The following is a 55,496-nucleotide window of genomic DNA, read 5'->3' as shown; positions in this document are numbered from 1 at the left end:
CTGCGCTACCTCCTGGATCGGATGGATATGGTCCGTTGACGCCCCGCTGCGGATTCTGCGCAACACCCGCATCGGAATGACCGCCAGCACAATGAAAACGCCGGCACACAGCTATCAAAACAATAGCATTCGTCACCCGGGAGACAAAGGCGCGCCCAGGCCCCGCCCAGAATCGCCGGCATGGGAACCCTCTACCTCGTGCGCCACGGCCAGGCCTCGTTTGGCGCGGATGACTACGACCAGCTGAGCCCGCGCGGGCGCGAGCAGGCGGTGCGCCTGGGCGAGTACTGGCGGGCCCGCAACGTGCGCTTCGATGCGGTGATCACCGGCACGCTGCGCCGCCATGTGCAGACGCTGGAGGGCATCGCCGAGGGCCTGCAGATCACGCCGCAGCCACTGGCCCTGCCCGCCCTGAACGAGTACGACAGCGCGGCGCTCATCGCCGCCATCCATCCCCACCCGCTGCCCCCGCCCGACACGCCCGAGCGGTACCGGCACCACTTACGGCTGCTGTGCGATGCGCTGGCGCAGTGGATGGGCGGCACGATCAGCCCGGCGGGCATGCCCAGCTGGGTGGCGTTTTCCAGCGGCATCCGCGCGGCGCTGGAGCATGTGCGCCGCCATCACGTGGGACACCACGTGCTGCTGGTGTCCAGCGGCGGGCCGATCTCCACCGCCGTGGGCGAGGTGCTGAGCACGCCGCCCGAAGTGACGATCGCGCTCAACATGCGCATCCGCAACAGCGCGGTGACCGAGTTCAGCATCGCCCCCAAGCGGCTCATGATGCAGACGTTCAACACGCTGCCGCACCTGGACACCGAAGAACACGCGAGCTGGGTGACGCACGCCTGACCCGATGCGGGCGGCGCCCGCGCGCAGCGTGCGCTCGGCGCGCGTTCAGGGCGCGCCCTGAATGAAGTCCACGAAGGCCCGCAGCGGTGCCGGCACCAGCCGGCGGCCGGGGTAGTACAGGAAGGGGCCGGAAAAGCGCAGCCACCAGGGTTCGAGCACCGGCTCCAGCGCGCCGCTGTCCAAGTGGGGCCGCAGCCATTCCTCGAAGAGGTACACCACACCGGCGCCGGCGATCGCGGCATCCACCGCCAGGTCAGCCGCCCCGCCGAGCCGCACGATCAGCCGCCCGGTCACATCGACACGCACCACGGCTTCCTCCCCGCGCTGGAATTCCCACAGCGGCATGGCCCCGCTGGCAAAGCGCCCCCGCAGGCAGTGGTGCGCCAGCAGGTCGCGGGGGTGCTCGGGCCGGCCATGGCGATCCAGGTAGGCCGGGGCCGCCGCCGCGGCGAAGCGCTGCACGCGGGGCCCGATGGGCACGGCGATCATGTCCTGCTCCAGCCGCTCGTCGTAGCGGATGCCCGCATCGCAGCCGGCCGCCAGCAGGTCGACGAAGCCATCCTCCGAGATGATCTCCAGGGAAATGTCCGGATAGGCGGCGAGAAAGCGCGGCACGATGGACGGGAGCACGAGGCGCGAGGCGCTGACGGGCACGTTCAGCTTGAGCGTGCCGACGGGCCGGTCGCGAAAGCCGTTCACCACGTCGAGCGCCGACTGCACCTCGGCCAGCGCCGGGCTCAGCCGCTCCAGCAGGCGCTGGCCGGCTTCGGTCGGCACCACGCTGCGCGTCGTGCGGTGCAGCAGCCGCACACCCATCTGCGCCTCCAGCCGGCGCACCGCCTCGCTCAGGGCGGAGGCGCTCGCGCCGCTCAGGCGCGCGCCCTCGCGAAAGCCTCTGGCCCGCGCCACCGCCACGAAGGCGTTCAGATCACCGAGGTCCACATTCATTGTTTTGAATTCCGCACAGCTTGTGCCGATTATTTTGGCTTATCAAACAGTGGGCGCCTGCCTAGACTGGGCCGAAGGCTGAGAAAGCGCCCCGAACGACACGCCGCAGCGGGCCCTTCGGCTCTCCCCATTCCCCATCACGATCGCCACGAAAGCACCGCCATGACCACCGCCATCCTTCCCACCGCCATCCTTCCCACCGCCGCCCCCCTCCACTACCCCCTGGGCGACCGCAGCGTCCACCGGCTCGGCTACGGGGCCATGCAGCTCGCGGGGCCCGGCGTATTCGGCCCGCCCAAGGACCGGAGCGCAGCGGTGGCCGTGCTGCGCGATGCGGTGGAGCGTGGGGTGAACCACATCGACACCAGCGATTTCTACGGCCCGCACATCACCAACCAGATCGTTCGCGAAGCGCTCGCGCCCTACCCGGACGATCTGGCCATCGTCACCAAGATCGGTGCGGTGCGGGACGCCCAAGGCGGCTGGCTGCCCGCGTTCTCGGCCGAGGCGCTGCAACAGGCGGTTCACGACAACCTGCGCAACCTCGGCCTCGACGCGCTGGAGGTGGTGAACCTTCGCGCCATGTTCAGCGTGCACGGCCCTGCCGAAGGATCCATCGAAGCGCCGCTCACTGCGCTGGCCGAGCTGCAGCGCCAGGGCCTGGTGCGCCACATCGGCCTGAGCAACGTGACCCCCGCGCAGGTAGCGCAAGGCCGCGGCATCTGCCGCATCGCCTGCGTGCAGAACCACTACAACCTCGTGCACCGCGGCGACGACGCGCTGATCGACGCGCTGGCGCAGGAAGGCATTCCCTATGTGCCTTTCTTTCCGCTGGGGGGCTTCACGCCGCTGCAGTCGTCCGCATTGTCCGGCGTGGCCGAGCGCCTGGGCGCCACCACGATGCAGGTGGCGCTGGCCTGGCTGCTGCGCCGCTCGCCCAACATCTTGCTGATCCCCGGCACATCGTCGGTGGCGCACCTGCGTGAGAACCTGGCCGCAGCCACGCTGCCATTGCCGGCCGATGCGATGCAGGCGCTGGACCACATGGCCGACGCCTCCGGGCATTGATGGCAGGGCCGGCCGGTCGGCGCCGGGTCATGGGCCGGCTTGCGCGCCGGCCGCAGCCGAAGGGTCCGCCCGCGCGGTGAAGACCACCGACACGGCGGCGACCAGCAGCATGCCGGCCGCCGCAGCGAAGGTGCTTTGGTAGCCGCTGGCATCGAACAGCCAGCCACCGGCAGTGGAGCCGAGCGCGATGGCCAGTTGCACCACCGCCACCATCAGGCCGCCACCGGCTTCGGCATCCTGCGGCAGCGCCCGGGCCACCCAGGTCCACCAGCCGACAGGCGTCGCGGTGGCCACCAGGCCCCATGCGCCCAGCAAGGCCGCCACGGCGGTGCCTTGCGAACCCCAGGCGATCAGCGCCACCGCCACCAAGGCCATGGTCACCGGCGCGCCCGCCAGCGTGGGGTAGAGGCTTCTTTTCAGCAGCGCGCCGATGGCGGTGGTACCGACGGCGCCTGCCACGCCGATGCCCAGCAGCATGAGCGACAGCGTGGAAACGCCCACCCGCGTCACCGTTTCCAGAAACGGGCGAAGGTACGTGAACAGCATGAACTGCCCCATGAAGAACGCACCGACCGACAGCATGCCCCGCCGGACCGCCCGGCGCTGGAACAGCCGGAACACGTTGGCCGAACCCGCCGCACGCGGTCCGGCCGGCAGGGGCGGCAGGCTCACCCATTGCCAGGCGAAGGCCACGACCGCCACCGGCACCAGGCACAGGAAGGCACCGCGCCACCCGATGACCGCGCCCAGGTAGCTGCCCAGGGGCGCTGCGACCACCGTGGCCAGCGCGTTCCCGCCATTGAAGACCGCCAGGGCCTGCGGCACCTGCGGGCCCGGCACGAGCCGCATGGCCGTGGCCGCCGACAAGGACCAGAACCCACCCACGACCACCCCGATGAGCGCGCGCCCCGCCAGGTACGTGGCGTAGTTCGGCGCCAGGGCGATGACGGCGCCGGAGAGGCACATCAACCCGGTCAGCCCCAGCAGGAGCGTCCTGCGGTCCATGCGCCCGGCCACGCTGGCGATGGACAGGCTCGCCAGAACCGCGAACGCCCCCGACACCGCGATGCCCCGCCCCGCCAGCCCTTCGGTCACGCCCAGATCGGCGGCCATGGGCGTCAGCAGGCTGACGGGCATGAACTCCGACGCGATCAGCGCAAACACGCACAGCGCCATTGCGAAAATACCGCTCCAGCCAGCGGGGTGCGTTGGCGCAGTGGTGCCGCTGCTGGAGGCGTCGCACGGCTGCGCCGTCATGCGCGCCGTCATGCGGGACCCACGGCCGATGGCTGAAGGTGGGTGCGAAAGAAGGTGTTCAGCGTGTCCCAGGGGATGAGGTTCACCCGGTCGTACAGGTCCACATGGCCCGCGCCGGGCACGATGTGCAGGGTCTTCGGTTCAGCTGCGCGCTGGTAGGCGTCTTCGCTGAACTCCCTGGAATGCGCATGGTCGCCGGTGATGAACAGCAGCGGCCGAGGCGATATCGCCTCGATGTCGGCGAACGGGTAGAAGTTCATGAACTTCACGTTGCTCGTGAGCGTGGGTTTCGTGGTCCGTGCGGGCGACTGGCCAGGCGGCGTGTACTCACCGCGCGGCGTGCGGTAGAAGGCATAGAACTCGCGCTCGATGGCGGTGGAGTTCGGCGTCAGTGCCAGCACGGTACCGCCGGTGTAGCGGGTTTCGCCGCCCGTGAATTCCGCATCGCGCTGCTCCGCGGCTTCGGCAATGGTTGCCTTGCGCTGGTCGAGAGTCTGCGCCTTGCGCAACCCGTTGCGGTTGACCGCACCCATGTCGTACATGCTCACCGTGGCAATGGCTTTCATGCGCGGGTCGATCTTGGCGGCGCTGATCACGAAGCTGCCGCTGCCGCAAATCCCGATGGCGCCGATGCGATGGCGGTCCACCCCTGGCTGGGTGCCCAGGAAGTCCACCGCGGCGCTGAAGTCTTCGGCATAGATGTCCGGCGACACCGCGTTGCGCGGCTGGCCGGCGCTGCCGCCCCAGAACGACAGGTCCAGCGACAGGGCGATGAAGCCCTGCTCGGCCATCCTGGTGGCGTACAGGTTCGCGCTCTGCTCCTTCACCGCCCCCATGGGATGGCCCACGATGATCGCAGCCGCCTTCTGGCCGCGGTGCAGACCGCGCGGAAGGAACAGATTGCCCGCGACCTCCATGCGGTACTGGTTCTTGAAGCCCACCTTCTGCACGAGAACCCGGTCGCTGCGGTAGAAATTCTCGGCATCGGCCGGCACGAGGTCGCCTGCCTGCGCATCGGCCGCGAAAGCCGCGCTGGTGGCGGCGGACCACACGCCCAGCGCCGCCGCATGGGTGCCTGCGGTCTTGAGGAAATCGCGCCGGCCCGAGGCGGGGCCGCCAAGCAGGTCTTCGGTGTGCGAAAGGTGATCGGTGGGGTGGTTCATGGAGGGCTCCTGTGGCAATGAAAAAGGCGAGCAAAACCATGGCGCGCTCGATGGCGCCACTGGCGGGGTGTTGGCGGATGGCGGGGTGGGCGCGGGGTTCGGAGGTCAGTCCGGCAGGCGCTCGATGCGCACCGGGAACGGCCCCTGGCGCTGCAGCGTCGCGAGGCCCGTGTCCACCCGGCCCAGCCGCAAAAGCCCGCGGGCATAGACGTCATCGCCGACGAAAACCGCCAAGTTGCCCCACGGCGCGTAGAAAGCGATGTCACCCCTGCGAGGCGCAATGCCGTCCGGCGACCCCGCCGCCGAGAGCTTGGCCGGCAAGGGGGCGATGCGTTCCACCCCCGCGTAGTTCTCCAGCGTGAGAGTCAGTGGCAACAGTGCGGCGAAATCACGGCTGGCGGCGCTGTCGTTCAACGTGGCCGTGGCCGTCTCGCCACCGACCTGCAGGCGGATCTTCATAGGGGTGCCCTGAGCGAATGAGGCAGCGGCCAGCGAAGCACACAGCCCGACCGCCAGCGCCGTGCGCCGAAGAAAGGGAATGCGGTTGCTGTCTGCCATGCCGGGAAGTTTGCCAAGGCATCGTCGGGCCGACTAGATAATGAATGCTTAATAGATTTATCAGCCTCACTAATCAATCAAAAGGCGGGCACGCACATGGCACGGCGCAACCTCAACGATCTGCTCGCCTTCGTCACCGTGGCGCGCGAAGGCAGCTTCACCCGCGCTGCCGCCACTTTGGGTGTGACGCAGTCGGCCCTCAGCCAGGCCCTGCGAGGGCTGGAAGAGCGGTTGCAGATCCGACTGCTCACCCGCACGACGCGCAGCGTCTCGCCCACGCCGGCCGGGGAGCGGCTGATGCACGCCATCGGCCACCGCTTCGACGAGATCGAGGCGGAACTCGACGCCCTCACCGCGCTGCGCGACAAGCCGGCCGGCACGGTGCGCATCACCTGCGGTGACAACGTGATGCACACCGTGCTGCTGCCCAAGCTCATGCCGCTGCTGCACGCGTACCCGGACGTCACGCTGGAGTTCGACATGAACTACGGTTTTCGCGACATCGTGGCCGACCGGTTCGACGCCGGCGTGCGCCTGGGCAACACCATCGACAAGGACATGATCGCCGTGCCCATCGGCCCGCCGCTGCGCATGGCCGTGGTGGCATCGCCCGCGTACTTCGCGGGCCACCCGGCACCGAAGACGCCGCACGATCTGACGGCCCACCGCTGCATCAATCAGCGCATGCCCACCTCCGGCGGGCTGTACGTGTGGGATTTTTCCCGGCGCGGCAAGGTGGTCAACGTGCGCGTGGACGGCCCGCTGATCTTCAACACCGCACCGCCCCAGATCGACGCCGCGCTGGCCGGGCTGGGAATCACCTTGCTGCCCGAGGATGAACTGGGACCTCACATCGCAGCGGGCCGGCTGGTGCGGGTGCTGGAAGACTGGTGCCCGCCCTTCGCCGGCTACCACCTCTACTACCCCAGCCGGCGCCAGCCCTCGCCCGCGTTTTCACTCGTTCTGCAGGCGCTGAGGCTGGGGGCATCGGGCCGGCAATAGGCCCTGCGCAGCGTGCGCCGGCGGTTCAGGCGCCTGGCGGCAGCGCGTCTTCGCTCAGCAGGCGGTCCAGTTCGGTCCACAGTTCGTCGCACAGACCGGGGCGAAACGCGGACGCCTTGAACACCGGGTGCTCGCCTTGGTACACGGCCCACATCGGGCGGTTGGCATCCGCCACGCACGCCCGCACGTTGCACAGCCGGTCCGCCACCTTCACCACCAGCGCCAGGTGCTGCGGCTCCGTCACCCGGGCCAGCTTGGCGTACGTCTTGGTCTTGCGCTCTTTCCGCGTCTCGCCCGGTTCGTCGGTGAGCAAGGCGACGCAGTCGGCCACCCGATCGCCGAAACGCGCCCGCACATCGTCCACCGTGGCGCCCGTGTCTTCGACCACATCGTGCAAATAACCGATGAGCTGAGCGTCTTCACCGTACGGCGCGAGCACCGCCGCGACCGCATCCAGATGGTGCGAATAGGGAAGCGCCCCGTATCGCTGGGCGCCGTGCATGCCGACGGCGTAGGCGCGGGCCACGGAGAGTTTGGAGGTCTGCATGGGGAGAGTGTGATTCAGCGGTGGGCGGAGAGAACGTGGGAGATCTGGTGAAGTGGCACAAGACGTAAAAAGCCGCGCCAGCTAACGCGCTGCGGCAACGAGCCCTTGGCGCATGGCCTGGCGACCCGCGCGCGTGGCCAGGCCGATGCCCACCGACAGCGCACCGCCCTCCGCCAGGGCGCGGTACACCACGCCCGTTCGCCGCAGACCGGTGAACGACTTCGGCAGCAGCGCCACGCCGCGGCCATTCGCCACCTCCGCCAGCAGCACATGGTGGTCGGTCGGCTCCCTGAGCTTTTTTGGCGCGAAGCCATGGTGCGAGAACACCTGCTGGCAATGGTCGTAGAAAGCGGGCTGGCGCGCCCGCTCGAACCAGAAGACCGTTTCGTGCGCGAGGTCGGCCAGGCGAAGCCCCTTGCGCCTGGCCAGCGGATGCGCGGACGGCAGGGCGACCACCATCGGCAGGCGATCGAGTTCGACCACATCGAGGCCCGGCGCACGGGTGGGCAGCGCGACGAACGCCGCGTCCAGCTTGCCGCTGCCCAGTTGGCGCACCAAGCGGGGGGACGCGTCGGAAACGATGGAGACCGTGGTACCAGGGTGGGTCGCCTGCACACGCTGCGCCAGCCCGCGAAACCAGGCGGGTTCCACCGCGCTGGTAAGGCCCAGCCGAAGCGTGGCAGGCATGCCGGGGCTGGCGAGAGCGGCCTGCGCGTCGCGAAGCAGCTTCGCAGTCCCGCGCGCGTAGGGCACCAGCCGGTGGCCCGCATCGGTGAGGCTCACGCCTTTCGTGTTGCGGTCGAAAAGCCGCACGCCCAAGCGCTCTTCCAGCGCCCGGATGGCACGGCTCAAGGGCGGTTGCGACAGGTGGAGCGTTTCAGCCGCCTGCCGAAAGCTCAGTGCATCCGCCACGGCGAGGAACAGCGCGAGCGAGCGGGAATCCAGGAGGTTGTTCATATCAAAAAGGTATCACGAAATAGATCATTCCCTGCGCGGTGGCCGCTCCCTACATTGAGCGGCTTCGACATCTTTCAGAGAAATACCATGGCCTTTTCCTTCTGCCCTCGTGCCGCCGTTTCGCGCGGTACGGAACCGTGCGAACACCCAGGGAGCGCCCGATGAGCAACGAACGCTACGAGCGCGGCATGCGCATGCTGGGCGCCGTGGACGGGCCGGCGGGCCTGGCGGTGGTCGGGGGACTGGCGAAGTCGTTCCCCGACTTTGCGCGCTACCTGCTGGAATTTCCGTTTGGCGACATCTATGCCCGCGAGGGTCTGGGCCTGCGTGAACGCGAGCTGGCCACGGTGGCCGCGCTGTGCGCGCTGGGCCATGCCCTGCCGCAGTTGCGGGTGCACGTGCATGCGGCGCTGCATGTGGGTTGCAAGCCGGGCGAGATCGTGGAAGTGGTGATGCAGATGGCGGTCTATGCCGGGTTTCCGGCGGCACTCAACGGCTTGTCGGTCGTTCGCGAAGTGTTCGCGGAATCGGGCATCGCACTGCCGCTGGCTTAAACCCCGCTGCACCTCATGACGACCCGCGGGCCACGACCGTGTCCAGCGGCAACGCGTGAATCTCGCCCAGCAATTGGGCCAGTCCTGCCGCCGCGGCTTCGACCACCGCCCGGCCTTTTTCGGCCGTCGCGCCGGCCGCATTGCCCACCGCGCCGGCCGGGTGGTAATCCTGCATGGCCCAGCCCATCTTGGCGCTCTTGCCATTGCCCAGGAGGGCGTAGCGCTCCGCCCGGTCCTGCGAGGTGGAGCGCCAGTGCTGCGCCTGCGCCATGTGCACGGTGCCGGGGGCGAGATGCAGCATCATCGACGTCTCGATCTCGCCGCCGTGGATGCCGAAGCGGTGCTCCTCGGCGCTGAATTGCGCGCTCACGGCCTCGGGCAGCGGCAGGCTGAACCAGCTGGCGCTGTACACCAGCAGGCCACAGTGCTGGCGCAGCTCGCGCGCCACGATGTCCATCACGCTCACCTGGCCGCCGTGGCCGTTGAGCAGCAGCAGTTTCTTCACGCCCGCGCGGGCCACGCATTCGCCCAGCTCCGTCCACAGCGCGATGAGGGTGGCGGGCTTGAGCGTGAGGGTGCCGGCATAGGCCGTGTGCTCGGTGCTCAGGCCCACGTTCTGCGGCGGCAGGAACAGCGCCGGCACCTCGGCCGGCAGTTGCGGCAGCGCGGCATCGATCACGCCCTGCAGCAGGGCCGCGTCCACGCTCAGCGGCAGGTGGGGGCCATGCTGCTCGATGGCCGCCACGGGGAGTACTGCGACGGTTTGCGCCGCCCGGCCCGAGGCCTGCGCCTGCGCGAAATCGCGGGCGGACCATTCGGCCCAGAAGCGGGAAGGCGGGGCCGGGGGAGCGGTGCGGGGTGAGGTCATGGGCGGTTCAGAAGGTGGCCTGCGGCAATTCGTTGCGGGTGAACACGAGTGAGACCTTGGCCTCCGGCGGGATCGCGGGAAGCGCTGCATCCCACGCCTGCCACGCGGCGCGCAACTCGGCCAGGCGCGCGGGCTCGCGATCGCGCAGGTTGGCGCGCTCGCGCGGATCGGCCACCACGTCGAACAGGTATTCCACGCCGTCCACCTGCAGGTACTTGTGGCGGCCGCGCACCAGCGCGCGCTGCTCGCGGTGCTTCATGCGCCAGCACAGGTCGCGCTCCGGGTTCCACGCGGGGTCGTCGAACAGCGGCAGCAGGCTGGTGCCGTCCAGCGGGTAGTCGGGGTGGGCCGCCACGCCGGCCGCGTCGAGGAAGGTGGCGGTCCAGTCCATGGTGAGGCTGGGCGTGTCGCTCACGCGGCCCGGAGCGATGCGGGCGGGCCAGCGCGCCAGCAGCGGCACGCGGATGCCGCCCTCCAGCAGGTCCATCTTCTGGCCCACGAACGGCCAGTTGTTGGAATAGCGCTCGCCGCCGTTGTCGCTGGTGAAGACGATCAGGGTGTTTTCGTCCAGGCCCTTTTCCTGCAGCGCATCCAGCACCCAGCCGATGCCTTCGTCCATGTGGTGGACCATGCGCTGGTAGGTTTCCAGGCTGCCGCCGTCGACGTGCTTGCCGAAGCCGGCGAGCCGCTGCGATTCGGCGCGGTCGTCCCGCGTGAGCCAGGGCCAGTGGGGCGCGCTGTAGTGCAGGCTCAGCAGAAAGGGGCGGTCCGCCGACTGATCGCGCACGAAGTCCACCGCCCGGCGGCTGAGCAGGTCGGTGAGGTAGCCGTCTTCGGTGTGCTCGGTTTCGTTGACCCAGAAGTCCGGGCGGCCGCGCGGGTCGCAATGCGCGAAGTAGTCCGAGCCGCCGGCATGGAAGCCATAGAACGTGTCGTAGCCGGACATGCGCGGGCCGAAGTGCGGCGGGTAGCCCAGGTGCCACTTGCCCACCAGGGCGGTGGCGTAGCCCGCGTCGCGCAGCAGCGAAGGCAGCGTGGGGTGGCCGGGTGGCAGGCCCAGCACCTTGTCGCCGTGCACGCTGGCCAGCGGCTCCTCGGCCGCGCCGCGCAGGCGGTACTGCCAGCGCCCCGTGGCCAGTGCGAACCGCGTGGGGGAGCACACGGCCGAATTGGAATAGCCCCGCGTGCAGCGCAGGCCCTCGGCCGCCAGCGCGTCCAGGCGCGGCGAGACATCCAGGGGCACGCTGTAGGCATCGCGGGCGCCGGTGCAGCCCAGGTCGGCATAGCCCAGGTCGTCGGCAAGGATGAAGATCAGATTGGGGCGGGAGGACGTCATGGACCGGTCGCAGTGAGGGGATTGGCGCGAAATGGGACGGCGCAAACCAGCAAGGGGCCCTCGATTGTCGCCGCCTGCCCGGCACCTGAACGCCCGTCCGCTCGCCATCCGCGCACCGGCAGGCTGGTTTGTGTCCTACAGATCAATTACATCAGAGGATTAAAAATTACACATTGACACACACCCATCCCGCCGGCCAAATCGGCATTCGACTCTAGCGAAAAGGCTGCATCCATGAACTTCTTCCAACGCATGAAACTGGGCACCTTGCTGGGCTCGGGTTTTGCTCTCGTGATCGCCATCGGCTTCCTGGTGGCCGCCTTCGGACGGGTACAGCTCGATCACATCGGCGGCAACATCAAGCTGCTGTCGCATGAGCGCATCGCCAACCTGCTGGTGCTGCAGGAAATGAAGGACGGCATCAACACGGTGGCCCGGGCCGCACGCAACATCGCGCTGCTGGAAGACCTTCCGCAGATGGCCGATGAAAAACGCCGCATCGACAAGGCCCAGGCACGCAACGCAGAACTGCTCAGCCAACTGAACCAGCGCATGACCAGTCCCGAGGCAAAAGCCCTGGTTGCCCAGATCGGGCAGGCGCGGCCCGCCTATGTGGAGGCCCTGAACAAGGCCGTCGACCTGGGCCTGGCTAACCAGAACGATCAGGCACGCGAGCAGTTGCTCGGCCCGGTGCGCCCTGTGCAAGCCGCTTATTTCAAGGCGCTGGACGACCTGGTCGACTACCAGAAGGCCGCCACCGTGCGCACGGCCGACGAGTCCGAGAAGGACGCGGTCGCCGCAGGCACGCTGATGCTCGCGCTGGCAGCCCTCGCGGCCGCCGCAGGCGCCATGGTGGCCTGGGCCATCACCCGGCAGATCAAAGGACAGCTGGGCGGCGAGCCGGCCTATGCCTCCGAGGTCGCGCAGCAGGTGGCCAACGGCAATCTGGCGGTCGGCGTGCAACTGCGCCAGGGCGACACCCACAGCGTGCTGGCGGCCATGAACGCCATGCGCACCAGCCTGAGCGGGATCGTGAGCCAGGTGCGCGAAAGCAGCGAATCCATCGCGACCGGCGCCGGGCAGATCGCCACCGGCAACGCCGACCTGAGCCAGCGCACCGAAGAGCAGGCCTCCAACCTGCAGCAGACGGCGGCATCGATGGAAGAGATGACCTCCACCGTCAAGCAGAACGCCGACACCGTGCGCACCGCCTCGCAACTGGCGAGCTCGGCCAGCGCCACCGCCTCCAAGGGCGGCGAGGTGGTGGGCAATGTGGTGCGCACCATGGAAGACATCACCGCCAGCTCGCGCCGCATCAGCGACATCATCGGCGTGATCGACTCCATCGCGTTCCAGACCAACATCCTGGCGTTGAACGCCGCGGTGGAAGCCGCCCGCGCGGGCGAGCAGGGCCGGGGCTTCGCCGTCGTGGCCAGCGAGGTGCGCAGCCTGGCGGGCCGCTCCGCCGACGCGGCCAAGGAGATCAAGGCGCTGATCGGCCAGAGCGTGCAGACGGTGGAACAGGGCTCGGCGCTGGTGAGCGAAGCCGGCGCCACCATGAACGAGATCGTCGATCAGGCCCGCCGGGTGGCCGACCTGATCGGCGAGATCGGCGCCGCCACGCGCGAGCAGGAGCAAGGCATTTCGCAGGTGAGCGATGCGGTGAACCAGCTCGACCAGGTGACGCAGCAGAACGCCGCGCTGGTGGAGGAATCCGCCGCGGCCGCCGACAGCCTGAACCACCAGGCCACCCGCCTGGTGGAGATCGTGAGCGTCTTCCGGCTCGAAGAATCGGCCTCCAGCGCCGTCATCCGCCGCGCGCAGGCGCAAAGCCGGACGGCGCCGGTGCCGACGCCCTCGCTGGCCTCGGCGCCTGCCCCGGCCACCAAGGCCCCGCGCGCCATGCCCGCCCCTGCGCGGAAACTGCAGGCCTCTCCCGCCAAGGCCCCGTTGGTGGCCGCGCCCGCCAAAGCCGCCAAGCAGCCAGCGATGGCGGGCACGGGAGCGGACGACTGGGAAACCTTCTGACGCCACCGCCCCCTGCGCCACCGGACGCCTCCCACGCCCCTCCGGCTGTGGGGCGTTTTTCTGGGGCGGCCCGCGTGGCGCCTAGAACCGCCAGCCGAGCGAGGTCGACACGCTGCGGCCATCCCCCGGCGAATAGCCCGACGAGCCGCTGTCGTACCACGCATAGACGTAGCGGCGGTGGGTGGCGTTCTTCACCTGCACCGACACGTCCATTTCGGGCGTGAGGCGCCAGGTGGCGCCGAGGTTCAGCAGCGCGTAGCGGCCAGCGCGGCCCTGCGTGTTGGTGCGGTCCAGAAAGTAGTCGCCCTGCGCGCTGGCCGAGGCGCTCAGCTCCCATTGCTCGCTGGCGCGGTAGGTGATGCCGGCGGTCGCCAGGTGGTGCGGCACGTTCTCGACCTCGCGGCCCGCCGTGGCGGGCGCGCTCGGGTCGGGCGTGGTGATGCGCGCCACCTGGCGCGAATAGGCCAGCCAGCCGGTCCAGCGGGCGTGCAGTTGCGCGTTGAGCTGCAGGTCGTAGCCCTTGCGCAGCGTGCGGCCCACGTTGCCGAGGCCCCCGGGATCGGGAACGCCATCCACCCCCAGCACGCGCGCCACCTCGCCCGAGGCGCGCTGGCGCCACAGCGCCGCGCGCGCCTCCAGCCAGGGCAGCGGGCGGAACCTGGCACCCACCTCCCAGCCGTCGTTGATCGAGGGATCGAGGTTGCGCGACTGCGTGCGGTAGGCATCGATGCCCGTGCCGATCTGGAAGGTGCGACCCCAGTTGCCGTACAGGCTGGTGTCGGGCGAGAGCGCGTAGGCCACGCTGAGCTTGGGCTGGCGAATGGTGCCGTAGTCGTGCACGGGCGCGTTGGTGCCCGCGAGCCCGTCGGAAAAATGCCCGCCGATGCGGTCGACCCGCAGCGCGGGCACGATCTTCAGCGCCGCCACGGGCCGCACCACCGCCTGCAGGTACGCGCCGCGCGTGTCCAGGTCGAAGTTCCAGTCGCGAAACGTCGAGGTCCGCACGCGCTCGATGGTGCGGTAGCGCTGCGCGGCGTTGCTCTGCCACTGGGCATCGACACCGCCTTCGAGCGTTAACTCGTGCGCCCAGTCCACCCGCGGGCGCCAGGTGAGCGACGTCAGGGCGCCCCGGTGTGTCTCGTCGTTGTCGCGCTCCTGCTGCACGGCGGCCTGTGAAAAGCGCACCCAGCGCTGGTTCTCGTAATGATTGCCATAGGCCTTGGCGGACCAGGAGAGGCGGTCGGCCAGTTCGCCGTCGATGTGCAGGGCGAGCTGGCCCGTCTCGCGCTCGCTGCGGTCGGCGCTGGCGTAGGCGGGGGACGAGCGCGGCGCGGCCTCGGCCTGCTCGCGCGTGAGATAGCCCGATTCGAGCGCGCGGTTGCGGTAGTAGCGGGCGGTCAGGCCCGTGCGCCAGCGCCCGTCGTCGCTGGTGTAGAACCATTTGCCCGACAGCGCGCGCTGCGTGCCGTCGGCGTGCGCCCGGTAGCCGTCCGACTCGCGCCAGGCCAGCGTGTAGTTCTGGCTCCAGTTGCCGCTCTCGATGCCCTTGGCCACCTGCACCTCGCGCGTGCCGAAGCTGCCGACCGTGGCGATGGCGCGGCCCTCGTTGCCGCCCGTGCGCGTGACCACGTTGGCATTGCCCGCGATGTTGTTCAGCCCGTAGCGCGGGTCGTTGGTGCCGCGCACCACCTCGATGGCCTCGATGTCGATGGGGAAGACCGCGTCGAGGTAGGGCATGCCGCCCGCGTTGTCGTTGGAAGGAATGCCGTCGATCAGCAGCTTGACGGCGTTCACGCGGCCCTCGCCGTTGAAGCCGCGCATCGAGAAGCGCCCGGCATCGGTGCCCTGGCGGAACGGCGTGACCTGCACGCCCGGCGCGCGCGCGAACAATTCCCAGGCGTGGTCCACATGCTGGTCCTGCAGCACGCTGGCGCCCAGGATGTCGACCGAGCTGAACACGTTGCGCACGGGCAGCGGGCCCGCGCTGGCGGCCTGCACCTGCACGGTGCCGAGCGTGAGGGCGGCATCGGCCGTGGGTTCTGCCGAGGCGCCGGGCGCGGGTTGCGCATGGGCCGCGAGGGCCGTGGCGGCGGCCAGCGCAAGGGTGTGGCGCGCAGCGCCCGAGGAAAAGGAAAGTCGTTTCATGGCCATCGTCCGTGGGCCCTCTCCCGCATCGGCCGGTGCGTGGCGATGCAGGGCGAGGGCAAAGAAAACCGAAGGGCTGCGCCCAGGCGCTCGCCCAAGCGCCGCACCCCGGGCCCGGCCCGGGGTGCGGCGCACGATTCAAGGCATCACGAAACGAACGGAGGCCCTCGTGCGGGCAGTGGCGCGCCCACCAGGGCGGCGATGCGCGCAGCCGCCACGGGTTGAACGGCATGGGCCAGCGGCTGCGGCGGCGCGGCGCGTACCCGCAGCACCGGCGGCGGGGCGCCGCCCGGCAGGCACAGAGCGCAGTCGAGCGTGTGCAGGCCCCCGCCATCGGGCGCGGTGCCATCGTCCTGCGCCACGAGCTGGAACACGCCCGCGGCACTGCACACCACCATCAGCGACTGCGGATGCACCAGGGGCGACACCGCGGCCACACCCAGCGCCAAAGCGAACCACGCCAGCACCCAGCGGGCGGTGAGGAAGGGCGTGCGCAGCGCATTCATGGGCGGGGGGATTATCGGCGCCGGGGCCGGGCGCGCATGGCGGCCCGACCATCAAAGAAAGGCGCGCGGCGTCACGGCAGGGCCACCCAGCCGGGATGGCCGGGCATCGCAGCCTCTTCGGCCACCAGGGCCGCGCAGCACTGCGCTACGTGATCGACCAGCGCCCGCACGCGCGCCGGCACGAACCGGTGGCTGGGCAGCACGGCGTGCAGGGCATAGCGCTGTCCCCGCCAGTCGGGCAGCAGCGCGACCAGGGCGCCCGAGCGCAGGCTGGCGCGCACGTCGATCGCCGACTTGTAGACGATGCCGCCGCCCGCCAGCGCCCATTCATGGGCCATGGAGCCGTCGTCCACGCTGCGCTCGCCCTCCACGGCCACCGAGACCGCCTCGCCATCGGCCGCCCGCTCGAAATGCCAGCGCACCTCCCGCCGGCCGGCGATGTGCAGGGTCAGGCAGTCGTGCCCCGCCAGCTCGGCGGGGTGCCGGGGCACGCCCCGCCGCGCCAGGTAGGCCGGTGCGGCGCAGGCCACGCGCCGGGTGATGCACAGCGGCCGGGCGATCAGTTGCGAGTCGGCCAGCGCGCCATAGCGCAGGGCCACGTCTACCGCATCGCGGCGCACGTCCTGCACCCGGTCGCTGACCGACAAGGCCAGGTGCACGCCCGGGTGCTGCTGCAGGAAGCGGTCGAACCACGGCAGCAGCAGGCTGCGCGACAGGTCCGACGGCGCGGCCACGCGCACGGTGCCGCGCAGCGCGCCGGCCTCCGAGGCCGCCTGGCTCGCGCCCTCCTCCAGCAGCTCGAGCGCCCGCGCCGCGTAGTCGAGCAGGGTCTGCCCCTGGTCGGTGAGCCGCATGGCGCGGGTGGAACGCTCGAACAGGCGCGCGCCCACTTGCGCCTCCAGCCGCTTGAGCATGGCGCTGGCCGCTGCGGGCGTGATTTCCAGCACCCGCGCCGCGGCGGTGAGGCTGCCGCCCCGGGCGGTTTCCACCAGCACGCGCAGGTCGGAGATATTTTCAAATTTCATTTGAAAGAGATAGGCATACAAGCCGACTTATCAAATCCATTTTGCCAACCTACAGTGCATCCATCGCTGTTTTTCCCATTTATTTTCAGAGAAAGTCACCCATGAAAGCCATCGGCTACCACGCCCCCCATGCCATCGACCACCCCGAAGCCCTGGTGGACCTGGACCTTCCCGCGCCGCTCCCCGGCGAGCACGATCTGCTGGTGCGCGTTCACGCGGTGTCGGTGAACCCGGTGGACACCAAGGTGCGCGCCAGCGCGGCGCCCGAAGGCGGCGCGGCCAAGGTGCTGGGCTGGGACGCCGTGGGCACCGTGCAGGCGCTGGGCAGCGCGGTGCAGGGCTTCGCCGTGGGCGACCGGGTGTACTACGCCGGCGCCATCGACCGCCCCGGTTCCAACGCCGAACTGCACACGGTGGATGCGCGCATCGCCGCCCATGCGCCCGCCACGCTGTCCGATGCGCAGGCCGCCGCCATGCCGCTGACCGCCATCACGGCCTGGGAAATCCTGTTCGACCGGCTGCGCGTGCCCTCGGGCGACGGCGCTGCGGCGGGCCAGTCCCTGCTGGTGGTGGGCGGCGCGGGCGGGGTGGGCTCGATCCTGATCCAGCTCGCGCGCCAGTTGACCGGCCTGCGCGTGATCGCCACCGCCTCACGTCCCGAGACGCGCCAGTGGTGCCTGGACATGGGCGCGCACGACGTGATCGACCACCGCCAGCCGCTCGCCCCGCAACTGGCCGCGCTGGGCGTGCCGCAGGTGGACCATGTGGCGGCCCTCACCCACACGCCGGCCTACATGGCGCAGTACGTGGACTGCGTGCGGCCCCAGGGACAGATCGCCGTGATCGACGACATGCCCTCGCTGGACGTGATGCCGCTCAAGCGCAAGAGCATTTCGCTGCACTGGGAAATGATGTTCACCCGCTCGCTGTTCGGCACGCCCGACCTGCACCGCCAGGGCGAGCTGCTGGCCGAAGTGGCGCGCCTGCTGGACGCCGGGCGCCTGCGCAGCACCTTCACCACCGACGGCGGGCGCATCGACGCGGCCCACCTGCGCCAGGCGCATGCGCTGGTGGAGAGCGGCCGCGCCATCGGCAAGGTCGTGCTGCAGGGGTTCTGATGGCGGGTGCCGGCATCGGCCGACAGCCGGGCCACCCGGGCGGCTGGCACCATGCCGCATGCCAAAGCCCCCCACGCGCGACCTGACCCAAGGCCCCATCGGCCGCACGCTGCTGGTGTTCGCATTGCCCATCCTCGCGGGCAACGTGCTGCAGTCCCTCAACGGCTCCATCAACGCCATCTGGGTGGGGCGCTATTTGGGGGAGGCGGCGCTCACGGCCACGGCGAACGCCAACAACATCCTCTTCCTGCTGATCGGTGCCGTGTTCGGCGTGGGCATGGCGGCCACCATCCTCGTGGCGCAGGCCATGGGTGCCAGGAACCTGGCGCAGGCCCAGCGCGTGATGGGCCTGCGCCACGTTCTTCGGGGGCACCTCGGTGCTCATCGCGCTGGTGGGGCTGCCGCTGTCGCGCGAAATCCTCGGCTGGATGGGCACGCCAGCCGACGCGTTGCCGCTGGCCGAGGCCTATCTGCGCACGCTGTTCCTGGCGATTCCGCTGCTGTACCTGTTCGCGTTCGTGTCGGCGGTGCTCCGCGGCGCGGGCGACACGCGCACGCCGTTTCTTTTTCTGCTGCTGGTGGTGGTGCTGGACACGGCGCTGAACCCGCTGCTCATCTTCGGCCTGGGGCCGGTGCCGCGCATGGGGATCGCCGGCTCAGCCATGGCGACGCTGGTGGCCAATGCCCTGAGCTTCGCGGCACTGCTGGCCTGGCTGCGCTACCGACGCCATCCACTGTGGATCGGCCGGGCGCAGTGGCGCCTGTTCGTGCCCGACCCCGCCATCCTGCGGGCGCTGGTGTTCAAGGGCATTCCGATGGGCGTGCAGATGGTGATGATCTCGCTGGCCATGCTCATGGTGATGGGCATGGTCAACGCCCAGGGCGTGGTCACGGCCTCGGCGTATGGCGCGGCGCTGCAGCTGTGGACCTACGTGCAGATGCCGGCCATGGCCATCGGCGCCGCGTGCTCGTCGATGGCGGCGCAGAACGTGGGGGCCGGCCGCTGGGACCGGGTGGACGGCGTGGCGCGCAGTGGCACGCTGTTCAACTTTCTGCTCACGGGCGCGCTGATCGCGCCGCTCATCCTGCTGGACCGCATGGCGCTGTCGCTCTTTTTGCCCGAGGGCAGCGCCTCGCTGGAAGCCGCCCGGCATCTGAACCACATCGCGGTGGGGTCGTTCCTGTTCTTCGGCGTGACCTTCGTGCTGTCGGGCGTGGTGCGGGCCACGGGCGCGGTGGTGCCGCCGCTCATCATCCTCGGGCTGGCGCTCTGGGGCATCCGCCTGCCCATCGCGTACGGGCTGCAGCCGGTGCTGGGCGCGGACGCGATCTGGTGGAGCTTTCCGGCCAGCGCGCTGTGCGCCATGCTGATGTCCATCGCCTACTACCGGTTCGGCCGCTGGCGCCAGGCGCGCATGCTGCCGCCCGGCGAATCGGTGGCCACGCCCGCCGAGGTGGGCGGCCTTCCGCCCGCGCCGGTGTGCACGCCGGCGCACGCCACGCCCACGGCGCGCCGCACGGAGGGCGCTCCCGCAGGCGCCGCCGTTACCATCGGGCCATGACGACCGACGACCGCTCCCCCCCTGCGACCACCCCCACGCTGGCCACGCAAGACCTCTTCCGCGAAGACGCCTACCTGCGCGAATGCCAGGCCACCGTGGTGGCGGTGCAGCCGGACGGCGGCATCGTGCTGGACCGCACCGTGTTCTACCCGCTCGGGGGCGGCCAGGCCGGCGACAGCGGCGTGCTGCTGCGGGCGGACGGCAGCACCGTCGCCATTGCCGACACGCGCAAGGGCAAGGATGCCGAAGGCCGGCCCACGGCTGCCATCGTGCACGTGCCCGCACCGGGCGAAGTCGCGCCCTGGACGGTGGGCGAGGCCGTGACCGCGCGCATCGACTGGGAGCGCCGCCACCGGCTGATGCGCTTTCACACCACCACCCACCTGCTGTGCCACCTGGTGGCGCAGCCCGTGAACGGCTGCTCGATCACCCCCGACTACGCGCGGCTCGATTTCCACATGGACGGCGCGCTGGACAAGGACGCCCTGACCGCCGGCATCGCGCGCCTGGTGGCCGAAGGCCATGCCATCACCCTGGGCACCGTCACCGATGCGGAACTGGACGCCAACCCCGCCCTGGTCAAGAGCATGAGCGTGCAGCCGCCGCGCGGCACGGGCCAGGTGCGCACCGTGCGCGTGGGTGGCACCGGCGAGGCGGGCGCGCCGCAGATCGACCTGCAGCCCTGCGGCGGCACGCACGTGGCGCACACCGGCGAGATCGGCGCCGTGGTCGTGACCAAGATCGAGAAGAAAGGCGCCCTGTCGCGCCGTGTGGTGCTCGGCTTCGCCGCCTGACACCGGCCCAGGAACCAAACCCCGGGCTGCGGCTCCCACCCTGCGACATGTCACACCGCCTGCTCCAGCGCTTGCTGCCCGCTCTTTTTTTGATAGCTGTCAGCGCTTTCCACATGGGCGCCGGGGCCCAATTGGGCCCCAAGACCACCGGTGCCGGCAGCGGCAGCAGCACCGTCACCACCCCCCATGTGCAGGCCGAGCTGGTGGCCCACGCCCCCGAGGGTGTGGCGCCGGGCAAGCCGCTCTGGCTGGGCCTGTCGATCACCCACCAGCCCGAGTGGCACACCTACTGGATGAATTCGGGCGATTCGGGCCTGCCCACGCAGCTGGAGTGGCAGGTGCCCGCTGGCATTGAGGCCGGCGACATCGCCTGGCCCGTGCCACGCAAGATCCCCATCGGCAACCTGGCCAACTACGGCTACGAGGGCACGGTGCTGCTGCCGGTGCCCATGGCCGTCTCCGATGCGTTCGCGCCCGGCCCGCTGGCGCGCACCGCCACCTTCCACCTGCGCGCCTCGTGGCTGGTGTGCCGCAAGGAATGCATCCCCGAAGAAGGCGACTTCACCCTGCAGTTGCCGATCCGCAGCACCACGGCGCTGAGCGCCGGGGCCTTCGATGCCGCGCAGCAGGCGCACCCCCAGCCGCTGCCGGCGCCCGCGGCCGGCGCCCCGGCCAGCAGCGCCCGCGTGGACGGCAACGCCATCGCCCTCACCGTGGCCGGGCTGCCCGCCGCGTTGCGCGGCAAGGCGCTGGAGTTCTTTCCCGAAACCACCGGCGTGATCGAAACCGCGGCGGACTGGACGCAGGCCTGGCAGGGCGACGTGTGGACGGCGCGCGTGCCGCTGTCGCCGCAGCGCAGCGCCAGCCCCACGCCCATGCCCGTGGTGCTGGCCCATGCCGGCCAGGGCTGGCGGGCCGAGCTGCCCCTGGAGGGCGGCTGGCCCCCGCTCGCGGCGATGGCCAGCGTCTCGCCCGCGCTGGAGGCGGCCTTGCGCGCCAACGCGGCCCAGGGCGGCGGCGCGCCGGCCACGCCCACCGTTACCGCCGCGCCGCTCGGCACCCTGCTGGCGGCGCTGGCGGGCGCGCTGCTGGGCGGGCTGATCCTCAACCTCATGCCCTGCGTGTTCCCGGTGCTGGCGATCAAGGTGGTGGGCTTTGCCCAGCATGCGAACCACCGCCGCGCCCACCGCATCGGCGGGCTGGCGTACACGGCGGGCGTGGTGCTGTCGTTCATGGCGCTGGGCGCACTCATGCTCGCGCTGCGCGCCGCGGGCGAGGCCGTGGGCTGGGGCTTTCAGCTGCAGTCGCCCGGCGTGGTGGCCCTGCTGGCGGCGCTGTTCACCGTGATCGGGCTGAATCTCGCGGGCGTGTTCGAGTTCGGGCGCTTCCTGCCCAGTTCGGTGGCCAGCCTGCAGGCCCGCCACCCGGCGGTGGATGCCTTCCTGACCGGCATGCTGGCCGTGGCCGTGGCCTCGCCCTGCACCGCGCCGTTCATGGGCGCCTCGCTCGGCCTCACGGCCACCTTGCCGGCCGCGCAGGCGCTGGCGGTGTTCGGCGCGCTGGGCCTGGGGCTGGCGCTGCCGTACCTGGCCGCCAGCTGGGTGCCCGCGGTGGCGCGCGCCCTGCCACGCCCTGGCGCCTGGATGGACACGCTGCGCCGGTTCATGGCGTTCCCGATGTTCGCCACCGTGGTGTGGCTGGTGTGGGTGCTGGGCCAGCAAAGCGGCATCGACGGCGCGGCGGCCCTGCTGGCGCTGCTGGTCACGCTCAGCATGGCGGTCTGGGCGCTCACGCTCGCCGGGCGCACCCGCTGGGCAATTGCTCCTATTTCGATAGCACTCCTGGCATATTTGACTACGGCATGGGCACCAAAAGTGCTTGAAATCGTGCCGGCTTCGGCCGCAGCGGTGCCCTCTGCCAGCGGCTGGCGCCCCTGGCAGCCCGGCCTGCCCGAGGAACTGGTGGCCAAGGGCCAGCCCGTGTTCGTGGACTACACCGCCGCCTGGTGCGTGACCTGCCAGTACAACAAGAAAACCACCCTGGCGCACGAGGACGTGCTGAAGGACTTCGCCGCCAAGAACGTGGCCCTGCTGCGCGCCGACTGGACGCGCCGCGATCCCGCCATCACCGCCGCGCTGGCGCAACTGGGGCGCAGCGGCGTGCCGGTGTACGTGCTGCAGGCGCCGGGCCGGTCACCCGTGGTGCTGTCGGAAATCCTGGGCGTGCAGGAAGTGCGCGCGGCCATCGCCGGCCTGTAAGCGCTTCGTTCAGCAGGCGCCCCATCGCCCTTCCGGCACGGGGGTTTTGGGTGGCGACGCGCTGGAGGCTCGGTGACACTGGGCCGCCCCGGGGGCCCCGGCCCCGTTCGTTCTTTCGACAGGAGAAATGCCATGCTTCGACGGACCCTCTTCGCCTGCCTTTTCCTCGCCACGGGCGCTGCCCAGGCGGCGGCCACCGTGGGCCAGCCCGCGCCCGACTTCGCACTGAAGGACGCCACCGGCAAGACCGTGCGGCTGTCGGACTTCAAGGGCAAGCACGTGGTGCTGGAGTGGACCAACCCGGGTTGCCCCTTCGTGCGCAAGCACTACGACAGCGGCAACCTGCCGGCCACGCAAAAGGGCGCGGTGGACCAGGGGGTGGTGTGGCTGTCGGTGAACTCCACCGAGAAGGCCAGCAGCGACTACCTGGCCCCCGCGCAACTGGCCGCCTGGTTCACCGAGCGCAAGGCGGTGCCCACCGCCCTGCTGCTGGACGAGGAAGGCACCGCCGGCCATGCCTATGGCGCGCGCACCACGCCGCACCTGTACATCGTCGATCCCAAGGGCACGCTGGTGTATGCGGGCGGCATCGACAGCATTCCTTCGACCCGCCCGGCCGACATCCCGAAGGCCACGAACTACGTGAAGGCCGGCCTGGCCGACGCCCTGGCGGGCAAGCCGATCGCAGTGCCCACCACGCAGCCCTACGGCTGCTCGATCAAATACAAATCGCCGGCATAAGCCGGCGACGGGGCCGGCGACGGGTCTGCCATCCGCCGGCAATGGGCATGGCAGCACGGCCCCGGGCGGGCCGCGTGCCGTGGTGCGCTCAGACCACCAGCGCGGTTGCGGCGCCCACGCCGCACAGCGCGGTCAGGCCCGCGAGCAGCCCCACATCGCGGCGCTCGTTGCCCGCGCGCCAGCCGAGGAACGTGGTGATGACCAGGGTCGCCAGCAGGCACAGCAAAATCAATTCGATCATGGACATGGCAGGGCTCTCCTTGGCTGATTGATCAACGGGGGTCGTGGGGCAAGGCGGGCGTTTCGCGGGGCTGGCCGCGCGAGGTCCACAGCGAGGCGGCGACCGAGCCGGCGATCAGGCCCGCGGTGACCAGCAGCGCATAGCCGATCGGGATCTTGTACAGGTCGATCAGCAGCATCTTCGCGCCGATGAACACCAGCACCAGGGCCAGGCCATAGGCCAGCAGGTGGAAGCGGCTAGCCAGGTCGGCCAGCAGGAAGTACAGCGCCCGCAACCCCAGGATGGCGAAGATGTTGGCGGTCAGCACGATGAACGGATCGTTCGTGATGGCGAAGATCGCGGGAATGCTGTCCACCGCGAAGATGATGTCGGTCGTGCCGATCAGCACCAGCACCACGAAGAGCGGCGTGTAGTGCTTGACGCCGCCGATCATCGTCGTGAGCTTCTCGCCGTCGAACGTGTCGGAGATGCGCATGCGGCCCCGCAGGAACTTCAGCACCGGGTTGGTGGCGATGTCGGGCTCCTTGCCCGCGGCCAGCCACATCTTCACGCCGGTGATGACGAGGAAGGCGCCGAACACGTACAGCAGCCAGTGGAACGTGGCCAGAAGCCAGGCACCGGCCAGGATCAGCACGGTGCGCAGCACGATGGCACCGATGATGCCGACGATCAGCGCACGCTTTTGGTATTCCGCCGGGACGGCGAAGTAGCTGAACAGCATCAGGAACACGAAGATGTTGTCCACCGACAGGCTTTTTTCCACCAGGTAGCCGGTGATGAACTGCATCGATACCGTGTTGGCCACCTCGCGGCCCTGCGAGCCGTTGAGATACCACCACAGAATGCCGACGAACACGAAGGCCAGCGAGAACCAGAGCACGCTCCAGCCCACGGCCTCCCTGGTAGTCACCTTGTGCGCCCCCTGGCGCTCCATGACCAGCAGGTCGATCCCGATCGCGACGACCACGAAGACGGCAAAACCCGCCCACATCCACCAGGTTCCAATGGTTTCCATGGCTTTAGCCTCCGATCGGTTGAAAGCCGTGCGGCGACGGCGGTTGGGGGAATGCCGAAGGCGGCGCAAGGGAAACGGGCTGCAGGTGGTTCATGGCTTGTTGGAAAAGTAATTGGAGGGAGAACGAACCGGACTGTGGGGCCGCCGCAGCCAGAAAAGAAGATGCCTTCCCGGTACCATTGCTTCGGTTTTTCCGAACCATTCCATTTTCCCCACCGCCCGCCCCGCCATGAGCCAGAGCTTCAACTACCGCCACCTGTACTACTTCTGGGTGGTCGCCAAGGAAGGCGGCGTGGCCCGGGCGGCCGAACGGCTGGACATGGCGGTGCAGACCATCAGCGCCCAGGTGCGCTCCCTGGAAAAGAACCTGGGCGTGGCCCTGCTGCGCAGCGAAGGGCGCAACCTTGTGCTGACCGATGCCGGCGTGGCGGCCCTGCACGAGGCAGACCACATCTTCGCGCTGGGCGAGCAGTTGCCCCTGCGCGTGCGCGAGGCCACCAGCGGGCAGGCGGTGCGGCTGAACCTGGGCATCTCCGACGGCATCGCCAAGCTGGCCGTGCACCGGCTGCTCACCCCCGTGCTGGACGAGCCCCACCTGCGCCTGCTGTGCCACGACGGCGAATTCCAGCCCCTGCTGGCCGAACTGGCGCTGCACAAGCTCGATGCGGTGCTGGCCGACCGCTCCGCCCCGCCCAACCCCGCCCTGCGCACCACCAGCCAGTTGCTGGGCACCAGCGCCATCGGCTGGTATGCGCCGCCGCTGTGGGCCCGCGCCGCCTCGCAGAACTTTCCGCACAGCCTGGCCGTGGTGCCGGTGATCCTGCCCACGGCCCACGCCGCGCTGCGCGCGCGCATCGACCACTGGCTGGAGCGCGAGCGCATCCGCCCCCGGCTGGCCGGGGAGTTCGAGGACAGCGCCCTGCTCAGCACCTTTGCCGCCGCCGGCATGGGCGTGATGCCGGCGCCCCTGCTGCTGGGCGAGCACCTGCAGCGCACCTACGGGCTGGAGCCGGTGGGCACCACGGCGGACGTGCACGAGCACTTTCACCTGATCTACAGCGCGCGCAAGGTGATCCACCCCCTGGTCACCCGGCTGGCCGAGGCCGGCGCGGCGGGGCTGCTGGGGGATGCGGCCACGGATTGAAAGGGATGAACCGGCCGCTGGGGCCGGGCATGGACCTGGCGCAAAAACCCGGCCCCGCGGCTACGCCACAATCAGGGGCATGAGCTTCGCCCCCCTCCAGAACGACACCTTCCTGCGCGCCTGCCGGCGCCAGGCCACCGACTACACCCCCCTGTGGCTGATGCGCCAGGCCGGCCGCTACCTGCCGGAGTACAAGGCCACGCGGGCCCGGGCGGGCAGCTTCATGGGGCTGGCCACCAACGTGGACTACGCCACCGAGGTCACGCTGCAGCCCCTGGAGCGGTTTCCGCTCGACGCGGCCATTCTGTTCAGCGACATCCTCACCGTGCCCGATGCGATGGGCCTGGGCCTGTCGTTCGCCGAGGGCGAAGGCCCGCGCTTCGCCCACGTGGTGCGCGACGAAGCGGCCGTGGCGGCCCTGGCCGTGCCCGACATGGACAAGTTGCGCTACGTGTTCGATGCGGTCACCAGCATCCGGCGCGCGCTCGACGGCCGCGTGCCGCTGATCGGCTTTTCCGGCAGCCCCTGGACGCTGGCCTGCTACATGGTGGAGGGCAAGGGCAGCGACGACTACCGCCTCGTGAAGACGCTGATGTACAGCCGCCCCGACCTGATGCACCGCATCCTGGCCATCAACGCCGACGCCGTGGCCGCCTACCTGAACGCGCAGATCGACGCGGGCGCCCAGGCCGTGATGGTGTTCGACAGCTGGGGCGGGGTGCTGGCCGATGGCGCCTTCCAGGCCTTCAGCCTGGCCTACACCAAGCGCGTGCTGGCCCAGCTCCAGCGCACCGGCGTGGACGGCACCGACGTGCCACGCATCGTGTTCACGAAGGGCGGTGCGCTCTGGCTGGACGCCATGAAGGACCTGGACTGCGAGGTGCTCGGACTGGACTGGACGGCCAATCTGGCCCGTGCACGCGCCCTGGTCGGCGGCGCGGTGGGTGGCCCCGGCAAGGCGCTTCAGGGCAACATCGACCCCAACGTGCTGTTTGCCCCGCCCGAGCAGATCGCGCTGCACACGCGCGCCGTGCTCGACAGCTTCGGCGCCCCCCACACCGACCGGACCACCACCGGCCCCACGCACATCTTCAACCTGGGCCACGGCATCAGCCAGTTCACGCCCCCGGAGCATGTGGCGGCCCTCGTGGAAACGGTGCACCGCTATTCCCGCGCGTTGCGCCAGGCTTGGAAAGCCCTTGACAGGCCTTGACAGCAGGGGCAATGCCGGCGAGCAAGTTATGCACACCGCGCGCACCACGTTGGCGCACGGGCGGCCTTCCTGGAAATTTTTTTGATGCGTCTCAAAACAATGGAGCGACGCTGGTAAGTCTTTGATTCATAAGGACTTGCAGAATTTGCCGAATTTCCGGGCAATGTAACAAAACCACGTGTTTTCAAGGCTTGGCGGCCGGTCGGACAGTGATATCAACAAAGTTATCCACAGAAAATCGGTACTTTTGCAAAATCCTCGTCAAATCAAGTACTTGCGTTGCCCATTGAAGAAATTGCCCGACCTTCGCTGCCCGCCCTAGCACAAAATGGACTCTTGACAAGGCCAACGCAGATGCACTTATGCACAAGCCGCTTGATGCGGCGCAGCATGCGACCTGGCATGACACGCCTTGGGCAGCATTCACCGCATTTTTGATAGATCATTGATTCATATGGATTTTTTTGAACTACCCCCATCGCCGGCTGATGGTGGCGGGGGCGGTCTGCTCCCCCTGGGCGATCAGCCAGGCCGGGGATGTCAACAAAGTTATCCACAGAAAAAGCCCGCAACCCATCAAATCCCCGGCAAATCAACCACTTAACGCCTGAATCGCCATCCCACCTGAACAAGTGCCCGTAAACGAAGCTCCTCCCTCCCCGGCGCCCGCCATCCTGCAGATTGCCGTCCAGACCCCTGGGCACAGCAATGTGGGCGACCTGCTGAGCTACGCCAGCGACCGGCCTCTTCCCCCCGGGACGCTGGTGCGCGTGCCGCTGGGCACCCGCGAAGTGCTGGGCGTGGTCTGGGATGCGCCCGAGGGCGGGCTGCCGCCGCTGCCCGCCGGCCTGTCCACCCGCGCCGTTGCCGCGGTCCTGGAGGGCGTGGCGCCGCTGGCGGCGCCTTGGCGCCGGCTGGTGGCCTTCACCGCGCGCTACTACCAGCGCGGTCTGGGCGAGGTGGCCCTGGCCGCCCTGCCGCCCCAGTTGCGGGACCTGGGCCCAGCGCAGCTCGCGCGGCGCCTGCGCCGCCCGGCGGCGTCGTTGCAGGGTGGCGATGCACTGCCGGAGATCGACCTGAGCGCCGAGCAGGAAAGCGCCCGCGCCGCCATCGCCGCCGAACCCGGGCCCTTCCTGCTCTACGGCAGCACTGGCAGCGGCAAGACCGAGGTCTACCTGCGCTGCGTGCAGGAGGCGCTGGAGGCCGATCCGGCGGCGCAGGCACTGGTGATGGTGCCCGAGATCAACCTCACCCCCCAGCTGGAGGAGCGCTTCACCGCCCGCTTCGCGCCCCGCTACGGCGCGGGCAGCGTGGTCTCGCTGCACAGCGGCATGACCAACCCGCAGCGCCTCAAGAGCTGGCTGGCGGCGCATGCGGGCACGGCGCGCATCGTGCTGGGCACGCGCATGTCGGTGTTCGCCAGCATGCCGGGCCTGGCGCTCGTCGTGGTGGACGAGGAGCATGACGCCAGCTACAAGCAGCAGGAAGGCGCCCGCTACTCGGCCCGGGACCTGGCCATCTGGCGCGGCCGCGACCAGGGCGCCAAGGTGGTGCTGGGCTCGGCCACGCCGTCGCTGGAAAGCTGGCATGCCAGCCGGCCCGCCGAAGCCGGCATCCCGGCCGGGCGCTACCGGCGGCTGCACATGCCCAGCCGCATCGGCGCCGGCGAACTGCCGCACGTGCGTCTGGTGGACATGGGCCAGCAGCCGCGCGGCGCCGTGTTCTCCGCCCCGCTGCTGGCGGCCATCACCCAGCGCGTGGAGCGCGGCGAGCAGTGCCTGGTGCTGCTCAATCGCCGCGGCTTCGCGCCCGTGCTGCACTGCAGCGACTGTGGCTGGAAAAGCGACTGCCCGCACTGCAGCGCGCACCAGGTCTTTCACAAGATCGACCGCACCCTGCGCTGCCACCACTGCGGCTACACACAGCGGGTGCCACACGCCTGCCCGGGCTGCGGCAACCCCGACATCGCCCCCATCGGCCGCGGCACCGAGCAGTTGGAAGAGCAACTGGCCGCCCTGCTGCGCAACGTGATCACGCCCGAGCGGCGGGCGGCACGCGTCGCCCGCATCGATGCCGACACCACCAAGGCCAAGGGCGCGCTCGAATCCCAACTGGCCCAGGTGCATGCGGGCGAGGTGGATGTGCTGGTGGGCACGCAGATGGTGGCCAAGGGCCACGACTTTCGGCGCATCACGCTCGTGGCGGCAGTGCAGCCCGACGGCGCGCTGTTTTCCAGCGACTTCCGGGCCCCCGAGCGCCTCTTCGCCCTGCTGCTGCAGGCCGCCGGCCGCGCGGGGCGCGATGCACGCTACGTGGCCGAGCAAGGCAGCCGGTGCGAGATGTGGGTGCAGACCTACCACCCCGACCATGCGGTGTACGCCGCGCTGCGCCGGCACGACTACCCCGCGTTCGCCGACAGCCAGTTGGCCGAGCGGGCCGAAGCCGCCATGCCGCCCTTCGCCTACCAGGCGCTGGTGCGCGCCGACGCGCGCACGCAAGAGGTGGCCCAGGCGTTCCTGGCAGCGGCCAGCGCCGCCGCGCAAGCCGATGGTTTGCCGGGACTGGAGCATGTCACGCTGTTTCCCCCCGTGCCCCTGGCGATCCAGCGGGTGGCCAACGTGGAGCGCGCGCAGATGCTGCTGGAGAGCGGCAGCCGCGCGGCGCTGCAGCGCTTTCTGTCGGCTTGGCAGCCGGTGCTGCACGCCACGCGCGGGGCGCCGGAGCACAAGGGGCTGATCCGCTGGCTGGTGGATGTGGACCCGCTGACGATCTGATCCCCCGGCGGGGCAGCGCCTGGCAGGTTGGCGTCACGCAACATCGATCGCTATCAAATAGATAGCAGAACGCCTAAGTCAATATTGCGGTGGCGGCCGAAAAGCTCAGAAAAGCCAGCGCGGTGGAGACCAGGATGATCCGCGCAATGCGCCCGTTGTGGGCGCCGAAGCGCTCGGCCAGCAGCGACACGTTGCTGGCGCTCGGCAGCGCCGCCACCAGCACCAGCACCGTGTGTGCGAACGGCGTGAGCGGCACGCCCGCCGCGATCGCACCGTGCCCCGCGCCCCAGACGAGCAGCGGATGCACGAACAGCTTGGCCAGCGCGACCGGCACGTAGTCGCGCGGGGACACGCGGTCGTGCTGATTCATCTGCGAGCGCGCCAGAACGGCGCCGATCGTGAACAGCGCCACGGGCGATGCCGCGCCGGCCAGCATCGCCACCGTCTGGTCGAGCGGGCCGGGTAACTGCCACTGGAATGCGGACGCCACGGCCCCCAGTGCGATGGCCCAGGGCATGGGGTTGCTCGCCATGCCGCGCAAGGCCCGTCGCACTGCCACCGCCACGCCGTGCGTGCCCACGCCGTCCAGCCGCGACAGGGCGATGCACAGCGAGGTCGTGAGCACCATGTCCACCAGCATCGTCAGGATGGCCGGCCCCGCTGCCGAGGCCCCGAGCAGCGCCACCAGCAGCGGCACGCCCATGAAGCCGGTGTTGGGAAAGGCCGCCACCAGCGCGCCGAAGGCGGCATCGTTCCAACCCAGTCGCACCCGGGTGAGCGCCACCGTGGCGCCGACCAGGGCCAGGCCGCACAGGATGTACAGGCCCGCCACCGCCGGGTCCAGCAACTGGCCGATGGGCGTGTTCGCGCCCAGGCGGAACAGCATGCACGGCAGCGCGAAAAACAGCACAAACGCATTCAGCCCGGGAATGGCCGCCTGCGGGAGCGCGCCCGCGCGCGCGGCCAGGTAGCCGCAGAGCACGAGCGCGAAGAAGGGAAAGGTGATGGAAAGAACCGACAGCACGGCCCATTGTCGGCGCAAGGCGGCGTGCAGAGCGCCGCGCGTCACCGCGAAAAAAAGCCCGCACGGGGCGGGCAGCGGGACCAGGGCCGATTCCAGGCCCCGGTGGCGTGGCGCAGCGCGCCGCAGCCTGTCCGGTCAGATCTGCACGCCCTGCTCCACTTCCTGCACCTTGCGGCGTGCCAGGGCGAGGTTGGAGCGCTCCTTGTCGAGCACTAGGTAGATGAACAGGCCTTCGTGCGCGGCCAGGGGGCGGATCACGTGGTACTGCTTGCCCAGCGTGATGAGGATGTCGTCGATCTTGTCGGCCAGGCCCAGCGAGCGCATGGTCTTGTTCTTGGCACGGACCACTTCGGTGTTGCCAGCGGCCGCCAGTTCCATGTCCACGCCGCTGCCGACGCTGCCCAGCAGCATGCCGCTGCCGCTGTCCACCACGGCCGCGCACAGGGCGCCGTCGATGGAATGGAGTTGGTTCAGAGATTCTTGAAGGGAGGCCATGGGTTCGATTCCTTAAAGAGAAAGAGACGAAAGGGGGAGCAAGCACACATGCGCGCCGCCGGCCGACCCGGCAACACGCGGGGAATCATTCGGGGCGGGCCAGTTGCTGGGCGACCTCGCCAGCGGTCCACAGGGCCCGCCCGAGCACGGCCTGCTTTTCCAGCACCAGGCACAGGATGCAGGGGAAGGCGCCGCCGATGGCCTGGAAGATCGCCAGGCCCGCCTCGGTCTCGAAGGTGAGGCGGCGGCAGCCGGGATAGTCGATCTCGCGGCCCACGGCACGGGCCATGGCCATGAGCGAGCCCGCCATGGCCGCCAGCCGGCGCACCTCCAGGCCGCCGCCCACCGACAGCGAGGCCACCTCGAAGCCGTCGAGGGTGGTCACCAGCGCCATGCGCACGTCGCCCGCGGGGGCCACCACGCGGTCCAGCACCTCCCGGGCCGCCTGCGCGCGCTCGGGGGGGACGATGTTCGCCTTGTTCATCATGGGATTTCAGTCGATTTCGTTCTGCAGGGAGAGCATGGAAGCCAGCACGCCGACGGCCTCCAGCAGTTGGCCGCGGTCGCGCGGATCGGCTTCCAGGATGGGCACCACGCCGTGCGGCGAGGCCGAGAGCGCGAGGCCGAACGCCTCGATCTGCGCGGGCGTGACGGGACGGGCGCTGAGCACCAGGGCCAGCGGCGGATCGGGCTGCACGGCCATTTCGGCGAGCAGGTCGAGCGTCTCGCCCACGGCCGAGGGACGGGCCACGTCGGCCATGATGAAGACGCCCATCGACACCGAGAGGATCCATTGCCGCACGAAGTCGAAGCGGTCCTGCCCCGGGCAGCCGCACACCTGCACGTGCTCGCCATCGCCCAGGTCGATCTCGCCGAACTCCGCGCCCACGGTGGTGAACGCCTTGGAATGCGCCGCCCGGTCGAGGTTGGGCACGTCGGAAGACGCCATCACGTCGCCGCACAGCGAGCGCAGCGCGGTGGTCTTGCCGATGCCCATGGGCCCCACGAGCGCGATGCGCGGCAGTGCCCCGTTCATGCCTGGCCTCCACCGCGCACCCAGCGCGTGAGCCGCTGAACCAGCCCGCCGTGCCCGGAGGGCTTCGGGCGGTCGGCGCGCACAGCCGGTGCCGATGCCGCCGTTTCGGTGCGCAGCACGTTGCGGCGGGACAACTCGGCCAGCAGCGCCTGCGCAGCGGCGGGTTCCAGGCCGCTGTGCTCGCACAACTGCGCCAGGCTGACTGGGGCGCGGGTGAGCAACGCGAGCGCCCGCACATGGCCGCCCGAGCGGAACGGCGCCCCCAGGGACACCCAGGTGCTCAGCCGGAACCGCTGCTGGGGGTCACCGAACGCGGCGCGCGCCGCGGCGGGAGACTCCCACGCCGTGTCGGCGGAGGCGGCCGTCATCGTCTGGCGCGCCCGCCAGTCCATCAGGAACACGGCGGCACGGTCCAGCACGTCGATCAGGTCCGCCAGCGTATAGCCGGTCTGCAGTCGCGCGGTCCACTGCGCCTGGGGCGCCTTGTCGGGAAACGAGCCCCCCACGCAGACCAGGCACGGCGCGCGGGAGCCGGGCTGCGCCGCGCTGGCGTCGTCCAGCAGCAGCACCTGGGCCTCGGCGGCCGGCACTTCATGCCAGCGGAGCAACGATTTGCGCGACGCCACGCTGAACAGCTTGTGGAACCGCTCGTAAAAGTGGGGAGTGAGCATCTCTGCGGCCACCCCCGCTGAAGCATCGCGCATGGCGGTGACCCCGGTGGAAATCAAATGGATGGGCCCAGTATAAAGACGCACATTGATACATTGTCAAGAAATTGCTAAATATGAGAAAAATGATTTAGCTCTTTGTACCCCATTCCGGATTTCGCCGAACCACTCCTACAAAACCCGGTTAAAAGGGCGGGCTCGACTCCGGCCCATCCCGGTATCATTGCGCGCTCCTGCCCCTTCTCCCTCGGAAGCGGCGCCCCACCCGTGCCTCGCCGGCGCCTGTCCACCCCCTTCCTTTTTGCGCATGTCCGCCGGTCTCAATCTCGCCCAGCTCCAGGCGGTCCACTACACCGAGGGGCCATGCCTCGTGCTGGCGGGCGCAGGTTCGGGCAAGACGCGGGTGATCACCCACAAGATCGCCCGGCTGATCGAAACGGGGCTGGAGGCGCGCCGCATCGCCGCCATCACCTTCACCAACAAGGCCGCCGCCGAGATGCGCGAGCGCGCGCAGGGCCTCATCGGCCGTGCGGCCAAGGACGTGCTGGTGTGCACGTTCCACGCGCTGGGCGTGCGCATGGTGCGCGAAGACGGGCATGTGCTCGGGCTCAAGCCCCAGTTCAGCATCCTCGATGCGGACGACGTGACCGGCATCCTCAAGGACGCGGCCGGCGGCACGACCGACATGGCCACCGCCCGCCAGTGGCAGTGGACCATCAGCAAGTGGAAGAACATGGGCCTGAACGCCCAGGAATCGCTGGCGCAGGCCGCGGACGACAACGAGCGCAGCATCGCCGTCCTCATGGCGCGCTACGAAGAACGCCTCACCGCCTACCAGAGCGTCGATTTCGACGACCTCATCGGCATGCCGCTGCGCCTGCTGCGCGCCCACCCCGAGGTGCGCAGCAAATGGCAGCGGGTGCTGGGCCACGTGCTCGTGGACGAGTACCAGGACACCAACGCCACGCAGTACGAGCTGCTCAAGCTGCTCGTGGGCGAGCGCGCGCGCTTCACCGCGGTGGGCGACGACGACCAGTCCATCTACGGCTGGCGCGGCGCCACGCTGGACAACCTGAAAAAGCTGCCGGTCGACTTTCCGCAGCTCAAGGTGATCAAGCTGGAGCAGAACTACCGCTCCACCAGCGCCATCCTGCGCGCGGCCAACAACGTGATCCAGCCCAACCCCAAGCTGTTTCCCAAGACGCTGTTCTCCGAACTGGGCGAAGGCGAGCCGGTGCGCGTGGTGGACGCCGACAGCGAGGAGCACGAGGCCGAGCGCGCCGTGGCCCGCATCCAGAGCCTGCGTGCCGCGGCCAACCCGCCGCCGGCCTGGAAGAGCTTTGCCCTCCTCTACCGCGCCAACCACCAGGCCAAGCCGTTCGAGAAGGCGCTGCGCAAGGCCAACATCCCCTACAAGGTCTCGGGCGGCACGAGCTTCTTCGACCGCGCGGAAATCAAGGACCTGTGCGCCTGGTTCCGCCTGTGGATCAACAACGACGACGACCCGGCGTTCCTGCGCTCCATCACCAGCCCCAAGCGCGGCATCGGGCACACCACGCTGGGCGCACTGGGCGAATTCGCCACCAGGCACAAGCTGAGCATGTTCGGCGCGCTGTTCAACGGCATGCTGCCGGCCGCCATCCCCAAGCGCGCGCTCGACGGGCTGATGGAGTTCGGGCGCTACGTCAACGACCTCGAATACCGGGCCCGGCACACGCACGGCGCCGAGGATTCGCGCGCCTTCCTGGCCGACTGGCTCAAGGAAATCGACTACGAAAAGCACCTGTACGACGGCGAGGACAGCGAGAAGGTCGCCGCCGCGCGCTGGAGCAACGTGCTGGAGTTCTGCGACTGGATGTCGCAACGCGCCGGTGGCCAGATCGACGACACCTCGGGCAGCGTCGTCACCAAGGAGACCAAGAGCCTGCTGGAGGTCTCGCAGACCATCGCGCTGCTGTCCACCATCAGCGAGCGCGAGAAGGACCAGGACATGGTCACGCTGTCCACGCTGCACGCCTCCAAGGGCCTGGAGTGGCCGCATGTGGTGCTGGTGGGCGTGACCGAGGGCATGCTGCCCTTCAAGCTCGATGACGACGAGGGCCGGCAGCTCAAGGTGAGCGACGACACGCTGCAGCGCCTGCAGGAAGAGCGCCGCCTGATGTACGTGGGCATCACCCGCGCCCAGCGCAGCCTGGCCGTCAGCTGGACCAAAAAGCGCAAGAAGGGCCGCGAGATGGTGAACGCGCAGCCCAGCCGCTTCATCGCCGAGATGGGGCTGGACAAGAACACCGCCCGCGAAGACCCGCGCGAAAAGCTCAAGGCGCTGCGCGCCGAATTCGCCGCGCGCAAGGCCCAGAACGCCACGCCATGACCGGCCGTGCCATGATCCGCCGCCACGTCGCCGCCGGGCGGGCCGCAGCGTGCGCTGGCATGCGCCGGCCGCTGGCACAGAGCGTGCGTGTCGCTGGGGCGCGCAACCGCACCTGGGCGCGGGCATCGCGCGGGGCGGCCGGCAAGAAGAACATCAGCGCCACCTGGATCGGCCAGGTGGAACAAGGCAGTTGCGGCTAGGAGATACGAGGAACATGGAACAACGCACCACACCACACCACCGCCCCGTCCGTGCTGCGCAGGCAGTCTGGGCGGCCATGACACCGCGGCGCCTGGGCACCCTGGCCCTGGCCCTGTGCGCCCCCGCGGGCGCTGCGCTGGCGCAGACGCCTGCCACGACGGAGGCCGCCGGCGACGCCTGGCGCCGTTGCACCGCCATGGCCGGCGACAGCACCGCCCGCCTGGCCTGCTTCGACCAGTGGGCGGGCCAGCAAGCCTGGAAAGCGCCTGCGGCATCGGCCAGCGCGGCGACCGGCAACACCACGGCCAGCACCGCGCCTCCCACCCCCGTGGACACCACGCTGCCGGCCACCCGCCTCATCGACGTGGCCCAGGTGGAAGGCTGCCGCGACGAGCAGTACAGCACGCTGTCGCGCTTTTGGGAATTGGAGTCGGGCAGCGATTGCGGCACCTTCCGCTTCCGGGGCTACCGGCCGATCAGCATCTCAGTAGTCAAGGGCAGCAACGTCAACCGCCAGCCCACCTCGCCCGTGCCGGACCACAACGCCACCTCGGCCGTGGACTACCGGACCACCGAGAACCGCATCCAGCTGTCGGTGCGCACCAAGATCGCCCAGGGCCTGCTCACGCAGGGCCATCCCACGCTGAAGGACTCGGTGTGGGTGGGCTACACGCAGCAGTCGTACTGGCAGCTGTTCAGCCCCGACATCTCGCGCCCCTTCCGCGCCACCGACCACGAGCCGGAAGTGATGTACGTGTACCCCACCGACGCCAAGCTGCCCTTCGGCTGGCGCTGGCGCTACAGCGGCATCGGGCTGGTGCACCAGTCCAACGGCCAGAGCCTGCCGCTGTCGCGCAGCTGGAACCGCGTGTACCTGATGACCGGCATGGAGCTGGACAACCGCTGGAGCGTGAACGCGCGCCTGTGGAAGCGCCTGAGCGAAAGCGCCGACAGCGACGACAACCCGGGCATCAGCGACTACATCGGCCGGGGCGAGCTGCAGGTGAACTGGAACTACGACCGCGACAACACCGTGGGCGTGACCGTCCGCCACTCGCTGGCTTCCACGCCGCGTGGCTCGGCGCGCATCGAATGGCTGCAGAACCTGGGCAAGGGCCTGGGCGGCAGCAAGAGCAACCTGCGCCTGCACACCGCCCTGTTCAGCGGCTATGGCGACAGCATGATCGACTACAACCGCAAGCGCACGGTGTTCAGCGTCGGCCTGAGCCTGGTCGATTTCTGAGCGCCTGAACGCACGGCCGGCCCTCGCCCGCGCGGCAAGGGGCCGGCCGCATCACATCCCGTTACCCTTTTGACAGGGCTGCTGCCTTGAATCGGCGCACACGCGCCGACACAATGGCACGCACATCGCAGTCCGGCAGGCCCCGCGCACCACTCCCTGGAAAAAGAGGCGTTTTCATGCCGCTTTCTCCACCATTGCTGGTCCAAGCCCCCGGGACAATGCCCCTCGGAGGACGAAACCATGGACATGCAATATCAGCTCAAGGCTGGAAGTTACTACCTGTACGACATGCGCGAGGCGCCCAGTGCCGTCACGGGCGAGCGCCGTTTCAAGCTGAAGACCGATACCGTCGCCATTGCCTTCGATGCGCACACGGGCGAAGTCCACCAGCACGGCACGCCGTCGCGCATCCAGTCCTGGGCCAGCAACACGCGCCGGCGCCTGCGCGCGGCCGGTGCGCTGGATGTGGCCAACGACATCGTCGTCGTCTCCGGCCCGCTGCCGGTGGACGAGCTCAACAAGTGCCTGTGGATCAACGGCTACTGCCGGCGCATGTTCAAGCGCCTGGCGAGCCTGCCGCACGGCAAGCTGCAGCGCCCGAGCGAGCCTTTCCGCAAGGCCGCCTGAGGATTTTTGAAACGGGTCAGGCCAGGGTTTCCTGCCCGCCCTCGGCATTCACATCCACGGTTTCCAGCACGTCCGCGTGCTTGACGATGGTCACGGGCACATGGCTCGCATGCACGAGCGCCTGCGACACCGACCCCAGCAACGCGCTGCTGATCGCGCCCTGCCCGCGGGCGCCGATCACCAGCATGCCGCAGCCGTGGCGCTCGGCGATGTCCACCAGTGTGTTCGCCACGTCGCCCACGCCCACATCGGTTTCGTGCTCCACGCCCGCGGCCTCGAAGATCGCACGGGCCGGGGCCATCAGGTGCAGGCCGGCTTCCAGGCTGGCCGCCGCGATGAGGTCCGGGTCGCGCGACACCACCATTTCGTAGAGCGTGGCGGGCTCCTGCACATGGGCCAGCACGACGCTGGCGCGCAGCCCCTGCCGCAGCAGGGCCAGGGTGTGGTGCACCGCATCCAGGGAGAGGTCCGAGCCATCGACGGCGATGAGGATCTTGAGCATGTCCGTGTCCTTTCCGGGAGTCTGAGGGGCCTGCCGGCGATGCGCTCCGCTCGCCCGGCAGGCAGTGCGGTCCAGTGTACCGGCGCCCCGCCGCGCCCCCGACCCTGTGGGCGTCTGGGACAATGCGCGCCATGCTGCAGTTCGACCTCCTGACCACCGACCCCGAAAGCCACGCGCGACGCGGCACCCTCACCCTGAACCACGGCGTGGTGCAGACCCCCATCTTCATGCCCGTGGGCACCTACGGCACCGTCAAGGGCGTGATGCCTCAGAGCCTGCACGACATGGGCGCGCAGATCATCCTGGGCAACACGTTCCACCTGTGGATGCGCCCCGGGCTGGACGTGATGCAGGGCTTCGGCGGCCTGCACGCGTTCGAGAAGTGGGACAAGCCCATCCTCACCGACTCCGGCGGTTTTCAGGTGTGGAGCCTGGGCGCCATGCGCAAGATCACCGAGGAAGGCGTGCACTTCGCCTCGCCCGTGAACGGCGACAAGCTCTTCATGTCGCCCGAGGTGAGCATGCAGATCCAGACCACGCTCAATTCCGACATCGTGATGCAGCTGGACGAGTGCACCCCGTACGAAACCAAGGGCCACCTGACCACCGAGCGCGAGGCGCGCACCTCGATGGAAATGAGCCTGCGCTGGGCGCAGCGCAGCCAAGACGAATTCCACCGCCTGAACAACCCCAACGCACTGTTCGGCATCGTGCAGGGCGGCATGTTCGAGAATCTGCGGGCCGAATCGCTCGACCGGCTGGTGGAGATGGATTTTCCCGGCTACGCGGTGGGCGGCGTTTCGGTGGGCGAGCCCAAGGACGAGATGCTGCGCATCATGGCGCACACGCCGCACCGTCTGCCGGCGCACAAGCCGCGCTACCTCATGGGCGTGGGCACGCCCGAGGACCTGGTGGAAGGCGTCGCCCAGGGCGTGGACATGTTCGACTGCGTGATGCCCACGCGCAATGCGCGCAACGGCACGATCTTCACGCGGTATGGCGACCTGAAGCTGCGCAATGCGCGCCACAAGGCCGACCACCAGCCGCTCGACACCACCTGCACCTGCCATGCCTGCGCGGGCGCCGAGGGCGTGGCCTGGGACCAGGGCGGCCGCGGCGGCTTCAGCCGCGCGTACCTGCACCACCTGGACCGCTGCGGCGAGATGCTGGGCCCGATGCTCACCACCATCCACAACCTGCACTACTACCTGAACCTGATGCGCGAGGTGCGCGAATCGCTGGATGCGGGCCGCTTCGGCGAATTCCGCCGCCAGTTCGCGGCCGATCGCGCGCGCGGCGTGTAGCCGCGAAGCCCCGGCGCCCCAGGCCCCGGGCGATGTCCGCTGCGGGACGGCGGTGGTATGCGGCCCGGCGCGCGCCCGCTACGATGGCGCCATGCTGACCGTCCACCACCTCGAAACCTCGCGCTCGCAGCGCGTCCTTTGGCTCCTGGAAGAACTGGGCGTACCCTACGAACTCCGGACTTACCAGCGCGACCCGCGCACCCGCCTGGCGCCGCCGGAGCTGCGCAAGATCCATCCGCTCGGCAAGTCGCCAGTCATCACCGAAGGCGACGAGGTCATCGCCGAATCGGGCGCCATCATCGAAGCCCTGGTGGACCGCTACGGCGCGCAGGCGCAGGGCGAGCTCGCGCACCTGGAGCCCGCGCGCGGCACGCCCGAACGCCGCCAGTGCCGCTTCTGGATGCACTACGCCGAAGGCTCGCTGATGAACTGGCTGGTGATGAAGCTGGTCTTCCAGACGCTGCCCAAACAGCCCATGCCGTTCTTCGTGCGGCCCATCGCGCGGGCCGTGTGCGGCAAGGCGGAGCAAAAGCTGGTGGATCCCAATCTGGCCACGGCCCTGGCCTTCATCGACGACCACCTGTCGCGCAACGCCTGGTTTGCCGGAGCCGACCTCACCATGGCCGATTTCCAGATGAGCTTTCCGGTCGAGGCGGCCATGAGCCGCGTGCAGAACGCCGACCAGCACACGCACCTGAAGGCCTACCAGGCCCGCATGCGGGCCCGCCCGGCCTACCAGCGGGCGCTGGCCAAGGGCGGCCCGGTGGTGATGGGCGGCTGAGGCGCCACGCCCCCTGCATCCCGGCGCCCTTCCCAGCGGATCCTCTAGAGCGGTCCCGCCGGGGCCGGGCCACCGGCCAATGGCCCGGCGGCGTGCGGCACCGCCGCCGCACTGGCGTCCGAGTCGCTGCTGGGTAGCAGCCCCCGGCCCGCGCCTGCGCCGCAGGCATGGCAGAACCGGGCGAATGCGCTCTTGCGGGTATTGCACGCGCCGCAGTGGTCGAACAGCCCGATGCCGCAGTGGGGGCAGAAGTCGATGGTGGGGTCCTTCAGGTCCACCGGCCGCTCGCACCCAGGGCACACGCCCTTGGCGAGGCGCGCCAGGGCGACGTCGTAGCTCAGCTCCTTGCGGCGCTCCTGGTCGGGCAGCGCCTCGGCCCGCTTCTGGCGCTCCAGGTAGCGGTTGAGCGCCACGATGGCGTAGCGCCCGACCAGCGCGGTCACGACGATGCCGACCACGTAGCGCACATAGCCGCCGTAGCTGGGCAGGTAGGGCACCAGCTCCACGAAGAACGCGAACAGCGCGAAGAAGATGAAGCCCCACACGAACGGCCAGTAGGTGCCCTTGCGCTTCTTCACGAACAGCCAGCCGGCCACCACCAGCAGCGGCAGCGTGAGGGCCAGCCGGTACAGGAACACGCGCAGCTGCACCTTGCGCTGCTGCACGGCCATGCGCTCGTAGCCCTCCTTTTCCAGCGCGGCCAGCCGTTGCTGCGCGGCCGTGGCCGCCTGGCGCGCATCGAGCGCGGCCTGCTGCTGCGCTTCGACCGCCTGCTGGGTCTGGCGCTCGCGCAGCTGGAGCCGGTCCAGCGCCTGGGTGCGCTGCACCACCTCGGGGTTGTGTTCGGACTGCTGCGTGGCGCTGCGCGTGGCCAGCCAGTTGTTGAAGGTCTCGCGCTCCGCCGCGGTCTCGCTGCGCGACTTGGCGCGCTGCAGGCGGGCCTGGTCGAGCGCCGTCTCCGCGCTCTCCTCGGCCTGCTGCGCGTTGCGCACCTGGGCGCGCAGCGTCTCCGCGGCAGGGCGGTCCAGGAAATCGTCGAGCTGCAGCGTGGCCTCGACCTTGGGCAGGTCGTCCACGACGGTGCCGCCCAGCCCGATCAGGAAGCTGGCGAACACCAGCGACACCAGCCACAGGCCCCGGCGGAACCATTTTTCCGACAGGCGAAGGGATTTGCTCATGACCAGCTCCTCGGCATTGAAATACTATTCATTTGATAGCAACACAGGCAACAAATATCCCGGCATCAGCGGCTTTTGACTATAAACCCGTGTTGGCGTCACGGCGGCGGCAGCGCCACCGGGGCCGATGCCAGTTGTGCGCGCTGCAGCCACGCCAGGGCCGAGTCCACGGTCACCGTGGCGATGCGGTTGGCGAAACGCTCGCTGTCCGGGTGGTCGTCGAACGCCACGTTCGCCGCCGTCACCCGCCCGCCCAGCCGCGTGAGCGCGCCGACCTTGAGCACGGTCGGCTCGTACCCCTTGTAGCGCAGCCAAGCCTGCGCCTGATCGCGCCGGAGCACGGTGCCGGGCTCCATGGCCGCGGCCAGCGTCTCCATCGCCCACTGGTTCGACTGCTGGTACTTCGTGCCCCAGGCGTAGCTCACCATGCTGTAGGGCCGCTGGTGCATGGCCGTGGCGCGCGTACGGTCGGCGAGTACGGCCATCATCCGCTGCTGCACCTCGGGCGTGGGCACGGCCCACACGGCCTCGTAGCGCCACAGGTCGTCGAGAAAGAACTCGCCCAGCCCCTGCCGGTACACCACGCCCACCGCGGTGCCGCACTCGTTGAGCTTGTGCACCACGCGCCACGGCCCCTGCGGCGTGCGGTAGGCCCAGCCCAGGTGCGAGTAGCGCAGCCCGTACCGGGACAGGTCCTGCCCCGCACGCGCCAGGACCACCACCTGGGTGCCCGAGCGGGCGTGCTCCGCGTCCAGGGCCCGGGCCGTGCGGGCGGCCAGATCCATGCCGCGCTCGATGAGCTGCGGGGTCGGCTTGCGCGCCTCGCACGAGCGGCCCGCGTGGGCGGCGCCGGTTCCGGCGAGAGCAACCGCCGCCAGAGCGGCCAGGGCCCGCCTGCGCATGGTCCGCCCCCTCACAGCCGCTCGTTGTAGAGCAGCGCACGGCCCAGGGCATTGGGCACGAAGGCCAGCGCTTCGCCCGCCACCGACAGGACGACGCCGGTGCCGATCACGCTGCAGGCCACCGCCGACCCCACGGCATGGACCGTGCCGGAGGCCGCGCGGCCGGCCACCTCCACGCTCACCTGCGCGCCATCGGACACCCGCTCCAGCACATACACGGTGCCGTTGGCCGACGCCTCCACGGCCTTCACGGTGAGGATCGCGCCGCCCACCGACAACGCGACGGGAACGGCCGCCACCGCCCCGGCGGCCGTGGACGCCACCGAAGCGGTGCCCACCACCGAGGCCACGGGCAGCAGCGACAGGCCGACGGACACCTCGCTCTGCGCATGCACGGCGCCTACCGACAGCGCAAAGGCCAGGCCGAAGCCCGCGGCCCGGCGGGCCCAGGAAAAACGGGGGATCAGAGTCTCGATGCGCATGGTCTTTCTCCAGAAAAAGGGCGCGACAGCGGGGCCGCCGTGCGCGCAGGGGACGGCCGGGAAAGCGGGCACCGCGCCCGCTCCGGCCCCCGGGGTCACTCCGCCGTCGCCTTGCCCGCCTTGTCCGGGGCGGCGGCCGGTGCGGAAGGGGTGCCGCCGGCTGGCAGGGAGGCCTCGCGGCGGCCTTGCCAGCGGGCGTCCGCCAGGTCCGCCTCGTGGCGGTCGCGCAGCATCTTGGCCAGCGTGAAGGCGGTGGTGATCAGGTAGAGCCAGCTCACGCCCAGGAAGGCCTGGTAGGTGGGGTTGATGTCCATGCTCCACAGGCCCCAGCCCGTGAGGCCCACGGCCACCGCGAACGCGCCCCAGACGACCAGCTTGAACATCGGAGTGTCCGCACCGTGGCGCGTCTGGTTGTCCCGCACGAACTTCGCCAGCATGAACACGGCCGAGAGGCAAAAGACGTAACCCATCACCATGAAGGCCCGCTCCATGGCCACCCCTGGCAGCCATGCCAGCCCCACCGCGCAGCAGAACACGGCGATGCCGAACGAGACCCAGACCTGCAGGCGCCAGGCGGGCGTATCGCGCTGGATCACGGGCGAAGGAGCGAAGGGGTGTGACATGGAGAGAAGGGCTTGCGGCCCGTGGTGGAACATGGGGCGGATCATGCGCAGGCCGCCCACCCCGGCCCGCACTGGAATGCACGGGTGGCGGGCTTTCGGCTGCCTGGTATCGCATGGCGATACTTTCCCTGATTCCCCAACCCCTCGGCGAGTGCCACAGCCGCGCGGATTGCGGTAATCTGCCGCCATCATTGGCTCTCCCTCCGAAGGACCCCGCATGCCTATCCAGAAGATCGCGGCCGCGTGCGCCCTGCTGTGCAGCGCCGGCTTCGCCTCCAGCGCCCTGGCCGGCGTCATCGCCGGCACGGGGGGCACGCCCTCCAGCAGCGTGATGGGCGCCACCGATGCCACCACCTATGCCATCGCCGAAAGCGGCCCCGGCCACAGCCTCGTGGTGCCTTACTTCACGGCGCAGAACGGGCAGATGACGGTGCTGCACCTGGTCAACACCGACTTGAACAACGGCAAGGCCGTGAAGCTGCGCTTTCGCGGCGCCAACAACGGCGATGGCCTGCTGCACATGACCGTGCTGCTGGCCCCCGGCGACGTCTGGACCGGCGCGGTGACGGCCGGAGCCAACGGCATCGCGCAGCTCACCACCGCCGATGCGACCTGCACCTCGCCCCGGCTCGCGCCCGGCGTGGCGCAAGCCTTCGTGACCGAACGGCTCAACCCCCTGTGGACCGCCGACGTGCAGGCCAACCACACCCGCGAAGGCGCCATCGAGGCGATCGTGGCGGCCGACATTCCCGCCGCCGCCGTATACGGCGCGGGCCAGCAGGAGCGCTCCGCCCTCTTCACGGCCATCCGCCCGGTGAACGGCACGGCCCCCTGCACCGATGCGGCGCTGAACGCGGCGCTGCTGGAGGACACGAGCACCGAGGCCACGGCCGCTTCCCGGGGCCTGGCCACGCCCACGGGCGGCGTGGCGGGCACTTGGTACATCATCGACGTGCCCAACTCCACCACCTTCTCGGGGGCCGCCACCGCGATCCGCGCCGTCAACAACGCGGGCCGCAATGCACGGGGCAACTACGTGCTGTTTCCGCCCACCGCGCAGACCGTCACCGCGCCTGAGCGCTACACCGCCGACCCACTGCTGGTCTCGGCCGGCTTCGCCACCCGCGTGAAGAACATCGACGGAGAAACCAGCGAGCCCACCAATGCGGCCGTCATCCAGGCGCGCTACTACGACCTGCCCGACCTGTCCACGCCCTACTACCTGCCGGCCGGCGAACGCAACGCGCGCAGGACGGCGGGGGACCTGTCGGCGCAACTGGCGGCCACCGAAGTGATGAACCAGTACGCCACCGACCCCTCCATTTCCGCCCGAACGGACTGGGTGCTGTCCATGCCCACCAAGCGCTACAGCGTGGCCTACGACTACAGCCAGCCCCCAGCGGTCGCCCGCGTGTATTCGGTGGTGCCGCCCTCGGACCTCGGCAGCCAGTATTTCTCGGGCGACGACACCCAGGTCAAGACCAGCCCAGAGAGCGTGTGCAGCCAGTGGAACCTGACCTATTTCGACCGCCAGACCAGCACCAAGCCCGCCCTCAGCCCCGTGGTGGCCTGCGGCACGGTGGCCACGTTGGGCTTCCAGGAGGCGGGCCGCTCCGGCGTCTCGGCCTCGATCACCGCGCAGCCCCGCTCGGACGCCTTCGTGTCCGGCTGGGCCAGCATCGCCACCAATGCGTCGGATGGCCGTCCCGTCATCGGCGCCGCCCTGCTCAAGCTCACCAACCCCAATGCCACACCTGGCGTCGCGGGCAATTACGGCCTGACCATGCCGCACATGTATAAAGCGCCCTGAGCGCACGCAGGGCGGCGGCCGATTGAGGCCGCCATGGGCCCGGCGCTCGGAACGGGTTCACGATCCTTGCCGGAGCCGCCGGGCACCATCGCCCGGCATGGCTCCCATCCTCAGCGCGGTGGTTTCGATTTGCGGGTGGCCTGCTGCATGCAGCGGCCGCCCAGGGCGGGCTTTTGGCCCCATCCCACCACCACCGTGCCGACCCCATCGCGTGACAGGCTGCCTTTGCGCAGCCTACGGGCGATGCGGAGACGTTCCCACCTGCCATCCCAATCACAGGAGAAACCGTGAAAGTCAAAACCATTTCCGGGGCGGTCAGCGCCCTGCTCGGCACGCTGGCCATGGCCGGCGCAGCACACGCAGGCGTGATCGCCGGCACTGGCGCCACGCCTTCCAGCACGCAGTTGGGCGGGACCGATGCCATCAGCTTCAAGGTGGCCGAAGGCCAGGCAGGCCATGCGCTGCTGGTGCCCTATTTCACGGCGCAGAACGGCCAGATGAGCGTGCTGCACCTGGTGAACACCGACCTCGACAACGGCAAGGTGGTGAAGGTGCGCTTTCGCGGCGCCAACAACGGCGACAGCCTGCTGAGCGTGCACGTGCTGCTGTCGCCCGGCGATGTGTGGACCGCCGCGGTGACGGCCGGTGCCGACGGCCTGGCGCAACTGACCACCACCGACCGCAGCTGCACGCTGCCGCACCTCGCGCAGGGTGTGGCGCAACCGTTCTCCACGGGCCGGCTGGACCCCGCGTGGACCCCCGAGGTGATGGCGGCCAACACCCGCGAGGGCGCCATCGAGGCCATCGTGATGGCCGACGTGCCGCAGGCGGCCCTCTATGGCCCCAACGGCGCCAGCCAGTCGGCGCTGTCCGTCGCCATTCAGCAGGTGAAAGAGGTCGCGCCCTGCTCCGAATCCGTGCTCAATGCCGCGCTGATGCAGGACACGAGCAGCGAAGCCGTCGCCGCCAGCCGCGGCCTGGCCGCCCCCAGCGGCCAGCTCAGCGCCACCTGGTACGTCATCGACGTGCCCGGCTCCACCACGTTCTCCGGTGCGGCCACGGCCATCCAGGCCATCAACAACACGGGCCTGCCGGCGCGCGGCAACTACATGCTGTTCCCTCCCACGGACACGGCGGTCTCGCAGCCGGAGCGCTACACCGCCGACCCCTTGCTGGTGTCCGCAGGCCTTGCCACGCGCAACAAGGACGCGCAGGGCAACACCGCCTTCCCGACGACGGCGGCGGTCGTGCTGGCCCGCTACAACGACCTGCCCGACCTCTCCACGCCGGTCTACCTGCCTGCCACAGCAGACAGCGCCCGGGCCACTGCCGGCGATCTCTCCCGGCTGCTGGCCGTGCGCGAGTTCAAGAACCAGTACGTTCTCGACGACTCCATCTCCGCCCGCACCGACTGGGTCGTGGCGACCCCCACCAAGCGGTACAGCGTGGCCAAGGACTACAGCCAGTCGGACCCGTCGAACCAGCGCGTCTATTCCCTCGTGCCGCCCAGCGGTGGCGGCGAGCAGTACTTCCATTCGCTCAACACCCAGGTCCGCGACGGCGTCTGCAGCCGGGGCGGCAGCTGGAGCTTCCGCATGGGCTCGCGCGATGGCAGCCTCACCCCGGAAAGCGTGATTTCAGACGCGGCATCGCAACCCGAAAGCTGCGGCGCACTGTCCGTGCTTTCGTTCTCGGACACCCGGTCGGCCGTTTCTTCGTCCGTGGCCCGCAAGACCCTGCAAGGGACGTTTTCCAACGGCTGGGCCATCTTCCGGATGCCCGACGCGAGAGGCATTCCCCTCATCGGCACTGCGTTCACCAAGCTGAGCAACCCCAGCGCCACGCCCGGCGTGGCGGCCAACTATGGGCTGACCTTTCCGCATGTCGTGAAGGCGCCCTGACCCCCTGAGGCAGCCTCCCGTGACCTCCGCCCCGGCGGTGGTCACGCCCCAGGCATTCCAATGGCGGCTGCGTGGTGGATGAGGCGAGCCGCTCGCAGCGAAGCCACCCGGGCCGATCTTCCCGCCTTGCCGCGCGCCGCCGGCCTTCCGGCCCCGCGTCAGATCGCCATGGGCAGTTCGGTCGTCGAGAGCACGTTGCGGATCACCATGAACGAGCGCACCTGCCGCACGCCTGGCAGGTAAAGCAGCTGCTCCGCATGCAGGCGGTTGAAGCTCTCGCTGTCCCTGGTGCGCACCAGTAGAAAATAGTCGAACTCGCCCGTCACCACGTGGCATTCCATGCAGCCCGAGATCCTGGCGGCGGCCTTCTCGAACTCGGCGAACGACTCGGGCGTGGAGCGGTCCAGCACCACGCCGATCATCACCAGCATGCCCGCGCCCACGGCGCGCGGGTTGAGCAGCGCCACCACCCCGTCGATCAGCCCCAGGCGCTTGAGGCGCTCCACGCGCCGCAGGCAGGCAGGCGCGCTCAGGTGGACCTTGGCCGCCAGCGCCACGTTGGAGACCGATGCATCGCGCTGCAGGGCCCGCAGGATGGCCTTGTCGGTGCGGTCCAGTTCGCCGGTGAGATCGGCGGCGGATACCGGCACCGCAGGCTTTCTTAATTTTGTTGCGCACATGAATGATTTCCTGCAATGAAGTCGAAGTAAAAAGGTTTCACGGCCTTTTTCAGGCCGATTTTCAATCCATTTTTGCAACCCTGTTGCGCCCGCATTTTCCTACCATTCCAGACAACGGACTGCCCTTGTCGATTGCCCCTGCCACTGCGCGGCAGCAGCCATCCACCGCGGCGCCGGAGCCCCGCCCCCATGCCCTTCCCTTTGCCAGGATGCTTCCCATGAACTTGCAGAAATTCCCCCGCCATTCGCTGACCTTCGGCCCCACGCCCATCCAGCCGCTGCCGCGCCTGTCCGCCCACCTGGGCGGCAAGGTCGATCTGTACGCCAAGCGCGAGGACTGCAACTCGGGCCTGGCCTTCGGCGGTAACAAGACGCGCAAGCTCGAATACCTCATTCCCGAGGCGATCGAAGGCGGCTACGACACGCTGGTCTCCATCGGCGGCATCCAGTCCAACCAGACGCGCCAGGTGGCCGCCGTGGCCGCACACCTGGGCATGAAGTGCGTACTGGTGCAGGAGAACTGGGTGAACTACTCCGACGCGGTGTACGACCGCGTGGGCAACATCGAGATGAGCCGCATCATGGGCGCCGACGTGCGTCTGGACGCCGCGGGCTTCGACATCGGCATCCGCCCGAGCTGGGAGCAGGCCATGGAGGATGTGCGACAGGCCGGCGGCAAGCCGTTTCCCATTCCCGCGGGCTGCTCCGAGCACCCCAAGGGCGGGCTGGGCTTCGTCGGCTTCGCCGAAGAAGTGCGCCAGCAGGAAAAGGAACTGGGTTTTCAGTTCGACTACATCGTCGTGTGCTCGGTCACGGGCAGCACGCAGGCCGGCATGGTGGTGGGCTTCGCGGCCGATGGCCGGGCCGACAAGGTGATCGGCATCGATGCCTCGGCCAAGCCGGAGCAGACCCGCGCGCAGATCCTGCGCATCGCGCAGAACACCGCCCAACTGGTGGAACTGGGCCGTGACATCACCGAAGCCGACATCGTGCTGGACACGCGTTACGGCGGCCCCGAATACGGCCTGCCCAGCGAGGGCACTCTGGAGGCGATCCGCCTGTGCGCGCGCCAGGAGGCCATGCTGACCGACCCGGTCTATGAAGGCAAGTCGATGCACGGCATGATCGAGATGGTGCGCAACGGCGAATTTCCGGCAGGCTCCAAGGTGCTGTATGCCCACCTGGGCGGCGTGCCCGCCCTGAACGCCTACAGTTTCCTTTTCCGCAACGGTTGATCCCCCCAGGAGAACGCAGCACCATGACACGACTCGGCTGGCCCGGCGCCACCCCCTTGCCCGATACGCTCGACCCCGGGGAAGTCCAGGAATGGTGCGATGCGCTCGACGGCCTGCTGGCCGCCTGGGAGCCCCGCCAGGGGCGCGAGCGTGCCGCGGCGCTGCTCGACGCGTTGCTGGCCCATGCGCGCCAGCGCGGGCTGCAATGGAGCCCGGCCGGGATCACCTCGTACCTCAACACCGTGCGGGTGGAGGAACAGCCGCCCTACCCGGGCGACCCGCAGATCGAGCAGCGGCTGTCGGCCATCGTGCGGTGGAATGCGCTGGCCATGGTGGTGCGGGCCAATGCCGCGCAGGGCGAGCTGGGCGGCCACATCGCCAGCTACGCCTCGGCGGCGGACCTGTTCGAGGTGGGCTTCCACCATTTCTTCCATGCGCGCACCGAGCAGCACGGCGGCGACCTGGTGTATTTTCAGCCGCACTCCGCGCCCGGCGTCTATGCGCGCGCCTACCTGGAAGGCCGGCTGAGCGAAGACTCCCTGCGCCACTACCGTCAGGAACTGGCCGCCGAGGCCAAGGGCATCCAGGGCCTGACCTCCTACCCCCATCCCTACCTGATGCCGGATTTCTGGCAGTTTCCCACCGGCTCGATGGGCATCGGCCCGATCAAGGCGATCTACCAGGCGCGCTTCATGCGCTACCTGGCCGACCGGGGCCTGTGCGACACGGCGGGCCGCAAGGTCTGGGGCTTCTTCGGCGACGGCGAGATGGACGAGCCCGAATCCATTGCCGCGCTCACCCTTGCCGCGCGCGAGGGGCTGGACAACTGCATCTTCGTCATCAACTGCAACCTGCAGCGCCTGGACGGCCCGGTGCGCGGCAACGGCCGCATCGTGGACGAGCTGGAATCGCTGTTCACCGGCGCCGGCTGGAACGTCGTGAAATGCCTGTGGGGTTCCGAATGGGACGCGCTGCTGGCGCGCGACCATGGCCACGCACTGGCCCGGGCCTTCGCGCAGACGGTGGACGGCGAGTTCCAGACCCTGAGCGCGAACGACGGCGCCTTCAACCGCCGCCACTTTTTCGGCAAGAGCCCCGAACTGCAGGCCCTGGTGGCCCACCTGTCGGACGACGACATCGACCGCCTGCGCCGCGGCGGGCACGACCCGGCCAAGGTGCATGCCGCCTTCGCGCGCGCGGCCGGCCACACCGGCCAGCCCACCGTGGTGCTGGCCAAGACGATGAAGGGCTACGGCATGGGCAGCGTGGGCCAGGGCCGCATGACCTCGCACCAGCACAAGAAGCTGGGCGCCGACGAACTGCTGGCCTACCGCGACCGCTTCCACCTGCCGCTGACCGACGAAGAGGCCCGCACCGCCGCTTTCTGCAAGCCCGCCGACGACAGCGCCGAGATGCGCTACCTGCACGACCGCCGCCAGGCGCTGGGCGGCTACCTGCCCGCACGCCGCGCTCGGGCGCCCGAAGTGGCCGTGCCACCGCTGCCGGCCACCGGGGGCTTTGCGCTGGAGGCCGACGGCAAGGCCATGAGCACCACCATGGCCTTCGTGCGCCTGATGGGCAACCTGCTGAAAGACGAGGCGCTGGGGCCGCGCGTGGTGCCGATCGTGGCCGACGAGGCACGCACCTTCGGCATGGCGGGGCTGTTCCGCCAGGTCGGCATCTATGCGCCGTTCGGGCAGCTCTACCAGCCCGAGGACAACGCCTCGATGCTGGTGTACCGGGAAGAAAAATCCGGCCAGATTTTGGAAGAAGGCATCACCGAGGCCGGCGCGCTGGCCTCGTGGACGGCGGCGGCCACCAGCTATTCGACGCACGGGCTGTCGATGCTGCCGTTCTACATTTTCTACAGCATGTTCGGCTTTCAGCGCGTGGGCGACCTGATCTGGGCCGCGGCCGACCAGCGGGCGCGCGGCTTTCTCATCGGCGCCACCTCGGGCCGCACCACGCTGGGCGGCGAGGGGCTGCAGCACCAGGACGGCAGCAGCCACCTGATGGCATCCACCATTCCGAACTGCCGTGCCTACGACCCGGCCTTCGCGGGCGAGCTGGCCGTGATCGTGGACCACGGCATGCGCCGCATGGTCGAGGCGCAGATCGACGAATTCTTCTACATCACCGTCACCAACGAGAACGTGGCCAACCCCAGCCTGCCCGCCGACGCGCACGACGGCGTGGTGCGCGGCATGTACCGGCTGCGGCAGGGCGCGCCGGCACTGGCGCACCGCGTGCAGCTCTTCGGCAGCGGCGCCATCCTGGGCGAGGTGCTCAAAGCCGCCGACCGGCTGGAGCAGCAGCACGGCGTGGCGGCCGATGTGTGGAGCGTGACGAGCTACGTGGAACTGGCGCGCGAGGGGCAGGCCTGCGAGCGCGGCTGGCGCCAGGGCGAGCGCGATGCGGTGGGCAGCTGGTTCGAGCAGCAACTGGCACCCACGTCCGGGCCCATCGTCGCCGCGAGCGACTACGTGGTGGCATTGCCCGAGATGGTGCGCGCCTTCGTGCCGCCGGGCCGGCGCTATGTGACGCTGGGCACCGACGGCTTCGGCCGCAGCGACTCGCGCGCCGCCCTGCGGGCGCACTTCGCGGTGGATGCCGATGCCATCGTGCAGGCCAGCCTGCGCGCCCGCGAGGAGGACGACACCGACGAGGCGTCGGCAGAACAGCGGCGGCTGCAGGGGCTGGCCTCGCTCGCCGTCACCTGAGGCGGCGCGCCCCGCCTCCGCGGCGGGGCCTCTGCAATGACGGCCTTCAGTCGGCCAGCAGGCCCGCCACCCGTTCGCGCAGCAGATCGGGCTGCACCAGCGTGGCCGGCACGGCCGGCCCGACGTTCAGACCCACCCGGTTGAACAGGCCGCGCCGGAAGGGCCGCGCCATCGCGGTGCCCCGCTCGATGCGGCTGAAATACGAGCCCCACAGGTTGGTCAGCGCCATCGGGATCACCGGGGGCGCCACGCCTTCTTCGCGGGCGCGCTCGAGGATCTTCATGATCCCGCCCTTGAACGGCTGCAGCTGCCCGTCGCGCGTGATGCCACCCTCGGGAAAGATGGCCAGCAAATCCCCTTCCCGCAGCACCTGCGCGGCGCGCTCGAACGCCGCGGCATAGACCGCGGGATCTTCCTTTTGCGGGGCGATGGGAATGGCCTTGGCCAGGCGGAACAGCCAGCCGAGCACCGGCACGCGGAAGATGCGGTGGTCCATCACGAAGTAGATCGGGCGCGGGCTGGCCGCCATGAGCAGCACCGCGTCCACGAAGCTCACATGGTTGCACACCAGGATGGCCGCGCCCTGGGTGGGCAGGTGCTCGTCGCCCCGGATCCTGAAGCGGTAGACGAAGCGCGAGGCCACCCACGCCACGAAACGCAGCAGGTACTCGGGCACCAGCAGGAAGATGTAGAACGCCACGATGGCGTTGGCGATGCCCGTGAACAGGAAGATCTGCGGCACCGAAAAGCCCGCGCCCAGCAGCGCGCCGGCGATGAGCGAGCTGCCGATCATGAACAGCGCGTTCAGGATGTTGTTGGCCGCGATGATGCGCGCCCGGTGCGTGGGCTGGCTGCGCATCTGGATCAGGGCATACATGGGCACGCTGTACAGGCCGGCGAACAGGCTCAGCAGCGCCAGGTCGGCCATCACGCGCCAGTGCGCGGCCTGCCCCACGAAGGCGCCCAGCCCCATCTCCGGCGCGGGCGGCAGGGAGCGGGAGGCGAAGTACAGGTCGATGGCGAACACGCTCATGCCGATGGCGCCCAGCGGCACCAGGCCGATCTCCACGTGCCGGCGGCTCAGCACCTCGCACAGCAGCGAGCCCACGCCGATGCCCACCGAGAACACCACCAGCAGCAGCGAGGCCACGTGCGCATCGCCATGCAGCACCTCCTTGGCGAAGCTCGGGAACTGCGAGAGGAACACCGCGCCGAAGAACCACATCCAGCTGATGCCCAGCAGCGAGCGGAACACCACGGGGCTGGCGTGCGCGAGCTTCAGGTTGCGCCAGGTTTCGGTCACCGGGTTCCAGTTGATCGACAGGCCCGGGTCGGTGGCCGGCACGCTCGGGATGAACTGCGCCACCGCGCGACCGGCCAACGCCAGCAGCACGCAGGCCGCCGCCACCCAGGCATGGCCGATGTCCGGCACCGCCACCAGCAGCCCGCCCGCCACCTGGCCCAGCAGGATGGCGACGAAAGTGCCCATCTCCACCATGCCGTTGCCGCCCGTCAGCTCGCGCTCGTTCAGCACCTGCGGCATGTACGCGAACTTGACCGGCCCGAACAGCGTGGAATGCAGCCCCATGAGGAAGGTGCAGGCCAGCAGCACGGCGGCGCTGGAGGCAAGGAACCCCCAGGCCGCCACCAGCATGATGGCGATCTCCAGGTTCTTCACGAAGCGGATCATGCGGGTCTTGTCGAACTTGTCCGTCAACTGCCCCGACGTGGCCGAAAACAGCAGGAAGGGCAGGATGAACAGCGCGCCGATCACCAGCCCGGCCATGGACGGCGGCATCCACGACACGCTGAGCTGGTAGGTCACCATCACGGTGAAGGCGAACTTGAACAGGTTGTCGTTCGCCGCGCCGGCGAACTGCGTCCAGAAGAAGGGTGCGAAGCGGCGCTGGCGCAGCAGGGCGAACTGGTTGGGGTGCGACGGCTCGGCCGCGCGGGGGTGGTCGGCCATGCGGGCCTGTTCTTGGCTCATGCCGTGCTCCTGTGTGGAATGGTTCTTCAGACGCGTCGCGCCGCGGCGCCAGGCTGGCCCCCCTCGTCCGCGCTGGCGGCGATTGTGCCCCGGCGCAGGCCCGTTACGGCCGCCGCCGGGCGGCGCCAGGACACCGCCCGCATGCACTGCGCCCAGTAGGCGCCCGGCAGCGGGGCGCGGCGCGGTGCCAGCGCTGCGATCACCGGCCATGCGGCCAGGGCCGCCGCCACGTGCTTGAGGCTGTGGCCCGACACCCAGCCGCCCGTCCAGCCGAACACCGCGTGGTCGCCCAGCTCCAACAGCTTGGCCAGGGCATACCAGCCGATCACGGCCACCAGCGACAGGGGCGGCCGGCTGGACCGCGCCGGCACCATCGCCAGCGCCGCGACCAGCAGCATGCCCCCGCCCTGCAGCACGCCCCAGGGCAGCACCTGCCCCGCCATGCCCCAGGCCCGCAGCGACAACGCGCCCGCCAGCGGCAGCACACAGGCCAGCACCCAGGCGGGCCGCGCACCCATGCGCCCATCGACCGCCAGGCCCACCAGCCCGGTGAAGGCCACCAGCATGCCCATGCGGTCCCACAGCAGCGTGATGTTGTGCGGCACCGCGTGGTACAGCGCCGAGGCGCCGGCCGTGAGCAGCAAACCCGAGAAGAAGATCGCCGCCATCACCGCCGTGGTGGTGCGGCCGGTGCCGGCCGCCTGCGCCACTCCCTCGCCGCACCCGCCAGCCTTGCCGCTGCGCACCCACTGCACCAGGCGCCGCACGCCCAGCAGCCCCATGAGGGCGAACGGCAGGTTGGTGAGCACGTCCATGGCATGCGCGATGCCCCACAGCGTGCGCTGGTCGGCAAAGGCATGCTGGTGCGGGTCCGCCGCCACCTGCGGGCCCCAGGCGCCCACGGCGGCCAGCACCGCCAGGGCGCCATACAAGGCCCATTCGGCCGGAGCCGGACGCGAGAGGAAGGCGCGGGAAAAAGAACGGGTGGACAACGGCATGGACGAAACTCCGGAAGGCAGCGGGATGGAACGGGGGACGGGAAAGGGACTGGAACGCAGTCTCTCCACCCTGGCCACGCCAAGGTGCACGAAACGCGCCCAGGCCTATCGCTGGCCACGCTGGGTATCCATAATCGATACCCATGAGCACCACCGCCGACCTCGTTGCCGCCCTCAAGAAGGAACTCAAATCCGCGCAGATGACCTATGCGGACCTGGCCCAGGCCCTGGGCATGGCCGAGTCCAGCGTCAAGCGCATGCTGGCCAAGGGCGATATGCCGCTGTCGCGCATCGATGCGATCTGCCGGGCGCTGGCCCTCGACTTCGCCGACCTGGCGCGGCGCGTGGCCGATAGCCAGCCCCTGCTCAAGGAACTGAGCCAGGCGCAGGAAACGGCCGTGGTGGCCGACAAGAAGCTGATGCTCATGGCGATCTGCGTGCTGAGCCAGTGGACCCTGGAGCAGATCGTGACCACCTACCGCCTGAGCGAGGCCGAGGGCGTGAAGTACCTCGCGCAGCTCGACCGCATCGGCATCATCGAATTGCGCCCCCTGAACCGCTACCGCCTCAAGCTCGCCAAGACCTTCCGCTGGCGCCCCCATGGCCCGGTGATGCACTACTTTCGCGACCATGCGCTGCTCGACTACTTCGCCGGCAGCTTCGACGGCCCGGGCGAAGGCGTGCTGCTGGTGCACGGTGCGATCAGCCGCAGCCTGGCGCCGGCCTTCTGGGAGCGCATGCAGCGCGTGGCGCACGATTTCGCGCAGCAGCACCTGGCCGACCAGCGCATGCCCGAGCGCGAACGCGAGGGCTACACCGTCCTGCTGGCGCTGCGCAGCTGGGAGTTCGACGTGTTCACCAGCATGCGGCGCTGAGCCGCGCCGCCCTTCGTTTCCGGCCCACCGCCCCAGCACCCGATACACCCCATGCCCCATCCTCCAAAGATCACCACCGTCGCGGTGCCACCCGGCAGCGCCATTGCATCGGCGCTGCCGGGTGCCTACTTCTCCGACAGCTATGAAGCCACCGACCCCGAGCCCGCGGGCAGCGC

51 protein-coding genes and 1 pseudogene (2 of these 52 cut by a window edge) are annotated in these 55,496 nt (G+C 69.6%); 26 read left to right on the top strand and 26 right to left on the bottom strand.

Features of this window, described 5'->3' with window-relative positions; genetic code table 11:
• Both AVME950_RS21615 and AVME950_RS21610 read left to right on the top strand, forming a co-directional pair.
• Positions 1 to 39: the 3' end of a hypothetical protein gene (locus AVME950_RS21615; RefSeq protein ID WP_284431388.1), read on the top strand. Its footprint begins 1,068 nt before the window's first position; the window shows 39 of its 1,107 coding nt (coding positions 1,069-1,107); its start codon lies off the left edge, out of view; its stop codon occupies positions 37 to 39.
• 141 nt (positions 40 to 180) lie between these two features.
• Positions 181 to 852: a histidine phosphatase family protein gene (locus tag AVME950_RS21610; protein WP_284431387.1), complete on the top strand. Its 672-nt coding sequence runs from the start codon at positions 181 to 183 to the stop codon at positions 850 to 852.
• 45 nt (positions 853 to 897) lie between these two features.
• Here the strand turns inward: AVME950_RS21610 and AVME950_RS21605 are convergent, their stop codons facing one another.
• Positions 898 to 1,800: a LysR family transcriptional regulator gene (locus AVME950_RS21605; RefSeq protein WP_284431386.1), complete on the bottom strand. Its 903-nt coding sequence runs from the start codon at positions 1,798 to 1,800 to the stop codon at positions 898 to 900.
• Between the two features lie 162 nt (positions 1,801 to 1,962).
• Between AVME950_RS21605 and AVME950_RS21600 the strand changes: the two genes are divergently transcribed.
• Positions 1,963 to 2,868: an aldo/keto reductase family oxidoreductase gene (locus tag AVME950_RS21600; RefSeq protein ID WP_284431385.1), complete on the top strand. Its 906-nt coding sequence runs from the start codon at positions 1,963 to 1,965 to the stop codon at positions 2,866 to 2,868.
• A 27-nt stretch (positions 2,869 to 2,895) separates the two neighbouring features.
• Here the strand turns inward: AVME950_RS21600 and AVME950_RS21595 are convergent, their stop codons facing one another.
• The 3 genes from AVME950_RS21595 to AVME950_RS21585 form a co-directional block, all read right to left on the bottom strand.
• Positions 2,896 to 4,044: an MFS transporter gene (locus tag AVME950_RS21595; protein ID WP_284431406.1), complete on the bottom strand. Its 1,149-nt coding sequence runs from the start codon at positions 4,042 to 4,044 to the stop codon at positions 2,896 to 2,898.
• Between the two features lie 89 nt (positions 4,045 to 4,133).
• Positions 4,134 to 5,288 carry an alpha/beta hydrolase gene (locus AVME950_RS21590; protein ID WP_284431384.1) on the bottom strand — a complete coding sequence of 385 codons (1,155 nt, stop codon included), beginning with the start codon at positions 5,286 to 5,288 and terminating at the stop codon, positions 4,134 to 4,136.
• Positions 5,289 to 5,393: 105 nt separating this feature from the next.
• Positions 5,394 to 5,747, bottom strand: a complete 354-nt coding sequence (locus AVME950_RS21585; protein ID WP_284431383.1) for a cyclophilin-like fold protein — start codon at positions 5,745 to 5,747, stop codon at positions 5,394 to 5,396.
• A 195-nt stretch (positions 5,748 to 5,942) separates the two neighbouring features.
• Between AVME950_RS21585 and AVME950_RS21580 the strand changes: the two genes are divergently transcribed.
• On the top strand, positions 5,943 to 6,848 hold the full coding sequence (locus AVME950_RS21580; protein ID WP_284431382.1) for a LysR family transcriptional regulator: 906 nt from the start codon (positions 5,943 to 5,945) through the stop codon (positions 6,846 to 6,848).
• Between the two features lie 25 nt (positions 6,849 to 6,873).
• On the opposite strand, the gene AVME950_RS21575 is transcribed toward AVME950_RS21580, so the two are convergent.
• Entirely contained in the window at positions 6,874 to 7,395 is a 522-nt protein-coding gene (locus AVME950_RS21575) for an HD domain-containing protein (RefSeq protein ID WP_284431381.1), read from the bottom strand.
• A gap of 81 nt (positions 7,396 to 7,476) precedes the next feature.
• Positions 7,477 to 8,352, bottom strand: coding sequence for a LysR family transcriptional regulator (locus AVME950_RS21570; protein WP_284431380.1), 876 nt, complete (start codon positions 8,350 to 8,352; stop codon positions 7,477 to 7,479).
• A 161-nt stretch (positions 8,353 to 8,513) separates the two neighbouring features.
• Between AVME950_RS21570 and AVME950_RS21565 the strand changes: the two genes are divergently transcribed.
• Positions 8,514 to 8,906 carry a carboxymuconolactone decarboxylase family protein gene (locus AVME950_RS21565; RefSeq protein ID WP_284431379.1) on the top strand — a complete coding sequence of 131 codons (393 nt, stop codon included), beginning with the start codon at positions 8,514 to 8,516 and terminating at the stop codon, positions 8,904 to 8,906.
• Positions 8,907 to 8,919: 13 nt separating this feature from the next.
• Here the strand turns inward: AVME950_RS21565 and AVME950_RS21560 are convergent, their stop codons facing one another.
• Both AVME950_RS21560 and AVME950_RS21555 read right to left on the bottom strand, forming a co-directional pair.
• The gene (locus AVME950_RS21560; protein WP_284431378.1) at positions 8,920 to 9,774 is read right to left on the bottom strand and encodes a creatininase family protein; all 855 of its coding nucleotides are present in this window, start codon (positions 9,772 to 9,774) and stop codon (positions 8,920 to 8,922) included.
• 7 nt (positions 9,775 to 9,781) lie between these two features.
• Positions 9,782 to 11,110 (bottom strand): sulfatase family protein, encoded by a 1,329-nt coding sequence (locus tag AVME950_RS21555; protein ID WP_284431377.1) that lies wholly within the window; start codon positions 11,108 to 11,110, stop codon positions 9,782 to 9,784.
• A gap of 234 nt (positions 11,111 to 11,344) precedes the next feature.
• On the opposite strand from AVME950_RS21555, the gene AVME950_RS21550 reads away from it, so the two are divergent.
• The gene (locus AVME950_RS21550; protein ID WP_284431376.1) at positions 11,345 to 13,138 is read left to right on the top strand and encodes a methyl-accepting chemotaxis protein; all 1,794 of its coding nucleotides are present in this window, start codon (positions 11,345 to 11,347) and stop codon (positions 13,136 to 13,138) included.
• An 81-nt stretch (positions 13,139 to 13,219) separates the two neighbouring features.
• On the opposite strand, the gene AVME950_RS21545 is transcribed toward AVME950_RS21550, so the two are convergent.
• From AVME950_RS21545 to AVME950_RS21535, 3 genes are all read right to left on the bottom strand, one after another.
• The gene (locus AVME950_RS21545) at positions 13,220 to 15,283 is read right to left on the bottom strand and encodes a TonB-dependent receptor (protein WP_284431375.1); all 2,064 of its coding nucleotides are present in this window, start codon (positions 15,281 to 15,283) and stop codon (positions 13,220 to 13,222) included.
• Between the two features lie 146 nt (positions 15,284 to 15,429).
• A complete protein-coding gene (locus AVME950_RS21540) occupies positions 15,430 to 15,789 on the bottom strand; it encodes a DUF2946 domain-containing protein (RefSeq protein ID WP_284431374.1) in 360 nt (119 codons plus the stop codon).
• A 71-nt stretch (positions 15,790 to 15,860) separates the two neighbouring features.
• Entirely contained in the window at positions 15,861 to 16,814 is a 954-nt protein-coding gene (locus AVME950_RS21535) for a LysR family transcriptional regulator (protein ID WP_284431373.1), read from the bottom strand.
• A gap of 101 nt (positions 16,815 to 16,915) precedes the next feature.
• On the opposite strand from AVME950_RS21535, the gene AVME950_RS21530 reads away from it, so the two are divergent.
• The 5 genes and pseudogenes from AVME950_RS21530 to AVME950_RS21510 all read left to right on the top strand — a co-directional run bounded on the left by AVME950_RS21530 (position 16,916) and on the right by AVME950_RS21510 (position 23,287).
• A complete protein-coding gene (locus AVME950_RS21530; RefSeq protein WP_284431372.1) occupies positions 16,916 to 17,932 on the top strand; it encodes a zinc-binding alcohol dehydrogenase family protein in 1,017 nt (338 codons plus the stop codon).
• Between the two features lie 58 nt (positions 17,933 to 17,990).
• A pseudogene (locus AVME950_RS21525) lies at positions 17,991 to 19,448 on the top strand (MATE family efflux transporter); the annotation flags it as partial.
• Positions 19,449 to 19,490: 42 nt separating this feature from the next.
• Entirely contained in the window at positions 19,491 to 20,288 is a 798-nt protein-coding gene (locus tag AVME950_RS21520) for an alanyl-tRNA editing protein (protein WP_284431371.1), read from the top strand.
• 47 nt (positions 20,289 to 20,335) lie between these two features.
• Positions 20,336 to 22,546, top strand: a complete 2,211-nt coding sequence (locus AVME950_RS21515) for a protein-disulfide reductase DsbD family protein (RefSeq protein ID WP_284431370.1) — start codon at positions 20,336 to 20,338, stop codon at positions 22,544 to 22,546.
• Between the two features lie 132 nt (positions 22,547 to 22,678).
• Positions 22,679 to 23,287 (top strand): thioredoxin family protein, encoded by a 609-nt coding sequence (locus AVME950_RS21510; protein WP_284431369.1) that lies wholly within the window; start codon positions 22,679 to 22,681, stop codon positions 23,285 to 23,287.
• A gap of 88 nt (positions 23,288 to 23,375) precedes the next feature.
• On the opposite strand, the gene AVME950_RS21505 is transcribed toward AVME950_RS21510, so the two are convergent.
• Together AVME950_RS21505 and AVME950_RS21500 are read right to left on the bottom strand one after the other, a co-directional pair.
• Positions 23,376 to 23,534 carry a hypothetical protein gene (locus tag AVME950_RS21505; protein ID WP_284431368.1) on the bottom strand — a complete coding sequence of 53 codons (159 nt, stop codon included), beginning with the start codon at positions 23,532 to 23,534 and terminating at the stop codon, positions 23,376 to 23,378.
• 25 nt (positions 23,535 to 23,559) lie between these two features.
• On the bottom strand, positions 23,560 to 24,543 hold the full coding sequence (locus tag AVME950_RS21500; RefSeq protein ID WP_284431367.1) for a TerC family protein: 984 nt from the start codon (positions 24,541 to 24,543) through the stop codon (positions 23,560 to 23,562).
• Between the two features lie 229 nt (positions 24,544 to 24,772).
• On the opposite strand from AVME950_RS21500, the gene AVME950_RS21495 reads away from it, so the two are divergent.
• The 3 genes from AVME950_RS21495 to priA all read left to right on the top strand — a co-directional run bounded on the left by AVME950_RS21495 (position 24,773) and on the right by priA (position 29,674).
• Positions 24,773 to 25,687 (top strand): LysR family transcriptional regulator, encoded by a 915-nt coding sequence (locus AVME950_RS21495; RefSeq protein ID WP_284431366.1) that lies wholly within the window; start codon positions 24,773 to 24,775, stop codon positions 25,685 to 25,687.
• 79 nt (positions 25,688 to 25,766) lie between these two features.
• Positions 25,767 to 26,900 carry a uroporphyrinogen decarboxylase gene (gene hemE, locus AVME950_RS21490; protein ID WP_284431365.1) on the top strand — a complete coding sequence of 378 codons (1,134 nt, stop codon included), beginning with the start codon at positions 25,767 to 25,769 and terminating at the stop codon, positions 26,898 to 26,900.
• A 632-nt stretch (positions 26,901 to 27,532) separates the two neighbouring features.
• Positions 27,533 to 29,674: a replication restart helicase PriA gene (priA, locus tag AVME950_RS21485; RefSeq protein WP_284431364.1), complete on the top strand. Its 2,142-nt coding sequence runs from the start codon at positions 27,533 to 27,535 to the stop codon at positions 29,672 to 29,674.
• A gap of 73 nt (positions 29,675 to 29,747) precedes the next feature.
• On the opposite strand, the gene AVME950_RS21480 is transcribed toward priA, so the two are convergent.
• The 5 genes from AVME950_RS21480 to AVME950_RS21460 form a co-directional block, all read right to left on the bottom strand.
• Entirely contained in the window at positions 29,748 to 30,698 is a 951-nt protein-coding gene (locus tag AVME950_RS21480) for an AEC family transporter (RefSeq protein ID WP_284431405.1), read from the bottom strand.
• Positions 30,699 to 30,833: 135 nt separating this feature from the next.
• On the bottom strand, positions 30,834 to 31,193 hold the full coding sequence (locus tag AVME950_RS21475) for a hypothetical protein (RefSeq protein ID WP_272566851.1): 360 nt from the start codon (positions 31,191 to 31,193) through the stop codon (positions 30,834 to 30,836).
• 85 nt (positions 31,194 to 31,278) lie between these two features.
• Complete coding sequence (locus AVME950_RS21470; RefSeq protein WP_284431363.1) at positions 31,279 to 31,677, bottom strand: roadblock/LC7 domain-containing protein; 399 nt, start codon at positions 31,675 to 31,677, stop codon at positions 31,279 to 31,281.
• Positions 31,678 to 31,686: 9 nt separating this feature from the next.
• Positions 31,687 to 32,229 carry a GTP-binding protein gene (locus tag AVME950_RS21465; protein WP_284431362.1) on the bottom strand — a complete coding sequence of 181 codons (543 nt, stop codon included), beginning with the start codon at positions 32,227 to 32,229 and terminating at the stop codon, positions 31,687 to 31,689.
• A complete protein-coding gene (locus AVME950_RS21460; RefSeq protein WP_284431361.1) occupies positions 32,226 to 32,933 on the bottom strand; it encodes a DprA-like winged helix domain-containing protein in 708 nt (235 codons plus the stop codon). Before AVME950_RS21460 ends, AVME950_RS21465 begins: the two co-directional genes overlap by 4 nt.
• Positions 32,934 to 33,204: 271 nt before the next feature.
• Between AVME950_RS21460 and AVME950_RS21455 the strand changes: the two genes are divergently transcribed.
• From AVME950_RS21455 to AVME950_RS21440, 4 genes are all read left to right on the top strand, one after another.
• Complete coding sequence (locus AVME950_RS21455) at positions 33,205 to 35,268, top strand: ATP-dependent helicase (protein ID WP_284431360.1); 2,064 nt, start codon at positions 33,205 to 33,207, stop codon at positions 35,266 to 35,268.
• The gene (locus tag AVME950_RS21450; RefSeq protein ID WP_284402454.1) at positions 35,265 to 35,468 is read left to right on the top strand and encodes a hypothetical protein; all 204 of its coding nucleotides are present in this window, start codon (positions 35,265 to 35,267) and stop codon (positions 35,466 to 35,468) included. The genes AVME950_RS21455 and AVME950_RS21450 overlap by 4 nt, the downstream gene beginning before the upstream one ends.
• Before the next feature lie 14 nt (positions 35,469 to 35,482).
• Positions 35,483 to 36,712: a phospholipase A gene (locus AVME950_RS21445; RefSeq protein ID WP_502869439.1), complete on the top strand. Its 1,230-nt coding sequence runs from the start codon at positions 35,483 to 35,485 to the stop codon at positions 36,710 to 36,712.
• Between the two features lie 240 nt (positions 36,713 to 36,952).
• Complete coding sequence (locus AVME950_RS21440; RefSeq protein ID WP_272566840.1) at positions 36,953 to 37,339, top strand: hypothetical protein; 387 nt, start codon at positions 36,953 to 36,955, stop codon at positions 37,337 to 37,339.
• Between the two features lie 16 nt (positions 37,340 to 37,355).
• Here AVME950_RS21440 and AVME950_RS21435 read toward each other — a convergent pair whose 3' ends face one another.
• A complete protein-coding gene (locus AVME950_RS21435; RefSeq protein ID WP_272566839.1) occupies positions 37,356 to 37,841 on the bottom strand; it encodes a universal stress protein in 486 nt (161 codons plus the stop codon).
• Positions 37,842 to 37,972: 131 nt separating this feature from the next.
• Here AVME950_RS21435 and tgt point away from each other — a divergent pair, with 131 nt between their 5' ends.
• Together tgt and AVME950_RS21425 are read left to right on the top strand one after the other, a co-directional pair.
• Complete coding sequence (tgt, locus tag AVME950_RS21430; RefSeq protein ID WP_284402457.1) at positions 37,973 to 39,145, top strand: tRNA guanosine(34) transglycosylase Tgt; 1,173 nt, start codon at positions 37,973 to 37,975, stop codon at positions 39,143 to 39,145.
• A 91-nt stretch (positions 39,146 to 39,236) separates the two neighbouring features.
• A complete protein-coding gene (locus AVME950_RS21425) occupies positions 39,237 to 39,926 on the top strand; it encodes a glutathione S-transferase family protein (RefSeq protein ID WP_284431359.1) in 690 nt (229 codons plus the stop codon).
• A 44-nt stretch (positions 39,927 to 39,970) separates the two neighbouring features.
• On the opposite strand, the gene AVME950_RS21420 is transcribed toward AVME950_RS21425, so the two are convergent.
• The 4 genes from AVME950_RS21420 to AVME950_RS21405 form a co-directional block, all read right to left on the bottom strand.
• Positions 39,971 to 41,104, bottom strand: coding sequence for a zinc ribbon domain-containing protein (locus AVME950_RS21420; RefSeq protein WP_284431358.1), 1,134 nt, complete (start codon positions 41,102 to 41,104; stop codon positions 39,971 to 39,973).
• Positions 41,105 to 41,202: 98 nt separating this feature from the next.
• Positions 41,203 to 42,006, bottom strand: coding sequence for a DUF2145 domain-containing protein (locus tag AVME950_RS21415; protein ID WP_284431357.1), 804 nt, complete (start codon positions 42,004 to 42,006; stop codon positions 41,203 to 41,205).
• 11 nt (positions 42,007 to 42,017) lie between these two features.
• Positions 42,018 to 42,488: a hypothetical protein gene (locus AVME950_RS21410; RefSeq protein WP_284431356.1), complete on the bottom strand. Its 471-nt coding sequence runs from the start codon at positions 42,486 to 42,488 to the stop codon at positions 42,018 to 42,020.
• A 95-nt stretch (positions 42,489 to 42,583) separates the two neighbouring features.
• Positions 42,584 to 43,111, bottom strand: a complete 528-nt coding sequence (locus AVME950_RS21405) for a YiaA/YiaB family inner membrane protein (protein WP_284431355.1) — start codon at positions 43,109 to 43,111, stop codon at positions 42,584 to 42,586.
• A gap of 217 nt (positions 43,112 to 43,328) precedes the next feature.
• On the opposite strand from AVME950_RS21405, the gene AVME950_RS21400 reads away from it, so the two are divergent.
• Both AVME950_RS21400 and AVME950_RS21395 read left to right on the top strand, forming a co-directional pair.
• On the top strand, positions 43,329 to 44,921 hold the full coding sequence (locus AVME950_RS21400) for a surface layer protein NpdA (RefSeq protein ID WP_284431354.1): 1,593 nt from the start codon (positions 43,329 to 43,331) through the stop codon (positions 44,919 to 44,921).
• A gap of 287 nt (positions 44,922 to 45,208) precedes the next feature.
• Positions 45,209 to 46,822: a surface layer protein NpdA gene (locus AVME950_RS21395; RefSeq protein WP_284431353.1), complete on the top strand. Its 1,614-nt coding sequence runs from the start codon at positions 45,209 to 45,211 to the stop codon at positions 46,820 to 46,822.
• Between the two features lie 158 nt (positions 46,823 to 46,980).
• On the opposite strand, the gene AVME950_RS21390 is transcribed toward AVME950_RS21395, so the two are convergent.
• Entirely contained in the window at positions 46,981 to 47,502 is a 522-nt protein-coding gene (locus AVME950_RS21390; RefSeq protein ID WP_284431352.1) for an Lrp/AsnC family transcriptional regulator, read from the bottom strand.
• Between the two features lie 218 nt (positions 47,503 to 47,720).
• Here AVME950_RS21390 and AVME950_RS21385 point away from each other — a divergent pair, with 218 nt between their 5' ends.
• Together AVME950_RS21385 and mdeB are read left to right on the top strand one after the other, a co-directional pair.
• Complete coding sequence (locus tag AVME950_RS21385) at positions 47,721 to 48,737, top strand: 1-aminocyclopropane-1-carboxylate deaminase (RefSeq protein WP_272566827.1); 1,017 nt, start codon at positions 47,721 to 47,723, stop codon at positions 48,735 to 48,737.
• Between the two features lie 23 nt (positions 48,738 to 48,760).
• Positions 48,761 to 51,457: an alpha-ketoglutarate dehydrogenase gene (gene mdeB / locus AVME950_RS21380; RefSeq protein ID WP_284431351.1), complete on the top strand. Its 2,697-nt coding sequence runs from the start codon at positions 48,761 to 48,763 to the stop codon at positions 51,455 to 51,457.
• A gap of 46 nt (positions 51,458 to 51,503) precedes the next feature.
• Here mdeB and AVME950_RS21375 read toward each other — a convergent pair whose 3' ends face one another.
• Positions 51,504 to 53,447, bottom strand: a complete 1,944-nt coding sequence (locus AVME950_RS21375; RefSeq protein WP_284431350.1) for an MFS transporter — start codon at positions 53,445 to 53,447, stop codon at positions 51,504 to 51,506.
• A gap of 26 nt (positions 53,448 to 53,473) precedes the next feature.
• On the bottom strand, positions 53,474 to 54,445 hold the full coding sequence (locus tag AVME950_RS21370) for a hypothetical protein (protein WP_284431349.1): 972 nt from the start codon (positions 54,443 to 54,445) through the stop codon (positions 53,474 to 53,476).
• 143 nt (positions 54,446 to 54,588) lie between these two features.
• Between AVME950_RS21370 and AVME950_RS21365 the strand changes: the two genes are divergently transcribed.
• On the top strand, positions 54,589 to 55,320 hold the full coding sequence (locus tag AVME950_RS21365; protein ID WP_284402471.1) for a helix-turn-helix domain-containing protein: 732 nt from the start codon (positions 54,589 to 54,591) through the stop codon (positions 55,318 to 55,320).
• Between the two features lie 51 nt (positions 55,321 to 55,371).
• Positions 55,372 to 55,496, top strand: the start of a protein-coding gene (locus AVME950_RS21360) for a DUF2867 domain-containing protein (RefSeq protein ID WP_284431348.1). The gene runs 409 nt beyond the window's last position; the window shows 125 of its 534 coding nt (coding positions 1-125); the start codon lies at positions 55,372 to 55,374; its stop codon lies beyond the right edge, outside the window.

The organism is Acidovorax sp. SUPP950 (assembly GCF_030158935.1).
Classification (GTDB): Bacteria; Pseudomonadota; Gammaproteobacteria; order Burkholderiales; family Burkholderiaceae_C; genus Paracidovorax.
This window is presented reverse-complemented; position numbering and strand designations above follow the sequence as displayed.

Bases quoted from the DNA above. Each gene is read 5' to 3' on its own strand.
- AVME950_RS21515 (WP_284431370.1), top strand. From the start codon at position 20,336: ATGTCACACCGCCTGCTCCAGCGCTTGCTGCCCGCTCTTTTTTTGATA.
- AVME950_RS21605 (WP_284431386.1), bottom strand. From the start codon at position 1,800: ATGAATGTGGACCTCGGTGATCTGAACGCCTTCGTGGCGGTGGCGCGG.
- tgt (WP_284402457.1), top strand. From the start codon at position 37,973: ATGCTGCAGTTCGACCTCCTGACCACCGACCCCGAAAGCCACGCGCGA.
- AVME950_RS21440 (WP_272566840.1), top strand. From the start codon at position 36,953: ATGGACATGCAATATCAGCTCAAGGCTGGAAGTTACTACCTGTACGAC.
- AVME950_RS21520 (WP_284431371.1), top strand. From the start codon at position 19,491: ATGACGACCGACGACCGCTCCCCCCCTGCGACCACCCCCACGCTGGCC.
- AVME950_RS21545 (WP_284431375.1), bottom strand. From the start codon at position 15,283: ATGAAACGACTTTCCTTTTCCTCGGGCGCTGCGCGCCACACCCTTGCG.
- AVME950_RS21495 (WP_284431366.1), top strand. From the start codon at position 24,773: ATGAGCCAGAGCTTCAACTACCGCCACCTGTACTACTTCTGGGTGGTC.
- AVME950_RS21575 (WP_284431381.1), bottom strand. From the start codon at position 7,395: ATGCAGACCTCCAAACTCTCCGTGGCCCGCGCCTACGCCGTCGGCATG.
- AVME950_RS21405 (WP_284431355.1), bottom strand. From the start codon at position 43,111: ATGTCACACCCCTTCGCTCCTTCGCCCGTGATCCAGCGCGATACGCCC.
- mdeB (WP_284431351.1), top strand. From the start codon at position 48,761: ATGACACGACTCGGCTGGCCCGGCGCCACCCCCTTGCCCGATACGCTC.
- AVME950_RS21410 (WP_284431356.1), bottom strand. From the start codon at position 42,488: ATGCGCATCGAGACTCTGATCCCCCGTTTTTCCTGGGCCCGCCGGGCC.
- AVME950_RS21565 (WP_284431379.1), top strand. From the start codon at position 8,514: ATGAGCAACGAACGCTACGAGCGCGGCATGCGCATGCTGGGCGCCGTG.
- AVME950_RS21505 (WP_284431368.1), bottom strand. From the start codon at position 23,534: ATGTCCATGATCGAATTGATTTTGCTGTGCCTGCTGGCGACCCTGGTC.
- AVME950_RS21590 (WP_284431384.1), bottom strand. From the start codon at position 5,288: ATGAACCACCCCACCGATCACCTTTCGCACACCGAAGACCTGCTTGGC.
- AVME950_RS21365 (WP_284402471.1), top strand. From the start codon at position 54,589: ATGAGCACCACCGCCGACCTCGTTGCCGCCCTCAAGAAGGAACTCAAA.
- AVME950_RS21580 (WP_284431382.1), top strand. From the start codon at position 5,943: ATGGCACGGCGCAACCTCAACGATCTGCTCGCCTTCGTCACCGTGGCG.
- AVME950_RS21400 (WP_284431354.1), top strand. From the start codon at position 43,329: ATGCCTATCCAGAAGATCGCGGCCGCGTGCGCCCTGCTGTGCAGCGCC.
- AVME950_RS21510 (WP_284431369.1), top strand. From the start codon at position 22,679: ATGCTTCGACGGACCCTCTTCGCCTGCCTTTTCCTCGCCACGGGCGCT.
- AVME950_RS21570 (WP_284431380.1), bottom strand. From the start codon at position 8,352: ATGAACAACCTCCTGGATTCCCGCTCGCTCGCGCTGTTCCTCGCCGTG.
- AVME950_RS21420 (WP_284431358.1), bottom strand. From the start codon at position 41,104: ATGAGCAAATCCCTTCGCCTGTCGGAAAAATGGTTCCGCCGGGGCCTG.
- AVME950_RS21370 (WP_284431349.1), bottom strand. From the start codon at position 54,445: ATGCCGTTGTCCACCCGTTCTTTTTCCCGCGCCTTCCTCTCGCGTCCG.
- AVME950_RS21425 (WP_284431359.1), top strand. From the start codon at position 39,237: ATGCTGACCGTCCACCACCTCGAAACCTCGCGCTCGCAGCGCGTCCTT.
- AVME950_RS21385 (WP_272566827.1), top strand. From the start codon at position 47,721: ATGAACTTGCAGAAATTCCCCCGCCATTCGCTGACCTTCGGCCCCACG.
- AVME950_RS21455 (WP_284431360.1), top strand. From the start codon at position 33,205: ATGTCCGCCGGTCTCAATCTCGCCCAGCTCCAGGCGGTCCACTACACC.
- AVME950_RS21540 (WP_284431374.1), bottom strand. From the start codon at position 15,789: ATGAATGCGCTGCGCACGCCCTTCCTCACCGCCCGCTGGGTGCTGGCG.
- AVME950_RS21445 (WP_502869439.1), top strand. From the start codon at position 35,483: ATGGAACAACGCACCACACCACACCACCGCCCCGTCCGTGCTGCGCAG.
- AVME950_RS21435 (WP_272566839.1), bottom strand. From the start codon at position 37,841: ATGCTCAAGATCCTCATCGCCGTCGATGGCTCGGACCTCTCCCTGGAT.
- AVME950_RS21550 (WP_284431376.1), top strand. From the start codon at position 11,345: ATGAACTTCTTCCAACGCATGAAACTGGGCACCTTGCTGGGCTCGGGT.
- AVME950_RS21535 (WP_284431373.1), bottom strand. From the start codon at position 16,814: ATGAAATTTGAAAATATCTCCGACCTGCGCGTGCTGGTGGAAACCGCC.
- AVME950_RS21530 (WP_284431372.1), top strand. From the start codon at position 16,916: ATGAAAGCCATCGGCTACCACGCCCCCCATGCCATCGACCACCCCGAA.
- AVME950_RS21415 (WP_284431357.1), bottom strand. From the start codon at position 42,006: ATGCGCAGGCGGGCCCTGGCCGCTCTGGCGGCGGTTGCTCTCGCCGGA.
- AVME950_RS21585 (WP_284431383.1), bottom strand. From the start codon at position 5,747: ATGAAGATCCGCCTGCAGGTCGGTGGCGAGACGGCCACGGCCACGTTG.
- AVME950_RS21450 (WP_284402454.1), top strand. From the start codon at position 35,265: ATGACCGGCCGTGCCATGATCCGCCGCCACGTCGCCGCCGGGCGGGCC.
- hemE (WP_284431365.1), top strand. From the start codon at position 25,767: ATGAGCTTCGCCCCCCTCCAGAACGACACCTTCCTGCGCGCCTGCCGG.
- AVME950_RS21555 (WP_284431377.1), bottom strand. From the start codon at position 11,110: ATGACGTCCTCCCGCCCCAATCTGATCTTCATCCTTGCCGACGACCTG.
- AVME950_RS21460 (WP_284431361.1), bottom strand. From the start codon at position 32,933: ATGCGCGATGCTTCAGCGGGGGTGGCCGCAGAGATGCTCACTCCCCAC.
- AVME950_RS21560 (WP_284431378.1), bottom strand. From the start codon at position 9,774: ATGACCTCACCCCGCACCGCTCCCCCGGCCCCGCCTTCCCGCTTCTGG.
- AVME950_RS21470 (WP_284431363.1), bottom strand. From the start codon at position 31,677: ATGAACAAGGCGAACATCGTCCCCCCCGAGCGCGCGCAGGCGGCCCGG.
- AVME950_RS21595 (WP_284431406.1), bottom strand. From the start codon at position 4,044: ATGGCGCTGTGCGTGTTTGCGCTGATCGCGTCGGAGTTCATGCCCGTC.
- AVME950_RS21465 (WP_284431362.1), bottom strand. From the start codon at position 32,229: ATGAACGGGGCACTGCCGCGCATCGCGCTCGTGGGGCCCATGGGCATC.
- AVME950_RS21390 (WP_284431352.1), bottom strand. From the start codon at position 47,502: ATGTGCGCAACAAAATTAAGAAAGCCTGCGGTGCCGGTATCCGCCGCC.
- AVME950_RS21600 (WP_284431385.1), top strand. From the start codon at position 1,963: ATGACCACCGCCATCCTTCCCACCGCCATCCTTCCCACCGCCGCCCCC.
- AVME950_RS21610 (WP_284431387.1), top strand. From the start codon at position 181: ATGGGAACCCTCTACCTCGTGCGCCACGGCCAGGCCTCGTTTGGCGCG.
- AVME950_RS21475 (WP_272566851.1), bottom strand. From the start codon at position 31,193: ATGGCCTCCCTTCAAGAATCTCTGAACCAACTCCATTCCATCGACGGC.
- AVME950_RS21500 (WP_284431367.1), bottom strand. From the start codon at position 24,543: ATGGAAACCATTGGAACCTGGTGGATGTGGGCGGGTTTTGCCGTCTTC.
- AVME950_RS21375 (WP_284431350.1), bottom strand. From the start codon at position 53,447: ATGAGCCAAGAACAGGCCCGCATGGCCGACCACCCCCGCGCGGCCGAG.